Origin of the sequence: Staphylococcus sp. EG-SA-10 (assembly GCF_017151945.1) — a bacterium.
Classification (GTDB): Bacteria; Bacillota; Bacilli; order Staphylococcales; family Staphylococcaceae; genus Staphylococcus; species Staphylococcus aureus.
Genome location: NZ_JACVZJ010000008.1, coordinates 57,672 through 114,827 on the forward strand (window position 1 = coordinate 57,672; position 57,156 = coordinate 114,827).

Here is a 57,156-nt window from a genome sequence, read left to right on the forward strand (position 1 = left end):
CTTCTAAGATTGCATCTGCCATTTTAGCAGTCAATAATTTAACCGCACGGATAGCATCGTCGTTTGCTGGGATAACGTAGTCAATTTCGTCAGGATCACAGTTAGTGTCAACGATACCTACGATAGGAATATTTAATTTACGAGCTTCAGCAATTGCATTACGCTCTTTACGTGGGTCAACTACGAATAATGCTTGAGGCATTGATTTCATATCACGAATTCCGCCTAAGAATTTGATTAAACGGTCGTATTCTTTTTTAAGTTCTACTACTTCTTTTTTAGGTAATACTTCGAATAAACCATCTTCTTCCATTTTTTCAATTTCAGAAATACGTTTGATTCGTTTTGAGATTGTTTTATAGTTAGTTAATAATCCACCTAACCATCTTTGGTTAATGTAGAATTGACCAGCACGTTCTGCTTCAGATTTAACTGATTCTTGTGCTTGTTTTTTAGTTCCTACGAATAAGACTTGTCCACCATCTTCTGAAACTTGTTTCAAGAAGTTGTATGCCTCGTCTACTTTTTTCACTGTTTTTTGTAAGTCGATGATATAAATACCATTTCTCTCAGTGAAGATATATTTTTTCATTTTTGGGTTCCAACGACGTGTTTGGTGACCGAAGTGAACACCCGCTTCTAGTAATTGTTTCATTGAAATTACTGCCATTATAAATTCCTCCTATTGGTTAATTACCTCCATAGCAAACTATTGTAAAGACAATATACAAATATTGCACCCTTTACACAATCACGTTTGATATGTGTGTATTGGCTTTATAGCCGAAAATAAATATAACATAATGCCGTGTCTAAAGCAAATGTTTTTCAAGCATTTTTTCATAAATTTAAAGGTAATTCTATCATGTTAATGTGGAATATCAATTTGATTGAAAATTAGACAAAAATAAAGAAATGACTTCAACATAATCATCAAAGTCATTTCGTTGACTACTGCCAAGATAACATCGTCACGACTAGGACATTGAATTATGTCCCAGACTCATCGACTTACTTACTTTTTTCTAATTCATCTAAGAATTTTTCTTTTTTAACTTTAATGAAAGTACCTTTCATTCCTAAAGAACGTGATTCAATTACACCAGCACTTTCTAATTTACGTAGTGCATTTACAATTACAGATCTAGTAATACCAACTCTATCTGCAACTTTTGATGCGATTAATAGGCCTTCCGTACCGCCAAGTTCTTCAAAGATATGTTCAATTGCTTCTTTTTCAGAATAAGATAATGAATTAATCGCCATTGTAATAGCAGCTTTATCGCGCGCTTCTTTTTCTACTTCACTATGCTTCTCACGTAAGATTTCCATACCAATAACTGTAGCAGCATATTCACCTAGTACCAAATCATTTTCATTAAAATCATCATGTACTCGACCAAGTACTAATGTACCTAATCTTTCTCCTCCACCTAAAATTGGGAAGATAGTTGTACGACTATCTATGAATAATTCTCTGTTTTCAGGTGGGAAAACTGTTAATACATTGTCGATATCAATATTTGATTCTGTTTGTTTAACTTCCATTAATCGTTCTGTATATTCACTTGGAATATGTCTTTCTTCCAACATTTGAATAATTCTTTGACTTTTTAATAATTCATTTAGACTCGATCCTAAAATTTTACCTCGACGCGATACAATAAATACATTTGTTACAGTTACGCTACTAATCGTTTGTGCTACATCTTTAAAATCAACCGCAATACCTTTGTGTTTTTGAAGTAACGTGTTTAACTCTCTCGTTTTAGATAATAAGCTCATGAATTTTTCTCCTTTTGTATATTTTTATAGAATAAATGCACTTAAATCTTTATTTGTTGAAATTGATTTTAATTTATCATCAACATATTGTGGGGTAATATCTACAACTGCATTCGGCATACTTGGTGCTTCGAATGATAAATCTTCTAACATCTTTTCTAAAATTGTATGAAGTCGACGTGCACCAATGTTGTCTGTATCTTGATTTACTTGATAAGCAATCTCAGCTAAGCGAGTAATTGCTTCATCCGTAAAGTTTACAGTAACTTCTTCTGTTTGAAGCAATGCTTCATATTGTTTAATTAATGACAATTTTGGTTCTGTCAAAATTCTTACAAAATCTTCTACCGATAAACTATCAAGTTCAACTCTAATCGGAAAACGACCTTGCAATTCTGGTATCAAGTCACTCGGCTTTGATACATGGAAAGCTCCAGCACCTATAAACAGCATATGTTCAGTATTCACAGTACCATATTTGGTTTGAATAACGCTACCTTCAAGTATAGGTAAAATATCTCTTTGAACACCTTGTCTTGAGACATCTTGACCACTATTATGATTATTCGTCGCAACTTTGTCGATTTCATCTATAAAGATGATACCCATTTGTTCTGCTAATTCAAGAGCTTCTTGGTTAGCGCTTTCTTGATCAATTAGTTCATCCGCATAACTATCAGCTAAGATTTTCCTTGCCGTCTCAACAGCAACTTCTCGCTCAACTTTCTTTTTAGGCATTAATTGATTCATCATCTCTTGCATTTGCTGATTTTGATTTGTACCTAGCATACCTATAGCACCAGGATCTTGTTCGACTTTAATTCTTACCTTTTCTTTTTCAAGTTTGCCTTCTTCTAATTGTCTCTTAATCTCAGAACGTTTTGTTTTAATTTCCTCAGTAGGTGGTTCTTCTTCATCTTCGTTATTTTGTCCGAAATTTGGAATTGCACCTCCGAAAAGTGACTCTAAAGGATTATTCGTTTGAGATGCTTTCTTTTTCATACTTGGAACTAACAACTTAACAAGTTTTTCATTGGCCTTAGCTGTTGCTTCATCTTGTACCAATGATTTTTTCTGCGCCTTGACTAATCTTACTGAAACATCAACAAGATCTCTAACCATACTTTCAACATCTCGTCCTACATAACCTACCTCAGTAAATTTAGTAGCTTCTACTTTTATAAATGGTGCGCCGACAACTTTGGCCATTCTTCTTGCAATTTCAGTTTTACCAACACCGGTTGGTCCAATCATCAAAATATTTTTAGGTGAAATTTCTTGCTTTGATTCCTCATCTAATAAACTTCTTCTGTATCGATTACGTAGGGCAATTGCCACTTTACGTTTAGCATCATTTTGTCCAACGATGTATTCATTTAATTTAGATACGATTTCTTTTGGAGTTAATCTTATTCCAGCTGTATCCATTAATTTCATTCCTCCGTCTTTTAACTAAAATTAATTGCTCATAATTATTTATCATGCTCTGATTATTATAGTGTTTCGACAACAATATTATCGTTGGTAAAGACACAAATATCAGCCGCTACTTTCAAGCTCTCATATGCCATTTCTTCAGCAGACAAATGCGATGCATGGCGTTTCAATGCACGTCCTGCGCTTAATGCGTAGTTGCCTCCTGATCCAATAGCGATAAGGTCATCATCTGGGGCAATAACTTCGCCAGTTCCACTGACAACTAAAATAGCATCTTTATCCATTACAATTAGCATAGCTTCTAATTGACGTAATTGTTTATCGCCTCGCCATTCTTGTGCCAATTCAACAGCAGCTCTTTCTAAGTTACCACTAAACTGTTGTAATTTTGTTTCGAATTTTTCAAATAACGTAAACGCATCTGCTACACTACCTGCGAAACCAGCTAACACTTTACCTTCATATAAACGACGAACTTTTCTTGCCGTTTGTTTCATGATGACTTGTTGACCAAGCGTTACTTGCCCATCTCCAGCCATAGCTGCTTTCCCATTATGTCTTACAGCATAAATTGTTGTTGCATGTAATGTTGTATTACTCATGTTTCATTCTCCTTTTTCGCTCGAGGATGTGCATTTAGATACACTTTTCTTAATTGTTGGTTAGATACGTGTGTATATTTACCAGTTGTTGACAAATTAACATGACCTAATAACGATTGTACTGTTCTTAGGTCTGCACCTTGATTCAATAAATGCGTTGCAAATGTATGTCTGAGCTTGTGGGGATGAATCTCACTTACGCCTGCTGTTCGTTTAACAATATCATTTAAAACATATCGTACACCGCGTTCAGTGATTGCTTCACCCTTCATATTTACAATAAGAAAATCATGATTGCATGACTGAATTGGTTTGAAATGTTCTAAATAATTTTCGATGCTTTGTCTACAATAAGCACCAAACGGTACAAAGCGCTCTTTGCTCCCTTTTCCTAATACGGTAACACCATTCGCGTAAAAATCTATATCTTGTTTTTTAATATTAACTAATTCCGAAACACGGATACCTGTAGCATATAACAATTCAAGAATAACTCGATCCCGTAAACTTTTTGAAGTGTCCTCTTCTACAGTTTTAAATAACGCTTCCATTTCTTCTTCGTAAAAGAATTGCGGAAGATATTTTTCTTTTTTCGGATGTACTAATTGAACAAATGGATTAATAATGCTCTCATCAAGCGTCATCCAATATTCATAGAAAGTTCTTAACGTTGAGATTTTACGAGAAACAGATGTTCTTTTCAAATGATTTGAATATAAATAGCTCAAATAATTTCTAGCATCTCTGTATTCAAAAGTATTCAACTGTAAATGTTCTTGTTCTAAAAATTGATTAAACTGAATTAAGTCATCTTGATATGATTTCAATGTATGTTCCGAAAAATTCCGTTCAACTTTCAATGTATTTAAAAACGCTTCTTGAATATGATTCAATACATTTACCCTCCATCAATAAGAATTGTAGCATATACAGCAAAGGGCTTACAGTAATTTGATAATCAATTCTAAATCTTTTGAGAATTAAATAATTGTAACTAATCGGAAAACCTGTTAATTAGAATACCTCTTTTTTAAATTAATTACTAAAAGTCTTTATTAATAGCCTTGCCATTTATTATTTCATTGTCTTTTAAATAAAGTTTATTTAAAACATTCTCTTACATGTTACATCAATCAACTTATTGCGTGTTATTTATTTAGATATTTTTTGAATGCGAATTCTCAATTGTCAGAAATACGTAACAATTCCAAAATTAAAAAGACTAGGATAAGTATTTTCCATTTAGAAAGTCATTACTTACTCGTTGATGACTTAAGAATGAATAGCATATCTAGTCTTTCTAACTATTTTATAAAGTTTTTTTGAAATTTTCTAAGTAATCCAAAGCTCTATTAGCTTGTGCTTCATAGCGTTCTTTTTTATCTTTAATTCTAGTTTCTAAAGATGGTAATAACCCGAAGTTAGCATTCATAGGTTGGAAATTCTTATTGTTTTTAGCATGAGAAATATAGTAAGCCATACTTCCAATCATAGTTTCTCTCGGAAATACTACCTCACCTTTGCCTAATATTTTATGCGCAAGATTGATGCCTGCAACTAAGCCGCTAGCTGCGCTTTCTACATAACCTTCAACACCAGTCATTTGTCCCGCAAACTGTATGTTTGGTTGTGAAATCAATTCATATTTCTCGTTTAATACGTCCGGTGAATTAATGAAGGTATTTCTATGCATCACACCATATCTAACAATATCAACATTTTCTAAGCCTGGAATTAATTTAATGACTTCTTTTTGAGCTCCCCATTTTAAATGCGTTTGGAAGCCGACAATATTGTAGAGTGTGCCAGCAGCGTCATCTTGTCTTAATTGAACCACTGCATAAGGACGCTTCCCCGTCTTTGGATCTTCTAATCCTACTGGTTTCATTGGTCCAAATAGTAATGTCTTGCGTCCGCGTTCTGCCATTACTTCAAAAGGCATACAACCCTCGAAATATTTTTCTTTTTCAAATGAATTTACAGGTGCAACTTCAGCTTCTAATACTGCATCATAAAAGCGATTAAATTCATCCTCAGTCATAGGACAGTTTAAATATGCAGCTTCACCTTTATCATAACGGGACTTTAAGTAAACTTTATCCATATCAATAGATTCTTTTTCAATAATTGGAGCAGCTGCATCATAGAAATAAAGTTGATCTTTACCAGTAATGTCCACTATTTCTTGCGCAAGGGTTTCTGTAGTAAGTGGTCCTGTTGCGATAATTGTGTATCCATCTGGAATGGCATTAATTTCTTCATTAATAACTGTGATATTTTCATGATTTTTGAGTGTTTCAGTAATATAACCTGAAAAATCGTGTCTATCAACTGCTAATGCACCACCAGCTGGAACTCGTGCCTTATCAGCCGCTTCAATAATTATAGAATTCAATCTTCTCATTTCTTCTTTTAAAACACCCACACCATTAGTTAAAGCATTTCCGCGTAATGAATTGGAACATACAAGTTCCGCAAATTTATCAGTATGGTGCGCTGGTGTTTGTTTAACAGGTCTCATCTCTATTAGATTAACTTTAATTCCTCTTTCAGCTAATTGATATGCCGCTTCTGAACCGGCAAGACCAGCACCTATTACATTTACAGTTTGAGTCATTTCTATACTCCTTTTATTGTCATTTATGTCTTTTAATTATGTTGTTATGTTTATATTATCCGCACTTATTTAGATTAATCCATTACTATCTTTAAAATAAGATTCACTAATGATTCTATTTAACATTCTTAAAATGTCTCTAGGAAATAAAAATATTATTTCTGCGCCGCCTCTTTATAATCGCAATTTGAACATATTACTTGTGTTGTCTTGCCTTTTTTATTTTCAACAAGATATTGGTTACATTTTGGACAATCTCTTCCAATCGGCTTATCCCAAGAGATAAAGTCGCATTCAGGATATTTCGAACATCCATAAAAGACACGATTCTTTTTAGATTTTCTTTCTACGACGTCGCCATCATTACATTTTGGACATTTAACACCAATAGATTTAACTATCGCTTTTGTATTACGACAATCCGGGAAGTTTGAGCAAGCCATAAACTTACCATAGCGTCCCATTTTTATAACCATAGGAGAACCACAAACTTCACAGTCTTCACCGGCTGGCTCATCTTTGATTTCAATCTTTTCCATCTCTTCTTCAGCACGTTCAACATCTTGTTTAAAGCTACTAAAGAAACCGTCGATTACTTTTCTCCATGTAATGTCGCCTTCTGCAATCTTATCAAGTAACGTTTCCATATTCACTGTGAATTCCACATCAATAATCTCTGGGAAGTATTCTTTCACTTGTTCATGAACTATTTCTCCCAACTCAGTAGGAACAAAACGCTTACTTTCTAATTTGACATAGTTACGCTTTTGAATCGTATCAATTGTCGGTGCATAAGTTGATGGTCGCCCAATTTTCAATTCTTCTAGTGTTTTTACTAATCTCGCCTCAGTATATCTTGGAGGTGGTTGTGTATAGTGTTGAGCTGGTTCAATTTGAGTTGCTGTGACTTTATCACCTTGCTCTAATTTAGGCAGTTTATTTTCCTTTTCGCTATCACTATCATCTTTAGTTTCAACATAAAGTGTCATAAATCCTTTAAACTTGATTGTTTGACCATTCGCTCTAAATTTAATGTCACCTTGTGTTATATCTAATGAGACTGTATCAAGTATTGCTGGAGCCATTTGACTAGCAACAAATCGTTCCCAAATTAATTTGTATAATCGATATTGGTCTTTCGTCAAAAATGACTTCATATCATCTGGCGTACGCATAGTACTTGAAGGTCTAATAGCCTCATGGGCATCTTGGTCACCTTGTTTCCCTGATGCTTTACGTTTAGAAGTGTAAGATTCACCGTATTTATCAGTTATATACTGTTTTGCTTCAGCTTTGGCAGTATCTGAAATACGTGTAGAATCAGTTCTCATATATGTTATTAAACCAATCGTACCTTGTTTTTTCAAATCTATACCTTCATATAATTGTTGTGCGACCATCATTGTTTTTCTAGCTTTAAAGTTTAATTTACGTGCCGCCTCTTGTTGTAATGTAGAAGTTGTAAATGGATTTGCTGGATTACGCGTTTTTTCTTTTTTAGTCACGTTTGTAATTTCGAATTGATCTCCATCTAATGCAGCTGTAATTTTCTCAACATCTTTTTTCGTTTTTAGTTTAAATGGTTTATTTTTATAATGAAGGAATTTAGCATTGAATTTTGATTTTTTGTATCTAAATTCTCCTTCAATAGTCCAATATTCTTCTGGTTTAAAGTTTCGAATTTCATTTTCACGGTCAATGACTAAACGAAGTGCAACAGATTGAACTCGACCCGCTGACAACCCTTTTTTTACTTTTTTCCAAAGAACTGGCGAGATGTTATAGCCAACTAATCTATCTAATATTCGACGCGCTTGTTGTGCATCGACTAAGTTCATTTCAATTTCTCTAGGATTTTTAAAACTTTCTTTAACAGCGTCTTTAGTTATTTCGTTGAAAACAACGCGATTTTCTTTAGAATCTTCAAGCTCTAAAATTTTTGATAAATGCCAAGCAATTGCTTCACCTTCACGGTCGGGGTCACTTGCGAGAAAGACGTTTTTCGCTTTTTTTGCATGTTTTTTCAATTCTTTTACAACAGGACCTTTTCCGCGTATTGTTATATATTTTGGTTCGTAATTATCTTCAGTGTCGACACCCATTTGACTTCTTGGTAAGTCTCTGACGTGTCCCATTGAAGCTATAACTTTATATTTCTTACCTAAATACTTTTCAATGGTTTTTGCTTTTGCAGGCGATTCAACAATGACTAAATTATCTGCCAATGTCATTTCCCCCTCGCTAATCTAATTACTAAAGATAAATGATAAACGCTTAATTTTGCTTTTGTCAACGTTTTATATCTAAACAAATCATTTTCCCTGTCTATTTTTTATAGATTTTATTAAAAAATAAATTACACAGGGTAACAAAAGAAATATGAAGCAACTCGTTATTTTTAGTTTTAAATATAGTAGTCTTCAAATATATCATTAGCGTTTAATACTACCTTAGCACCTTCTTGGATACGTAATAAATTACCTTTTGTCATAGGATTAAACATAGATCCAGGTAAAACATAAACATTTCTATTTTGCTCTAATGCAAAATCTATCGTGATGTGACTGCCACTTTGTTCCTTAGCCTCAGTAATTAAAACCCCTTTTGACAAACCGCTGATAATTCTATTGCGCTCAGGAAATCTATATTTAGCAATTGGTGTATGTGGTGGATATTCGGATATAACTAAACCTTTTTCTTCTATTTTATTTCTTAATGCTAATGTACTTTTGGGATAATGTGTTTGATGGCCAAAGGCTAAAACTGCTATTGTAGGGAGATTGTATTTTAAAGCTATTTGATGTGCCATTGCATCAGCTCCTTGAGCAAGGCCGGAAACAATTGTTAAATATTTGCTTTTATCATTTGATAATAAAAATTCTAAAGACTGTTGGGTATAACTTGTAGAATCTCTTGCACCTACTACTGCCAAATGATGCATATTATTTATTAATTTGATGTTCCCTTTATAGAAAAGAAGTAATGGAAATTGATATATTTCTTTTAATAGCACTGGGTATTCAGTATCCATATATGTAATGTAACTTACTTTTAATTTCTGCAGTTCTTTAATAATATCGTTATGATCAAGTTTTATAAAAGCATAGTATTTACGTAATAAATGAGCATTTTCTTCCCTATTCACCCATTCACATAAATAACTATCTTTTTTTCTGCCCCCCTCTTTAATTACATTAGGATATGCCATTAAAAATTGATGAATTTGTTTAGTCGAAAAGTGTGCCCAGTATAACTTAAGCAAAAATAGTCTAATCAATAAATCAACTCCTTTTTTTAATCATACAAAATCATATTCTATTTTTGTTTTACATTTCTAATACAAAAACATTATCGATGTAATGTTAATTTAAGGAGTAAAATACCGACTTAAAAAGTGAAAAGTATGTTGGAAAGAATTTTAAATTTCAATTTCCAACATACTTTATAATCAAACCTTATAAATAAGTTTTGCAAATTTATATAGAATTGGTCTTACTGGTTTGATGAAATCACCAATTAATTCTTCAACATGTGCATTAAAACCTTTTTTAAATTGTTGTACACCAAAATCATCCGCCTCATTACTAAAGACGCCTGTTATTCCATAAAAATTATACCTATTAATATTATGTGATTTTGCATATTTTATCATATGCCATTGTAGATGATATGCACCCATATACTGATTATATTTAGGATTTGATCCACTTGATAGATAATAAACTTCATCATCAGTACATATAAATAAAGCAGCAGCTAAATCCAAAACAGGTCCATCTTCTAATATTAGTTCTTCGGTTTTACTAATTCTATTATTAATACTAGATAATTGCATATTTAACTGATTTAATTTAGATTTATTCTTTTTAGAATTTGGATTTTCATTTAATGCCCTGTTCACAGTCCTCATTTCATTTTCGATTTTCAATAATTGTATTTTTAATTTATCTTGATATTCATTAAGATCTATACAAGCTATCTTTAACATTGCCTTATCTTTATATATTTCTTGCATTCGTTTAAAATAATCTTCATTCATGAAATGAAAACCATGTTTTTCTTCAGCCATTTGAAACAATTTATAAAATCGATTTGTTTCTTCAATAGATAAATCTTCAACCTTAACACCAATCTCAATAGTCTTTTTTATATTTCTTCTAGTTTGGTATTCCATTTCTTTTAAAAGTTGATTCTCATCTTTATCTTTTAAATCCAATACAGAAATCCACCTAATTTGGCTTTTATTTGAATATCCTGTTGTATAACCTTGATGGAGATACCCAATTTTTCCTAGCATCTTTACTATCACTGAATTATTATAATTCTTTATTATCCTACCGTTTGCATCTCTTAAATTCTCTATTAAATATGGATCAACAAGAATAAATACTCCTCTATTTTTATAAATGAATTTAGATAATTCTTTAAAAAAGTAACAAACTAATTTAGCATCGAAATAATCAAGTAAAGGACCTCTATGAGAGTAGAAATATTTGTAGAATTTAAAAATACGTGCCTCTGTTAATAAACATGCAGCTATAACTTCATTTTTATCATCCTTCACTCCCACAATATGTGCTTCATGATTTATTTTATTTCTATAATTATATAATTCTATAGACTGTGTATAATGTTTGAAGTGCTTTTTGGTGTAGTTGGTAAATTCTTCTTCACTTAAAGTTGAAAATTTCATATTTCAATGTCCTGCCTTCGATTTAAATTATGCTTTTTTAAATGGTCTAATAAAAATCATATCATTTTCATAATTATGAACAACTTTATTTGCAACCTCTGCTTTACGCCATCCACCATTATTCCAGTTTTGATCTAAACTTTGGAACTTCATTAATTTTCCATCATAATCACCATTTAAAAATGTTCCAATACTAACTTTTCTAATTGAATAGCGTACTTTACTTTGTTGTTTATTCATGATGAAACACTCCTTACAATAATATAAAAATATTATAAAATAGTGTACTATATATTTTAATAAAAATTTGCTTTGTTTTAGAAAGCTATTGAAGGAGGTAAAATAATTAACTTGCCTTTCCGAAATATGAAAAGTGTACTAAAATTCATCGCACGACAAATAGCCCATTTCCGATACTTTTATAAAGTACGGAATGGGCTATAGCCATTTATATCATCTTTTAACTTTATTTATTAACTGTTAATAATGATTCATAAATACCTGCTTCTTTAGCAGCTTCAATTAATGTTGAACCAATTTCTGAAGGTGTTGCCGCTGTTTTCACACCACAACTATTTAATGTTTTAATTTTCTCTTCAGCAGTACCTTTACCACCTGAAATGATCGCACCAGCATGTCCCATACGTTTTCCAGGAGGTGCTGTTTGTCCACCGATAAAGCCTACAACTGGTTTTGTCATATTCGCTTTAATCCATTCAGCTGCTTCTTCTTCAGCTGTACCACCGATTTCACCAATCATAACAACTGCTTTCGTTTCGTCATCTTCATTGAATGCTTTTAAAACATCAATAAAGTTTGTTCCGTTGACTGGGTCTCCACCAATACCAACAGCTGTAGTTTGACCAATACCTTCTTCAGTCAATTGGTGCACTGCTTCATATGTTAGTGTACCTGAACGTGATACTACACCAACATGACCTTTTTTGTGAATATAGCCAGGCATAATACCAATTTTACATTCATCTGCTGTAATCACACCTGGACAGTTTGGACCAACTAAACGTGTTTTTCTACCTTGTAAGTAGCGTTTAACTTTAACCATGTCTAATACAGGAATATGTTCAGTGATACAAATAACCATATCTAAGTCTGCATCAGCTGCTTCTAAAATTGAGTCTGCAGCAAATGGTGCTGGAACGTAAATGACTGAAACCGTTGCCCCAGTTTCATTTTTAGCTTCTTCAACAGTGTTGAAAACAGGAACGCCTTCAACAACTTGACCACCTTTACCAGGCGTCACACCTGCTACTATTTTCGTACCATAATCAAGCATTTGTTTTGTATGGAAAAGGGCAGTAGACCCTGTAATACCTTGTACCATTACTTTAGTATTCTTATCTATAAATACACTCATCTTAGTGCTCCCATCCTTTCCTTATGCTTCTTTGACTAGTTTAACAATTTTTTGTGCACCTTCAGCCATTGTTGCTGCTGGTTCAATTGCTAATCCTGAGTCTTTTAAGATTTTTTTACCTAACTCAACATTTGTACCTTCTAAGCGTACAACTAGTGGTAAAGTTAAATCTACTTCTTTTACAGCTTCAACGATACCTTCTGCGATAACATCACATTTCATAATGCCACCGAAAATGTTTACAAAAATACCTTTAACATTTTCATCACCTAAAATGATTTTAAATGCTTCAGTTACTTTTTCTCTAGTAGCGCTTCCGCCTGCATCTAAGAAATTGGCTGGGTTTCCACCGAAATGATTAATCGTATCCATTGTTGCCATGGCTAAACCTGCACCATTCACCATACATCCGATGTCACCATCTAATGCAATGTATGATAAATCATGTTTAGACGCTTCAATCTCTTTCGGATCTTCTTCTTCTAAATCACGTAATTCTACAACATCTTTATGTCTGAATAATGCATTATCATCAAAATTAATTTTAGCATCTAATGCCAATACATCACCATCAGCTGTTGTAACTAATGGGTTGATTTCTACGATTGAACAATCTTTTTCAATGAATACATTATAAAGTGCTAATAAGAATTTAGCAGCTTTGTTAACAGATTCTTTAGGAATATTAATATTAAACGCAATTCGTCTTGCTTGGAATGGTGAAAGTCCGATTACTGGATCGATAGTTTCTTTGAAGATCTTTTCAGGAGTCTTCGCAGCAACTTCTTCAATCTCAGTGCCCCCTTCTTCAGACGCCATCAATGTTACTTGGTCAGTCGCACGATCAATAACGAATCCAACGTAATATTCTTTTTGAATAGCACAACCTTCTTCGATATATAAACGCTTAATTTCTTTACCTTCTGGACCAGTTTGATGTGTCACCAAAGTTTTCCCTAATAATTCTTTTGCATATGTTTCTACCTCTGATAAAGATTTAGCAATTTTTACTCCGCCTGCTTTACCTCTACCTCCAGCATGAATTTGTGCTTTTACAACATATACATCAGAATTTAATTCTTTTGCTTTCTCCACCGCTTCTTCAGCAGTAAATGCTACTCGTCCTTCTGGAACTGCAACGCCCATTGAACGAAATATTTCTTTACCTTGATACTCGTGGATATTCATCTTCCATCCTCCTGTTACTTAGGTTAAGTTCCCTTACAATTATAAAAAATGTAAGCGCTATTGTAAACTTAAATGCTACTTTTTTATCATTTAATTGTATTTTACGATTTACAGTAACGATTTTATAGGTTCAAAGCTTTTTCTATGCTCTTTCATAATGCCAATATCATCGATTGCTAGTAAATGTTGTTTGGTACCGTAACCCGCGTTTTTTTCAAAACCATATTCAGGATAATCTTTAGATAACTGTGTCATATAATCATCACGAAAAACCTTTGCCATGATACTTGCAGCTGCAATAGATACACTTCTTGCATCACCCTTGATTAAAGATACTTGAGGCAGTGCATTATCAAGCGTCATCGCGTCTATCAATAAATGCGTTGGTTGTACTGATAATCCATCAATAGCTCGCTGCATGGCGATTTGAGTAGCTTTATAAATATTAAATTCATCTATTTCTTCAGCTGTCGCGATACCAAATGCAAAAGCAGTAACTTCATTTTTTAGTGCTTCATTTAATTCTAGACGTTTCGTAACAGGTACTTTTTTCGAGTCATCAAGGCCCAAATAATTGTGATTTGAATTTAAAATTGTTGCGCATGCAACGACTGGACCTGCTAAAGGTCCCCTTCCAACTTCATCAATACCACAAATAATAGCATTGGGATTCTCTTTTAATATTTCATTTTCAAAGTAAGTCATTTCAACATATTTTTCTTTTAAAGCTAGTTCTTTTTCTAACGCTTTTCTTCGTCTGGCTATGGCATTTTGTACACCTTTTCGCTCATCTAAAAAGCATTCATGATTTTCTAATTCTTCTATTGTATTAACCGCATTAATCAACTGCGTTACTTCTTTAATTGTTAGCGTCATTTGCTAATTCCTCAGTCATATCTTTAAAAATATCAAAACAATAATTTCCTATTTTAGCATTTCGAATATCATAAATAATCAGTTCAATGACTGCTTCGTAATCAATTTCATTACCACGACGAATTAAGCCACGTTTTTTCCCTATCGCATCAAACCACGCTATGATTTCTGCATCTTCAGGTACTTCGATTTTATAATGTGCTTTTAAGCGCGCTAAATCATTTTGAATTAAAAAGTTCAGACCATAGATGGCAACTTCATCTAAGTGCACAATACTATCTTTAATCGCGCCTGTTAAACTCAACTTCTTACCGACTTCTTCATCTTCAAATTTAGGCCAAAGTATCCCTGGTGTGTCTAATAATTGTAATGCATTACCAACTTTAATCCATTGTTGTTGTTTGGTCACACCTGGTTTATTACCAGTCTGTGCAATACTACGCTTTGCCAGTTTATTTATTAATGTGGATTTACCAACATTTGGAATTCCAACAATCATTGCTCTTATCGCTCTAGGTTTAAGTCCTTTCGCTTTTTCGCGTTCAAATTTTTCAGCAGTCGCCTTAATTGCTGCAGCTTCCACTTTCTTTAAATTTTTACCGTGCTTAGCATCCACTGATACAGGATAGTATCCTTTATCAATAAAAAATTGTTCCCATTTTGACATCTCATTTAAATTAGACATATCTTTTTTATTTAATATAACAACACGTGGTTTTTGGTTAATAACTTCATCTATCATAGGGTTTCTTGAACTATATGGAATTCTTGCATCTACTAGTTCAAACACTACATCTACTTTTTTTAATTGTTCACTTACTTCTCTTTTGGCTTTCGCCATATGTCCTGGATACCATTGAATAACCATTCAATTCACCTTACTTTCGTCAATTCTTTTCTCATTATTAAAATCTATAACTTGTTAATTATAGAACAAATTCATTAATTCAACTATATTTATTTTAACATTGTCACACTTCTTAACAATGCTTTAGATTAAGGTATAAGTGATTAATCCAAGTTTTCTATAATTAAAAATTTTCATTTAATAAATCTAAGCTGCTTATTAGGTGATATTCAATTAATACAGTATGACATTTTTATTATTCAATATATTTGTTTAATGATAAACTAAAAATAATCCAAAGTTTAAGTAACTATGATAAGGTATCTGTTCCACAGTCATCTTTGTCTTTACCTATCGAGAACCTCATTAACTTTAGTTTCAGTTAAACTTAATTTTAAATTTGAAAGTTGAGGATAATGTTGTGTTAAAAAAATGGTTAAATTCAAACGTCAAACAATTCTTGGTCATAACTTTCATGAGCGTAATATTAACGCTTATTTTATTTTCTACTCATATCTATGATTATATTGTGAATGGTACTGTTTTTAGTGGAGCTGGAGATGGATTCCGTCAAATGATGCCATTTCAAATGTATTTGTATGAACATCTAAGTAGTTTTTCTAGTTTATATGATGCATCGTTTGGATTAGGTGGCGATTATATGAAAGGACTATCATATTATTATTCGCTGTCACCATTAATGTGGCTAAATTTTCTATTTATTAAAATAGGAGAAACGATTGGTATATTTAATCCGACAACAATACATTTTTGGCCGACAAACCAACTTATTATGGCTATGATACGAGCTATCATAACGTTTGTCGTGACCTTCTACTTATTTAAAATATTACACTTTAAACGCTCAACAAATATGATCGCTACGATTTTATACGGCATGTCAACTGTCGTTATATACTTTAATTTTACTTGGTCATTTTATGGAAATTTATTATATTTATTGCCATTATCGATTCTTGGTTTGGAAAGATATTTTCAACAACGCAAAATCGGTATTTTCATTGTTGCGATAGCCCTAACACTATTCAGCAATTTTTATTTCAGTTATTATCAAGCTATTATTATAGGTTGCTACTATTTATATCGACTCATTTTCACTTACAAATATGACATTGTCTCTAGAACACAAAAATTAATTTGCGTCATATCTGCTACAGTTTTGAGTGTATTATCAAGTGTATTTGGTTTATTCACTGGCATTTCTGCGTTTTTGGAAAATGACAGAAAACAAAATCCCAATGTTGATATACCGTTTTTGACACCACTTGATTATCATTATTTTTTCTTTAGCGATGGATTTTTCATTACGATTTCAATTCTTACTATCGTTGCATTATTGTCATTCAAACTGTATCGTTTTTACTTTTATAGACTTTTCGCAATAGTAACATGGATATTATTTATTGGTTCATTATCACAGTATTTCGACAGTGCTTTTAATGGTTTTTCATTTCCAGAAAGGCGTTGGGTTTATATCTTAGCACTATCATCAAGTGCTCTTTGCGGATTGTTTATTCAACATTTATCAACATTAAATATGAAATATTATTTAATCAGAACAATACCAGTAAGCATCATCGCATTACTTTATGTATTACTATCACCGACACACCCACTCGCACTTATAGTAGGTATTATACTGCTAATGGTGCTTGCCGTTATTTTAAAATTTAGTTTATGGCATTATAAAAAATTAACCGTTGCAATATTAGTATTAATCGTTATGATTCAACAAATCGTCATTTTAGATAACAACAAAAATATGGCAATCAAACCTTATCAACAATCATTATCAACGTTGAAACAACACGATTACCATAGTAACTATGTAAACCAGCTTATAAAAAAGATAAATCAAAATGCAACAGGCCCATTTAATCGCATTGATTATATGTCAGACTATGCATTAAATTCACCATTTATATATCATTATAATGGCATTTCATTATATTCTAGTATTTTTAATGGAGACATTTTAAAATATTATGACAAGACACTCCAAATTAATATGCCAATTGATAAAAACAGCACTTATAGACTACTTGGCAATCGTCAAAATTTACTATCACTTTGGAATGTTAATGATCGAATTAGAGTGAATCATGATGACAACTTACCATATGGATTTAAAATTAACTCTGAACACAAAGACAATAAAGTTCGTTGGATTCATTCTAAAAATACCATCCATTATCCAAGTGCACATATTACAAATAAGGTCTTTTCCAATAAAGAATTAAAATCTCCATTAGATAAAGAACAAGCAATGTTGCAAGGGATTGTTTCTAACAATACTAAAGATGTTAATACACATTTTAAAGCCAATAAAAATTTACTATCAGATTCAACAATTAAATTAAATAGTGCAGCCTGGCAATCTCCTACAAAACATTTATTACAAGTTAAACAAAATAATGGTGGTCTAACTGTACAGTTGCCAAAATCAGTTTCTAATCAATTTAAAGATTTGTATTTTGAAATGGATTTAGAATTACTTTCGCCGGATAAAGCTCATGATGTTAAAGTGAATGAATATACACAAGAAAGAAATAAACTCACTTATAAATATCGACGCTTTGTAAAACCCGTAACGATACGCATTAAAGCTTCAGATAGGATTAGATTATCATTGCCTAAAGGTAAGTATCGTGTAAATTTAAAAGGGATATACGGCGAAGATTATACCACGCTTAAAGACGCTTCAAATTCATTAGAGGCTGTCAAAGTTAGTAAGACAAAGCAAGGTTATACTATTACTAAAAATAAAAATTCATCTGGGTATATTGTTTTGCCAACAGCATATAATCAAGGTATGCAAGCGACATCAGGTGATCAAAGTCTTAAAGTTGAACAAGTAAATGGTGTTATGACCGGCATTAAAGCACCTAAAAATATAACAAAGATTCAATTGAGCTATACCCCACCATACTATTATTTACTTATAACAATTACTATATTTGGCATTATATGTAGTATTATTTTCACGAGATGGGCAAGACAAAAATAATGTTGCTACGCATATATTTAATGGGAGTGGGACAGAAATGATATTTTCGCAAAATTTATTTCGTCGTCCCACCCCAACTTGCACATTATTGTAAGCTGACTTTCCGCCAGCTTCTATGTTGGGGCCCCGCCAACTTGCATTGTCTGTAGAAATTGGGAATCCAATTTCTCTTTGTTGGGGCCCCGCCCCCCCAACTCGCATTGCCTGTAGAATTTCATTTCGAAATTCTCTATGTTGGGGCCCACACCCCAACTTGCACATTATTGTAAGCTGACTTTTCGTCAGCTTCTGTGTTGGGGCCCCTGACTAGAATTGAAAAAAGCTTGTTACAAGCGCATTTTCGTTCAGTCAACTACTGCCAATATAACTTCGTAGAGCATAGAACATTGATTAATGTCCCAGCCTCATGTTTATATAACCATTTTGAGCAAACACGTTATGAATAAAGAAGGGAAAAACAATTACATTATCAACTTTACATTAACTAAACAGCAAAAAAGCCATCTATATCACTCCATAAAAGTGACCTAGATGGCTTTGTTGTTTGAGTCGAATTTGACTCATACATAACTTTGTTTAAATGCTGATTAACGAATTTCTTGGATTCTAGCAGCTTTACCACGTAAACTACGTAAGTAATATAATTTAGCACGACGTACTTTACCACGACGTTTAACTTCGATTTTTTCAATTTTTGGTGTGTGTAATGGGAATGTACGTTCCACGCCAACACCTGATGAAATTTTACGAACTGTAAACGTTTCAGAAACGCCACCGCCACGACGTTTAATTACAACGCCTTCGAATACTTGGATACGCTCACGAGTACCCTCAATGATACGTACGTGTACACGTAAAGTATCGCCAGGACGGAAACTTGGTAAGTCTGTACGTAATTGTGATTTAGTTACTGCTTCGATTAATTTGTGATTTGTCATTATAAATTCTCCTCTTCAACCTATGTTCTTGCCTCGACAAATATATAGCAGCGGATCATAGTGATTTTTGTGTTTCCACACTCAGATTATGTTAGCACAACACTAACCTTTTTTCAATCCTATTTTATATCTTTCTAATATTTGCTTATCTGCATTAGTTAATGGATATTTTTCAATTAAGTCAGGTCTTTTATTATATGTGCGGATCAACTTTTGCTCATGTCTCCATGCATCAATATTGGCATGATTTCCAGACAATAAAACATCTGGAACTGTTAGACCCTTAAATTCACGCGGACGTGTATATTGCGGAAACTCTAATAACCCATCTGAAAATGAATCGTCTTGATGTGACTGTTCATTACCTAAAACACCTGGAATCAGTCTAACAATAGCATCAGTCATGGTCATCGCTGGCAATTCTCCACCTGTTAAAACATAGTCACCCATTGATATTTCATCTGTGACAAGATGTGTTCGGATACGTTCATCGTAACCTTCATAATGTCCGCATATGAAAACGATGTGGTCAGCCTTGCTTAATTCAACAGCTTTCTGATGTGAAAATGGCTCGCCTTGTGGACACATTAAAATAACGCGTGTTTGTTCTGTGACATCTAAGTCTTCCATCGCATTAAAAACAGGTTCAGGCTTTAACACCATACCTTGTCCGCCACCATACGGATAATCATCTACTTGGTTGTGCTTGTTAATTGCATAATCTCTAAAATTAACCGTATTGATTTGTAATTTATTGTTTTCTTGGGCTCGTTTCATAATTGAATGATTTAAAACACCATCAAACATTTCAGGAAATAAAGTTAAATAATCAATTTTCATTAATCCAACAATCCTTCCATTGGCGTGATGATAATTTTTTTATTTTCAATATCCACTTCTTTTACAACATCAGCAATATAAGGAATCAAATATTCTTTAGACCCTTTAATCACCCACACATCATTCGCACCTGTTTCAAATATATTAATTACACGACCTATTGGTGTTTCTTGATCATCAAAAACTGTACAACCTATAATATCTGAATAATAAAATTCATTTTCCTCAAGTACGATATCTTCATGGTCACGCTCTTGATAAATAGAACTCCCTTTTAAATACTCAATATCATTAATATTATTAATACCTTCAAATGTGAGCATATGAAGCCCTTTATGCACTCTATGTGACTTAACAGTATATTCAAGGTCGTTATTGTTATGCACAACTGTCAGCACTTGACCGGGTTGAAAACGAACGTCTGTAAAGTCTGAATTGGATTTTACTTTAATTTCACCTTTAATACCATGTGTGTTAACAATTTGACCAACTTCAACTCTCATTCTATTACCTCCAACTCTATGCTTTGAACACTTCTATTTTAATTGAAAATAATTCAAAGAAAAAGGGCACCATTATGGTACCCAATACGTTCTATATTACTAACATGTGATATTCCCAACGTATCATTGAGTAATAACTGTCAGTGTAAACGAGTTATTCTTATTGTTAGAACAATTTTACGCTAAATTACTTAGCTTTCTTTTGTTCGTCAAATTTTTTCATAATACCTTCTTTTGATAAGATATTGTGAACTGTATCAGTTGGTTTCGCACCATCATTTAACCATTTTAAAGCTAACGCTTCGTCAACTTTAATTTCTGGAGCATTAGCGCTCGTTGGGTTATAAGTACCGATTTGTTCGATGATACGTCCGTCACGTGGAGAACGAGCATCTGCTACTACGATACGATAGAATGGATTTCTTTTTGAACCTAAACGTGTTAAACGAATTTTAACTGCCATTTATAAAATCTCCTTTAAGTCATGTTTTAATTTTTATTTTCTACAAGAAATAATATTAACAGGTGTATGAATGTTTGTAAAGAGTTTTTTCTTTACCTAGAAATTTATTGAATATTTTATCCCAAAATCTAGAAAAATTAAATTAGCTCGATGAAACGCTTAATACTTTTCCTGAATGCATTTACTACCAAGTTATACAAAATGATATAATTAAACATTATATTCACATGAACGGTACTACTACAACTGTACATGTCCCTCTAAATAACTTTAATTACAATATTATTAATGCAAAAACACCAACCTTAAGTTGAAATAAAGATTGGTGTTTATATTAATAATTAAAACGGTAAATTCATACCTTTTAACATATTTTGCATTTGATTGCGTTTACCTTTTTTACCTTTACCGCCACCAGTGAATTGTTTCATCATTTTCTTCATATCGTTAAATTGTTTCATCAAACGATTGACTTCTTGTAATGAACGACCAGAACCTTTAGCAATACGCTTTTTACGTGATACATTCAATGTGTCTGGATTGTTTCTTTCAGCCGGCGTCATTGACTGGATAATCGCTTTAATATGATCAATTTGCTTTTCACTCATATTAAGCTTATCTAGACCTTTCATTTTATTCATACCTGGAATCATTTTCATAATATCATCCAGTGGTCCTAAATTTTTCACCTGATCAAGTTGTTCTAAAAAATCATCTAAAGTAAATGATGACTCACGCATCTTTTTCTCTAAATCTTTTGCTTTTTCTTGATCCACATCTTGTTGCGCTTTTTCAATTAAACTTAACACATCACCCATACCTAAAATACGTGATGCCATACGTTCAGGATGGAATAGCTCTAAACCATCTAACTTTTCACTCATACCAACAAATTTAATTGGTTTTTGTGTCACCGAACGAATAGATAAAGCTGCACCACCACGTGTATCACCATCTAATTTAGTTAAGGTAACACCTGTGACATCAAGTTGATCGTCAAAAGATTCTGCAACATTGACAGCATCTTGACCCGTCATTGAATCGACAACTAACATAATTTCGTTTGGTTTAGCAATGTCTTTTACTTCTTTTAATTCGTTCATCAATGCTTCATCGATGTGTAATCGACCTGCTGTATCAATGATTACAAAGTCTAAATGTTCTTCTTTAGCATGTTTTAATGCATTAGTTACAATTTGTTGTGGCTTTACTTGATCTCCTTCACTGTATACAGGAATATCAATTTGTTTCCCTACTGTTTGTAATTGATTTATCGCTGCTGGACGATAAATATCTGCTGCAACTAACATAGGTTTTTTGTTGTATTTTTTACGCATCAATAATGCTAATTTACCTGCAGTTGTTGTTTTACCAGCACCTTGTAAACCAACCATCATAACAACAGTAGGTGGTTTATTTGACATATTAATCGATGTATTTTCTCCACCCATCAACTTCGTTAATTCATCTTGAACTATTTTAATAACTTGTTGCCCTGGTGTTAATGATTGCATTACATCGGAACCTAATGCGCGTTCTGATACTGTTTTAATAAATTCTTTTACCACTTTAAAGTTTACGTCAGCCTCAAGTAACGCTAATCTTACTTCACGCATCATTATCTTTATATCAGCTTCAGTAAGTTTAGCCTTACCACGCATTTTTTGCATCGTCGCTTGCAGGCGTTCTGATAAGCCTTCAAATGCCATATCGATGTCCTCCCTCAATTTATATCTATTCTAAGTCTTCTAATTGTTGAATATAACGTTGTATTTGTTCTGGATTACTTAAATGTTGTTTCATTTCATCATATATTTCTCGGCGTTGCTCAAATTTCTGGTATAATTCCAATTTCTTTTCATAATCTTCAACTAAATCGCCAGTTCTTCTTATATTATCATAAACTGCTTGTCTACTCACATTAAAAGTATCTGCGATTTCACTTAAAGAATAATCTTCGAGATAAAATAATTCCAAATAATTACGTTGTTTATTCGTCAATAAGGATTGATAAAAATCAAACAAATAATTCATTCGTAACGTTTTAACTAAATCATTTTGTCCCATGATTATCGTCCTTTTCTTCTGTTACAATTTGATCATTTTCAACTGTTGTTATTTCTTCATTTTGTTCAATCATATCAGCGAATAAGCCGTAGACATAACTTTCAGGGTTAAATGGTTGTAAGTCATCTAATTGCTCACCTAAACCTACATATTTAACTGGAATGTGCAATTCATTACGAATGGCTAATACGATACCACCTTTGGCTGTACCATCTAATTTCGTTAATACAATACCTGTAACATTTGTTACTTCTTTAAAGTTTCTAGCTTGTGACAACGCATTCTGACCAGTTGTAGCATCTAAACATAGTAATGCTTCATGAGGCGCATCTGGCACTGCTCGATTAATTACACGCTTAACTTTTTCTAATTCTTGCATTAGATTTGTTTTATTTTGTAAACGTCCAGCGGTATCACAGATTAAAATATCAACACCTTTGTTTTTAGCGGCATTAATCGCATCATACATAACAGCAGCTGGATCAGAACCTTCACTTTGGCTAATTACATCTACACCAACACGTTCGCCCCAAACTTTCAATTGATCAATAGCACCCGCTCTAAAAGTATCGCCCGCAGCTAACATTACTTTTTTACCTTCCATTTTATATCGGTAAGCTAATTTTCCAATTGTTGTTGTTTTACCAACACCATTCACACCAACCATTAAAATGACATTTAAACGACCATCTTCTATGTTCATAGCTTCTGAATTATCATCTTCTTGATGGTAAATCTCTACGATTTTTTCAACAATGACTTCACGCAAATCTTCAGTATCTTGAATATTACGTCGTTGTGCTTCCATACGTAATTCTTCAGTTAACGTCATCACTGTATTAAAACCGACGTCTGCAGTGATTAACATTTCTTCTAAAGCTTCAAAAAAGTCTTCATCTACTTTACGATATCTCGCTATCAAATTATTTAATTGTTCTTGGAAATTTTGACGAGATTTTTCGAGTCCTGCTTTAAATTTAGCACCCATTTTTTGAGCTTCAATTTCTTCAAAATCTTCAATTGATATTAAGCCATCGTCATCAAAATCCGCTTCACTCAACTTGCGTGGCTTCTTTTTCACTTCAGCATTTTCTGCTAAATCATTTACGTCCTGCGTTGAACCTTCAGAATGTGTATCTTCTAATTTGTCTTGACCTTGTTCTTCTGTTAAGGATTTAACTTCTTCATTTTCTTTATTTGTTGCAAACTTATCTTTTAAGCGTTTAAAAAAGCTCATTATTGCTCCTCCTTCAACACATCATCTATTGTATTTAAATTCACACTCACAAGTTTAGTAACACCTGATTCTTGCATTGTTACACCGTATAACCTATCTGCAAATTCCATTGTTCCTTTACGGTGTGTAATAACAATGAATTGTGTTTCGTCTGATAACTCATTTAAATATTTTGCGTATCTAATAACATTCGCTTCATCTAATGCAGCTTCAACCTCATCTAATATAACAAAAGGTGCAGATCTTACTTTTAAAATTGCAAATAGTAAAGCAATAGCAGTTAATGCACGCTCACCACCACTTAGTAACGATAAATGTTGCAACTTTTTACCCGGTGGTTGTACCACAATATCAATACCAGCTGTTAAATAATCGGCTTCAGTTAATTGCAATTCTGCATCGCCTCCACCAAACAATTGTTTGAACACAGCTGTAAAATGTCCTTGAATAGCATGGAAAGTTTCTTTAAATCTTTCAGTAACCTCTTGATCCATTTCACTTATAATTTGCTCTAATGTTTCTTTAGCTTTACGAAGATCTGTACGTTGCTCACTTAAAAATGTATAACGTTCATTTAACTCTTCAAATTGTTCAATTGCATTTAAGTTTACAGGACCTAGTTCATCAATCGACATCTTCATTAATTTAACTTTTTTACGTAATGCGTCAATCGATTCATCACTCGTATATTCAGTTTTTGCACGTTCAACAGTCAATTGATATTCATCATTTAAATGATCTATCGCATGATGAATTAATACATCTAGTTTTGATTGTTCAGCTTTAATATCTTGGTAGTGATTTTCGATAGCTAAAATATCTTGGTGACAAACTTGTAGTGTAGCTTCTTGCGCATCGATTTGTTCATTCAACTCAATACGTTGTTGTTTCAATTTATCTAATTCATCAGATAAGCGTGTTCTCGTTTCTTGTTGACCATTAATTTGATCTTTAATATTTTGAAAAGCTTGTTCGCCCATCACTTCATCCGAATTAAAGAATGCAATTTTTTCTTTAACATCATTTAATTGATGTTTGGTTTGTTGACTTTGATTATTTAATCGATCTATTGTCTGTTGTTGTGTTTTAATACGCTCTTTAACCACAGCAAGATCAGATTGTTTCTGATGTAACGTTTGTTGTGTTTTAGTTACGCTTTCCTTACCTTCTTTAGAAAGTTTTGTGTAGCGTTCAATTTCATCTTCTAGTCGTTTTAAAGATGCTTTAATACTTTCTAAATGAGTTTCTTTTTCACTCAAAGTTTGTCGACTTTTGTCACTCGTATAACCATCATTTTTTTCAAATTCGAATTCTTCATGATCATTTTTTATTTGTGTTTCTTGTGTAGTTAATCTATCGAGCTCCATTTCAAAATGATGCACTTGCTCTTTAAGTGTATTATGCTTTTGACTTTTTTCAAAATACAGTTCACTTAATTGATCACTTTTTATCTTCAACTCTTTAAATTGTTGTTCAAATGATTCTGTTTGACGCAAGTAATCTTCTAATTGGTGTCTCATTGTTGTCAACTCGTCTTTTTGAGACAGAATACTTTTTGACTTACGAGCGCCACCACCAGTCATAGAACCACCAGGATTTACAATATCACCTTCCAAAGTAACAATACGAGTTCGATATTTAATCGCACGTGCCAATTCATTTGCATGCTTTAAATGATCAACGATAATCGTATTACCTAATAAATTCCCGATAATATTTTGATATTCTGGTGCTACTTTAACTGCTTCCGAAGCAATACTAATAAATCCGTTTGCCTCTTTAGCAATAGACTTAATATCAGTCGCTACCACTCTACTCTGTATAACATTTAATGGTAAAAACGTCGCACGACCTAAATTACGTTCTTTTAAAAATTGAATAGCCTGGCGTCCATCTTTTTCTGAATCTACAATGACATGTTGTAATGAAGCACCTAATGCTGTTTCAATTGCCTGAGTTAATTTAGATGGCACATCAATAATTTCCGCAACTGCACCATGAATACCCTTTAATTCTTTATTTTTAGCTTTCAAAATATGTTTGACGCCATTGAAAAAATAAGTATATTCTTCCTCTTGCGTTGCCAAACTATCAATACGTGTTTTCATTTTTTCGGTATATCGATATGCTTGATATAATTTCTCTTCGTATTCGTTTTGTGCTTTTTTTGTATCAGTGAGGTCTTTTTCTATATTTTTAATTTCTTTATCTACAGCAGAAAGTTCTTTGTTGGTCTGTTGATATTCTTTTTTAGTCTTTTTTATTTGACCCTGAATATCTTTCAATTGCTCAAAGACTTCAACTAATCGAGAATCTAGTCTTGATTTTTTAGCCTCATTCTCTTCTATAGTATGCTTTAAAAAACGAATATCATTGTTAACATCTGATTGCTCTGACATTAATGTATAGTATTCGTTTTTAATTTCTTCCAATTTTTCATCGTGTGCTTCGTCTGAAACATATAGTTGTTCTTCTAATTCACGAATGACAGCGTTGAGTTCTTTTTGTTTACTTTTCAGAGACTTATAAGTATCTTGAGCTTCAGAAATTTCATTTGATATATTTTCTAGAAGCTCAATTAAATTTTCTTGTTCTTCTTCATATCGTGCATTTGTTTCAGATTGATTCTTCTTACGTTCTTCTAAAACATTTAATTGTCCCGTATATTTTTCAAAGGCTTCCGTAGCTTTTACTAATTGATAATTTAGCGATTCAACATCATTATCAAGTTGATGACGTTTACCTTTATATTGTTGAATTTGTTGGCTTAAACGTTGCTTGTCAGCTTCTTTATTTGCTTGTTGACCTTTTAAATCATTTAAACGTTGATCTAATTGTCTATTGTCATTTGTATATTGATCAATATCATGCACTGTAACTACAATGTCACTATGTTTCATTTGGTGTGAAAGTGTCTTATATTCTTTAGCTATAGCTGCCTCCTCTTTTAGAGGTTCTACGCGACCTTCCAAATCATATAAAATGTCTTCTACTCTCGTTAAATTATCTTCTGTTTGGTCAAGTTTATTTAATGATTCAGCTTTACGTTTTTTATATTTAAGTACACCAGCCGATTCTTCAATAATTTGACGTCTATCAATTGGTTTAGCATTTAGTATTTCATCAACTCTACCTTGCGAGATAATGCTATATGCTTCTTTCCCCAATCCAGAATCTAAAAATAAATCGGCAATATCTTTTAATCTTGCACGGTCATTATTTATGTAGTACTCACTTTCACCACTTCGATACAATCTTCTTGTTACAATAACTTCGTTTTCATCAACACTGAGCTTTTTAGAATGATTATCTAATCTTAACTGTACTTCAGCATAATTTTGAGCTTTGCGATGTTCTGCACCTGAGAAGATAATATCTTCCATTTTTGAGCCACGTAATGATTTAGCCGATTGTTCACCCAACACCCATTTAATAGCATCTGTAATATTACTTTTACCGCTTCCATTTGGACCAACAATTGCAGTTACACCTTTATCGAATTGAACATTGGTTTGATCTGCAAAAGACTTAAATCCAATGGCATCTATTGATTTTAAATAAACCATCCTAAACTCCTTATCACAATTTTAAAGAACATACGTATACGATATTTTAGTATTTGTATATTAAATTTCGAGGTTGTTCCATAAAATATTAAAAATTCTTCCATAAATCCTAAATCGAACACCTATATGTCGTATCATATAAATTTCTATTTAATTTGCTTTAATTGCTTATAGGCACTTTCAGCAGCACGTTGTTCTGATTCTTTTTTCGTTTTCCCTTTACCTTCAGCTATTGCTTCCCCTTGCAGAATAACTTCTGAAGTGAATAGACGATGATGTGCCGGTCCCTCTTCTTTTATTAAATTATAGGTTACATCACCTTTATTTTGCTGGTGCACATATTCTTGGAATTGTGTTTTAAAATCTACCACGCCTAATAACTCATTTTGTTCTACATGTGGGAAAATGACTTTCTCAGCAAATTTCCAAACTATATCTAGTCCTTGATCCAAATACAATGCCCCAATAAATGCTTCGAATGCATCTGATATTAATGATGGTCTTGTACGTCCCCCTGTTTTCTCTTCACCTTTACCAAGTAAAATCATTTCGTTCAATCCAATTTTATTCGCAAATATTACAAGTGAGGGCTCACATACAATAGTGGCACGCATTTTTGTTAAATTCCCTTCTGGCAAGTTGGGATGTTTATCAAATAAATATCGTGAAACCGTCAATTCTAATACCGCATCACCCAAAAACTCTAAACGCTCATTATGGTCTAAACGATTCATATTAAAATCATTAATAAAACTCGAATGCGAAAATGCTTGTTGGTATAAATCAATATTTTGATAAGTAAAGCCTAACTCTGTCATTTTAGTATCAAAGCGCTTTCTAAAACGATTAACTATCTCACTTTTCTTTTGTTTAGACATTATTTTATCTCCTTTATGTGTTGCTCTTGAATCATCTTTAATTTTACGTTAAAACTATTGATAATTAAAGAAAAAAACTGAGTCGACAATACTGACGACCCAGATGTAAGATTTATTATTTTTCAAGACTGTTAATAAATTTAACAGCATCACCAACAGTGTTGATTTTTTCAGCTTCTTCATCAGGAATTTCAGTACCAAACTCGTCTTCTAATTCCATTACTAATTCAGCGATATCAAGTGAGTCAGCGCCTAAATCATCTTTGAAAGATGCATCTTCAGTTACTTTATCAGCGTCTACACCTAAACGGTCAACGATGATATCTTTTACTTTATCGAAATTTTCCACGTCGATTCACCTCCTTTAAAAATGCCTATACATAGACTATTATATTTTCCCATTTTAAATTCTAAAAAACAAGTAGAAATTTTAGAAACAGTTATCAATTTATTGATTACTGTTTCTTATGCATGAGCTTTAGCTCAGGCGTTCCGCTTATTAGTTATCAATTTATTGATTACTGTTTCTTAGGGAGAAATTCTGGAACCTTATCTTGGTTGCTTAGAATTTCCCCCGCAAAGTTGACTAGGTCAGGCAATTCTCCATTGGATGACCAGTCAACCACTGCGTCAATGAGCTTTAGCTCAAATATATTACATGTACATTCCACCATTTACATGGATTGTTTGACCTGTAATATATTTTGCTTTGTCTGATGCTAAGAACGCTACTGTATTAGCAATATCTGTGTCTTGACCAAAACGTGCTAACGGAATTTGAGTCAACATTTGTTCTTTAAGCTCATCACTTAAAGCATCTGTCATATCAGAAACAATAAAACCAGGTGCAACTGCATTTACAGTGATACCACGAGATGCTAATTCACGCGCCGCAGATTTAGTTAAACCAATAACACCTGCTTTTGTTGCAACATAGTTTGCTTGTCCCGGATTACCTACTGCTCCAACAACACTTGATAAATTGATGATAGCACCACTACGTTGTCTTAACATTTGTGGTGTTGCTTTTTGGATACAGTTAAATACACCTTTTAAGTTTGTGTCAATAACATCATCCCACTCTTGTTCTTTCATACGCATTAATAAATTATCGCGAGTAATACCTGCATTATTTACTAAAACATCTAAAGAACCAAATTGGCTAACTACTTCTTTAATCATTGCTTTAACGTCATCTGCATCGGCAACATTTGCTTGAATCGCAAAACTGTCAACACCTTTAGCTTTGATTTCTTCGACTACTGCTTCAGCTTTCTCTTTGCTGCCTGCATAGTTTACTGCTACATTATATCCTTCTTCTGCTAATTGTAACGCAATACTACGTCCAATTCCTCTTGATGCACCTGTTACTAAAGCACTCTTAGTCATTTTCATTCCATCCTTTCACATCTTCTAAAGTTTGAATTGATGTTAACTTAACATCTCTATTTATTTTTTTAATTAAGCCAGATAAAACTTTTCCAGGACCAATTTCAATAAAATGATCAACACCTTGGTCTATTAGCCATTCTGTTGAGTTAATGAATTGTACTGGTGAATATAATTGTTTGACCATATTAGATTTAATTACTTCTTTGTCAGTTTCACCTTGCGCATTTACATTTTGAACTACAGGAAACTTAGCATCACGCCATTCAAATTGATTAATATAACTTGAAAAATCTTCTTCAATCACTTTCATTAGCGATGAATGGAATGGGCCAGATACTGCTAAAGGCATGACACGTTTTGCACCTAATGATTTACCTTTTTCTACTAGCTCATCAATTAAAGCTTTGTGACCTGAAACAACAATTTGACCTGGGCAATTAATGTTTGCTGGTTCAATTATTTTGTCATCAGATGATAATGACTTACAAATTTCATTGACTTTATCAAAATCTAAGCCCAATACTGCAGCCATGCTTCCTACACCAGTAGGAAATGCTTGCGCCATTAATTGACCACGTTTTCTAACAATTTTAACTGCATCTTCAAATGATAATACGTCAGCTGCAACTAAACTTGAATATTCACCTAAACTATGCCCCATAGTAAAATCGGGATTCAAATTTTTTAGTGCTGCTAATAATGCCGAACTATGCGTCAATAAAGCTGGTTGCGTGTTTTCAGTTTCACCTAATTTACCTTCTTCATCAGTAAACATTGTCTCTAAAACATCAAAGTCTAACGTGTTTGCTGCTGAAGTTAAAATTTCAGTTGCTTGATCGTTGTTGTTATATAAATCTTGTGCCATACCAACTTTTTGGGCACCTTGTCCCGGAAAAATAATTGCTGTTTTACTCATTTGATTCACCTACAGTCTCTTTCATTGTTTGTACAATATTTTGCTCTCCTGCGATTTTCGCTTGTCTAATTGCAGAATAAAAAGCTTTAGCATTTGAACTACCGTGTGCTTTAACTACGGTACCTTCCAATCCTAATAATACGGAACCACCGTATTCTGAGTAATCCATCTTTTTAGCGAATTCGGCTAAATCTTTCTTCAATATTGCACCTGCTAATTTATTTTTAGTACTACTCATAATCGTATCTTTTAACATTTTACCGATTGATTTTGCAGTACCTTCTAAATTTTTAAGGACCATGTTCCCAGTATAGCCATCGGTAACTACAACATCTGTATCGCCATCCATTAATGTCTTCGCTTCAATATTCCCAACAAAATTCAATGAATGATCTTGATTTAATAACTCATATGATTTTTTCGTTAAACTATTACCTTTAGCTGGCTCGGTACCTATATTTAATAATGAGATTTTCGGATTATCAATACCTCTAATTTTTTGAGCATAAATATCCCCTAGTTGCGCATACTGTAATAAGTGTTCAGGTTTAGCATCTGCATTTGCACCAACGTCTAAAAAGACAAAACCTTTTCCATCAATCGTTGGCAATGTTACTACTAAAGCCGGTCTAGCTACACCTTTAATACGTCCAACAATGAATAAACCAGCTGACATTAAAGCACCAGTATTTCCTGCTGACACACATCCATCTGCCTCACCAGATTCCACAGCTTCAGCCATTTTTACCATTGAACTATCTTTTTTACGTTTAATCGCTCTAACAGGCTCATCTTCCATTTCAATCTTTTCAGAACAATGTCTAAATTCGATTCGTTCATGGTTCAGTTTATACTTTTTTTCGTCACCGAAAAGTATAATTTCTAGATCTTTAAAGTCTTCAACAGCCTTTTGTACGGCTTCTAATACGATATCAGGCGCATTGTCGCCACCCATCATATCAATTGCTAATTTAACCATAATTTTATCCTCGCTTATCATAAAACATTTTAAAATTTCCTTTGAAAACTAATGTATGTTTAACATATGACTTTACTTCGACGTAATAATGTTTTGCAGTTTGATTTACAACTCGTGCTTCTGCTCTTACCGTATCATTTAATTTTACTTTTTCAATAAATTGAATGCTACTCTCATGAGTTAAAACTGTTGGTTGCTTAATTAGCGCAACACATAATGAATTTGCCTGAGCAAACAGCACATGACCACGCGCAATTCCAGTTTTATGAAAAACAGAATCCGATGTAATATCTAAAATTGATTGCGCTTTAACATTTGGATTGACTTGAATCAAATCACCAATAAATTCTTGTTCTTCAATAGAACTTATTTGGTCATAATTCTTTTCAGCAACTAATTTAATACGCTTCCTTAATTCTGGTATGTTTAAATAAGTGCGATCTAAACGAATTGTTTGTATACTCACTTGAAATAAGTCGCTTAGTTCATGGTCTGTGATGAAGGGATTGCTATCAATTTGTTGTCTAATTGCTTCTCTACGTTTATCTTTCTTTAGTTTCAACGTCTCACCCCTCATTTTTTAGTACCTAGTCTTAAACATTCCTCACATATCATAACACTTTCTATTTAACCGACTCAACAAATAACTGTATTATTTAGCTATTATTTAGTCGAAAATTTATAAATTTTTAAAATACCACTTTACATTTAAATAGTTCAAGTGTCATATCACTCAATTAACGAAGTGTTGCACTTAAATTGACAAATCAGGATGGCAATTAGTCAAAACTGCGATGTAATAAATTTTCTTCAACAAAATGACGTAAATGTTGATACGTATTTTCAAAGAATACGCCAGATTGAATAAGTTCAGCTGCTTCATCACGAGCAACTTCTAACATACGATAATCTTCAACTAAATTGGCAACTAAGAAATCTGGCAATCCACTTTGTTTAACACCAAAGAAATCTCCAGGACCACGCATTTCTAAGTCTCGTTCACTCAATTCAAATCCATCCGTTGTTTGTGTCATAATTGTCATTCTTTCAATTCCTGTTTCTGTTTTAGGAGATGCAATTAAAACACAGTAACTTTGCTGGTCACTTCTACCCACACGACCGCGTAACTGATGTAAAGTTGATAATCCAAAGCGATCCGCATCATAAATCATCATAAAAGTTGCATTCGGTACATTAACACCTACTTCAACAACAGTAGTAGAAACTAAAACATCTATCTCATGATTGCTAAACTTTTGCATGACTTCATCTTTTTCATCGGCAGACAACTTACCATGCAATAATCCTACACGGGAAACTCCATAATACTGTTGTAAAGACTCGTACAATGCGACAACATTTTGAACGTCTTCGAGATGCTCAGAACTTTCTATAAGTGGGCAAATGACATATGCTTGACGACCTTTTTTCAACTCTGAGGTCATTTGCATCAAAACTTTATCGTATTGCTCATGCTTTGCCCAAGTAGTAATGATAGGTTTACGACCTTTTGGTAATTGTTTAATTGAAGACACATCCATCTCACCAAAAACTGATATTGCTAGTGTTCTTGGTATCGGGGTTGCTGTCATAAATAACACATTCGTCATTGCACCTTTTTCTCTTAAAAGCTGGCGTTGATTCACACCAAATCGATGTTGTTCATCTGTAATTACTAAACCAACATTATGGAAAATCACATCATCTTGAATCAATGCATGGGTTCCAATTAAACAATCAATCGTACCATTTTCAAGTTGTTCTAAAAGTATCTTTCGTTTCTTACCTTTTACTGACCCAGTTAACAACGCAACGTTCATAGAATCTCCAAATAAAGCAATTAAACTTTCAGCATGTTGCTCTGCTAAAATTTCAGTTGGTACCATCAATGCTGATTGATAACCAGCCGTTTTTAACGCATACATACAAATTGCAGCAACTACTGTTTTTCCTGAACCTACATCACCTTGAAGTAATCGATGCATACGTATTGGTGCTTTTAAATCTCTAAAAATTTCATTAACACTGGATTTCTGTGCTTCAGTTAGTTCAAAAGGTAAACGATCAATAAATGATTTAACTTGGTCTAAGTCATAATCAATTTCAATTGCTTCGTCAGATGACTTTTCTAATCTATTTAGCCATTGCATACGTAATTCGAATAAAAACAGTTCAGTAAATGCATAGGTTCTACGAGCACGTAATAAATCCTCTTTACTTTTAGGATGATGTAACGTGTTCAAAGTAAAGTCCAAGGTCTCTAATTTATATTTTTCTCTTAGTTCATCAGTTAACCATTCATGAATTGTCACATCATTTAATGCTTGTCTAATTTGGTCTCGTATTTGCTTTTGTTTAATACCTTCCTTAATACGATAGACTGGTTCTAATTGAACATCTGCGTTTTCTTGAGTTTGTGTACCTTGTGAATTAAAGAAAACCCTATTACCAGTAATTTCCTGTCTAACCCTATTCCACTTACCTTTAACAGTTATAGTTTGATTTAATTCGATTTTCTTTTTTAAATACGGTTGATTGAAAAAAATACATTTGACAGCAATATTATTTACCATTAAATGAACAGTTAATTTTGATTTATTTCTTCCAAAAAATGCAACTACTGGAGCTGTATATACTTGTCCTTCTATCGTAACGTTAGATTGATCTTCTGCTTGATTCAAATCAATCACTGTATTATCTTCATATCTGGTTGGCAAATAAAGAACAAGATCTTCCACTGTATGAATATTTAGTTGTTGCAATACTTCTATTTTCTTAGGACCTATACCTTTTAATTGTAAAAGAGAATATGGACTTTCTATTAAGTTTACTTTCGCCAAAATAAATCACCTATGTTTTATTTGATTTTACGTATCATTTAGTATGTTATTTATTTTATCATGACTAAGTTGAACATGACATTGTTAGCAACTCGAGAATGATACTTTTAACCCGCTATCTCACTAAAATAGCAAAATAAAAAACTACCAACTGATGATTTATCATTGGTAGTTTTTTATTTTAAATTTTTATTCTACTGAAAAGAAATATTGATAAATTGGTTGTCCACCTTCATGAACTTCCACTTCTACATCTGGATATTGCTCTTCGATCCAGTTTATCATGTTATCTGTAACTGCTTGCTCTGCATCTTGACCAATAATCACAGTCAATATTTCACTATCTTCTGCTAACATCTCAATTAACAACTCAGTAACCGTTGTTAATTGATCACTTTGGCTGCTTACAATCTTATCTTCAATTAAGCCCATAAACGCATCTTTTTTAATCTCAACGCCATCAATTTTCGTATCACGAACAGCGTACGTTAATGAACCAGATTTAACGTTATTTACTGAATCAGCCATTTGCGCTTTATTTTCTTCAAGTGTTGCGTCCACATCATATTGGAATAGTGCGCTTATACCTTGAGGAATAGATTTCGTTGGAATAACAACTGCTTCTGCATCAACAATACTCGCTGCTTGTTCACTTGCCATTAAGATATTTTTATTATTCGGTAAAATAATTGCACGTTTACATTTTGATTGTTCAATGACTTTAACGATATCTTCTGTAGAAGGATTCATCGTTTGTCCACCACTAATGATATGTGTGGCACCCATTGACTTAAATATCTCTGAAATACCTTCACCCATAGAAATAGTAATAATTGCTGTTTCAACCGTTTCCATTTTCGGTTTAGCTGTGTGCTGCTCTTTTCGAATCACTTCACGATGCTGTTCTCTCATATTTTCAACCTTAAGTTTAATTAATTCACCATATTGTTGACCATAATTAAACACTTTACCTGGGTTTTCGGTATGCACGTGAACTTTCACAATTTCTTCATCATTAATGACTAATAAAGAATCACCAAATTGACTCATATCTTGCCTGAATTCTTGTTCATCAAAGGCTTTTTTATTCTTTCCAAAACGAACCATCATTTCAGTACAATAGCCATAAATAATATCTTCAGTATTAATTACACCATGGAAATCATGTTCATCATGTACAAATTCATCTTTATCTAGCTTTGCAACTTTGGCTTCAACTTTTTCACCTTTAAGTGCTTTTAAGAATCCTTCGTAAACGCATAACAAACCTTTACCACCACTATCAACAACACCAACTTCTTTAAGTACAGCTAATAAGTTTGGTGTGTTTTCAAGTGATTCATTGGCTTTTACAATAATGTACTCCATTAATTCTATACAATCTTCAGTATTATTTGCTTTTTCTACTGCAGCTTGCGCAGCATCTTTTGCAACTGTAAGTATTGTACCTTCAACTGGTTTCATAACAGCTTTATATGCCGTTTCAACACCAGCTTGAAAACTTTCAGCTAACAATTTTGAATTAATTTCAGATTCACTTTCAATATTTTTACAAAATCCTCTGAATAATTGTGACAAGATGACACCAGAGTTACCTCTTGCACCCATTAGTAAACCTTTCGAGAATGTTTTACCTAATTCGCCGATATTTTTCGACAAATTATTCTCTACTTCTTCGCGACCTGAAGTCATAGTAAGATTCATATTTGTTCCTGTATCACCATCTGGCACTGGATACACATTCAAAGAATCTACCAAATCTGCATTGTTAGATAAATTTTGTGCCCCTTGTATAATCATATCGGCAAATAATTTACCATTAATTTTGCTAATCATTTCAAGTTGTCCTCCTAAGCTTTCTTGCCTGTATTATTCACACGTACACCTTGTACATATATATTGATTGAATTTACTGATACATTAAGTGATTTTTCCAAAGTATATTTCACTGTTGATTGTACATTATTGGCAACTTCAGATATTTTCACACCGTAACTTACAATAATGTACATATCTATATCCACTACGCCATTATTTTCAGTTACTTTGATGCCTTTAGCATAATTTTCATGTCCTAGTATTTCCGCAATACCATCTCTAACTTGTTGTCTAGATGCCATACCTACAATACCATAACATTCAACGGCCTTTCCACCTACAACCGAAGCAATCACTTCGTTTGAAATATCAATTTTACCGTAATCATTTGAAATCTCTAATGTCATATCTTTGTCCCTCCTAAATTTCAAAGTTTATTATTCGTTTTCCCTAATCACTTTTAAAATTTTACCACTTAGTGTAGTCATAAACGCTTTAAGTTTCATTGATTATTTTTATAAAATATCAATGGTACAACTTATCAGAATGACTTACGCTTAAATCACCTATTATATTTTGAGTAAACTGAATTTACACTCATGACGATTATCTATAGGCGTTTTCTTTTAATAGATGTAGTATCATTAAATAAAAAGTTTAAATGTTTCATTCACTTATTTCTCTAAAATATCATACTACATAACTTCACAGTCTACAATTATATCACAAAACTCAGTATTTTTGACTTTTATGTGAAAATTATTCATTGTTTTTCAAATGAAACTATGCTATCTTAGTTAAGTATATAAGTAGTTATGTGTATTTATATTTATTAAAGGAGGTACTCATATGGGTAAACAATGTTTCGTAACAGGTCGTAAAGCTTCGACTGGTAACAGACGTTCACACGCTTTAAACTCTACTAAACGTAGATGGAACGCTAACCTTCAAAAAGTTAGAATCCTAGTTGACGGTAAACCTAAAAAAGTTTGGGTTTCTGCACGTGCTTTAAAATCTGGTAAAGTAACTAGAGTTTAATAAATATATTGCACATAAAAAATGTGACCTTATGTGGAGGACGCATTTACTTAAGAACTAAGAGCTCAACCTCTTAGTTCTTTTTTTTGTTACAAAACAATACATAATGGTTCATAGTGAAATTCGAAATACTAATATAATTTGGTTAAAACGTTTAATAATGGTTCTCTGTCAAATTGGACTTATGGGTTCAATATCGATTTTGGCACATAAATCAATGTACTAGGACCTACAATTTTCCTTTCAATAATAAAACACGCCATAATCTTCATTAATTACAGCGTGATTCATCTATTATTATGCTATAAATTCTATCTATAAACGTCACTTTATTAAATTACTCATGCACTTTATTAAAAATCCTCATAAATTTGAATATACTTAATTTAAATCTGTACTTCTAATTTGCAAAATCAACCCATCGTGTACAGTTACTTTCGCTTGCAAAGACTCAATTTCATTTGAAATAGTTAAAGTAGAACCTATATTAAGCATTTGTCTAGCTAAATTATATTTAAAACCTGCTAGAGAAAGTTCTACATCATCAGTCATCGGTATAAATGAAATGTACGGATAACTCTTATCTTTTTCAACTGTATGTTGACCTTTAGGCAATAATTCAATTTTATTTTGTTGATCGATAACTTCTATATGAACATCATGTTTATAATATGCTTTTTTCAATAATAACTGAATTGCCCCAAAAAAGTGATCTAATCGTCCGCCTGTTGCACCATAAATTGTAATACTATCAAATCCAAGTGCAACAGCTTTATCAACCGCTAAAGCTAAATCCGTATCAGCTTTTTCAGCTTGAACAGGTTTGATTTGTAACTGTTCTGTTAGAAGTTGGCGTTCTTCTTTACTGACTGAATCAAAGTCTCCCACTGAGAAAAAAGGGATAATTTGATGCTTCAATAAAATCAAAGCACCTCTATCAACGCCGCCCCATTTACCTTCATTACTTTTGGCCCAAATATCTTGCGGCAAGTGTCGATCAGAACATAATAAATTTATATGCATATACACTCAACCTTTCAATGCTTGTGTGACTTTTTTATAATCCTCTTGTTTAAAGAAAAATGAACCTGTTACTAGCATTGTAGCACCATTTTCAACACATACTTTCGCAGTATCGGTATTTACGCCTCCATCAACTTCAATATCAAAGTTTAATTGACGTTCCATTTTAATAGCATTAAGACCCGCTATTTTTTCTACGCATTGATCAATAAATGATTGACCACCAAACCCTGGGTTAACTGTCATCACCAGTACATAATCAACAATGTCTAAAATAGGTTCAATTTGTGATATTGGTGTACCAGGATTAATTACTACACCAGCTTTTTTATCTAAATGTTTAATCATTTGAATAGCACGATGGATATGAGGCGTTGATTCGACATGAATTGAAATCATATCGGCACCATGTTCTGCAAATGATGCAATATACTTTTCTGGATTTTCAATCATCAAATGTACGTCTATAGGTAATGTTGTGCCTTTTCTTACTGCATCTAATATTGGTAAACCAATAGATATATTAGGCACAAATTGACCATCCATAACATCAAAATGAACCCCGTCGACACCTGCTTCTTCAAGTCGTTTTAATTCATGTTGTAAATCCAAAAAATCAACAGATAATAATGATGGATATAGTTTTGTCATTTAATATCTAACCTTTCTATTTGAAATTTCATTAAATAGTTGTAAATAATGGTCGTATCTAAATTGCGCAATATTCCCTATCTCTAATTGATGCTTAACATTACAATTAGGTTCTTTGATATGATTACAATTTCTAAACTTACATGTTTCACCATATCGATTTAATTCAAGAAAATAATCTTTTATTTCATCTTTATCTATATGATCAAAATCTAAAGCACTGAATCCAGGTGTGTCTGCAATATAACCGTTTTGACGTTCGAATAGTTCGACATGTCTTGTAGTATGCTTTCCTCGATTTAATGATTTTGATATATCATTTGTCTCAAGATTAAGTTCTGGACGATAATGATTTAAGAAAGTGGACTTACCGACACCTGATTGACCACTAAGTACTATAAGTCCAGCTGGCCAAGCTTCTATAATTTTTTTTCGATCATCATCATTTCCAATAAATTCAGTCTCATAGCCAATATTTTCATATATTTTCAACAACTCATTAATTTCGAACTGCTTTTCAATTGGTGTTTTATCTTTTTTAGTCACCAAAACTCTCGCATTTAACTGATACGAATGTGCAATAACTAAAAATCGATCTAATAATTGCGTTGAAAAATTTGGCTCGACAGCACTCATCACAATTACTAGTGTATCTATATTACTTACAGGTGGTCTTCTCAACTCATTTTTCCGCTCATACACTTGATGAATATAGCCTTCGTTAATGTTTTGCACATCAAATTCCACTATATCACCAACTACCGGTGAAAATTTTTTCTTTCTAAATAATCCTCGTGGTTTTGTATTGAAACGTTCGCCATTAACGTCTACTTGATATACCCCACTAATTGATTTCACTATTCGACCTGTCTTCAAAATGGCACCTCTCGATTAATTTTACTGCATTTATTATATCAAAGACTGGAAAATTAATATATAAATGATCATTTCAAATGATATAAATATTGCGGGAGTGAAACAGAATTTATAGACAATGCTCACCTGTATATGATGACATGAAGCATTTTAAAACTACCGCAATCTCAATATAAAAATACCGAGACTTCTAAATAGAAACCTCGGTACATTTACTTCAATTATATTTAAATATCATCATAGCTGACTTCTTTTTCAGCTACAGTTTTACCGTCTACTTTAACAATATAACTTGCTGTTTTTCCTTTTTCAATTCTTAAAGGAATGTCTATACGTTGATCACTAGTAATGTCGAAACTACCTTTTTCAGTTGAACCGTCATTATCTTTATCTTTAATATAAACTTTAACTTTTTGTGATTTATCATTTTTACCAGTGTATGGTACATCTACCGATTCAGTTGTCGTTTTGACATCTGATGAGTCGCTTTTTTTACCTTTAGAAACAACAAATGAAATCGTTGACCCCTCATCTACTGATTTCCCTTTAGGAGATTGAGAAATTACATCACCCTCATCAATATCGTCACTATACTCTTCTTTACTTTCAACTTTAAATCCTTTTTCTTCTAAGGCTTTTTTAGCTTTGCTAAAGGATTTATGTTCAAAGTCTTCTACATAAACTTGCTTAATGCCTAAAGATTCATATAGTTTAATATTAGAATCATGAATAGCGATTTCAGTATTTGCCGTTACACTTTGATTTGCAATGTATCCTTTTGGCGCTTGATTATTATATACTTTTTCAATCTTAACATCTTTAAGACCTAACGATTTTAATTTCTGCAAGGCTTGCTCCTTAGGTAAACCAATGACATTTGGCATTTTAACCTTTTCAGGGCCTTTTGATATAACAACATCAACACTGTCACCACGTTCAACACGTTCACCTGTATTAGGAGTTGTCTTAATAATTTCATTTTCAGGATATTTATCACTATAACTTCTAGAAATTTTACCTAATTTCAGATTGTTTTTATTGAATATTTGCTCTGCTTCTTTTACAGATTTCCCGATTACATCAGGTGTCTCTTCGTATTTATTACCAAACATTGCCATTGCCACAAAAGAAACAAGTGCAATCATTAACAACGAAAAGATTAGTGATAAGAGCACAATCTTTCGTGTTGATTTCTTTTTAGGTTTTGCTTCATACAACATACCTTCTGGCTTTTGGAACTGCTGATGATGAGCAGGCCCATTTACAATAGGTACTTGCGTCGTTTCACGTTTAGGTTGATTCGACTTATGTTCACTAATATGCTTTGCTAGATCTTCTTTTTTCAAAGGTACCGCTATCGTTTTCATTTTATCGAGTTCATAGACATCTTCATTCGCTCGATTTTCATGTAAAACACTACTCAAATCATCTTTCATTTCTTGAATTGTTTTGTAACGATTCGCTTTGTCTTTTTCTGTAGCGCGTAAAATGACGTTACTTAAAGATTGCGGAATATCCTTACGTACATCTGTTGTCACATTTGGCACAGAATCCTGAATATGTTTAATCGCAATGCTAACTGCAGTTTCTCCATTAAATGGTGGTTCACCAACAAGCATTTCATATAACACAATACCTATAGAATAAATATCTGTACATTCATCCGTTGCCTCACCTTTTGCTTGTTCTGGTGAAAAGTACTGCACAGTACCTAACACATGATTAGTCTGAGTTAAAGACGTCTCACTTAAAGCTTTAGCAATTCCAAAATCAAATATTTTCAACGTTTTATTGCTGTCAATTAATATATTTTGTGGCTTAATATCTCTATGTACAATACGCATATCATGTGCATGTTTAATGCCATCCAATATTTGATTCGTAAAATTAATCGCCGTGTCAACACTTAATGGCCCATGACTTTCTATATACTCAGACAAAGTCGGACCTTCAATATATTCCATTACTAAGTAGTAACAGTCATCTTCTTCATCAACATCGATCATACTTACTATATTTTGATGTGATAGCTGTGATGAGTTATGTACTTCTCGTTCAAAACGTTTTAATGTTTCTTCTTTTTCTCTAGGTGGTATAAAAATCGCCTTAATTGCAACTTTAATGTTAAGTATCGTATCTTCTGCAAGATAAACGGTACTCATGCCACCGCCGCCAAGCTTATCTACAATTTTATATCGTTCATTTATTATTTTACCTATCATACTTTATCACCTTCAATAGCCGCGAGTATGAAAGTAACGTTATCTTTCGAATGGTTATCTAATGCCAATTGCATTAATTGATCACCATGATCTTCTATTGTACCTTCTTTTACTAACAAACGCTTAATTTCATTGTCTTTAACATAATCAGTTAATCCATCTGAATTTAATAATAAATAATCATAAAAATTTAATCGCTTAATAAACAAATCTGGACTCACACGTTTATCTGTGCCCATCACCTTCGTAATAATATTACGTTGTGGATGTGTAAATGCTTCTTCCGGCGTAATTTGACCCGTTAAAACAAGATGATTAACAAATGAGTGATCACTAGTAATTTGTTCAATTTGTCGACTATTAATAACATAGGCTCTAGAATCACCGACATTTGCTATCACAACTGATTTTTCAAAAACAAGTGCACAAACACATGTTGTACCCATACCTTTATATTCTGCATTTTCTTGTGCATAGTGATATAACTGAAAATTTATATCTTTTATATTATTACGCAACCAATTTTCAGCTTGATGTTCTTCTATAAGATTTTCCGCTTCAAAACGGGATTTCAACTCATCTGTAACAAATTTACTTGCAACTTCTCCTGCTTTATGGCCGCCCATACCATCACACAGAACTAAAAGTTGTTGATTAGTTTGATTATAAAAAATACCACCCGCATCTTCATTCTTATCTCTATGTTGTCCAGTATCAGTAAAAAATTGTGCCTCTAGCATTTGTCTTTACCTCGTTTCTACTTGTCGTTCCTTTGCTCTTAATTGACCACAAGCTGCGTCAATATCTGAACCTTGTTCACGACGTATTGTGGCATTAATTCCTAGTCTCTTTAATTCTTTTTCAAATTTAAAGATATCATTTTTAGCCGTTTTTACATAATTTCTTTCTGGAACATGGTTGACAGGAATTAAGTTAACATGGCAGTTTAAGCCTTTTATTAAATGTGCTAATTCTCTTGCATGTTCTAGTTGGTCATTCACACCACCAAACAGACCATATTCAAAAGTAACACGACGATTTGTTTTTTCTTGATAATATTGAATTGCTTCGATTAACTTCTCAACATTATATGCACGGTTAATTGGCATCAAGCGTGATCGCACTTCATCTTTTGCGGCGTGTAAGCTTACAGCAAAATTAATTTGGATATCTTCATCCGCAAAGTCATATATTCTAGGAATGATACCTGATGTTGATACTGTAATGTGACGTGCACCAATATTTAAACTGTTATCATCATTGACGATTCTTAAAAAGTCCATCATTTCATCATAATTTTCAAATGGTTCACCGATACCCATTATGACAATTTGAGATACGCGCTCTTCTGTAGCATCAAGGGCTTTTTGAACTGTTAAAACTTGTGAAACAATTTCGCCAGCTTCAAGGTTTCTTTTTAAGCCGCCAAGTGTAGAAGCACAAAACGTACATCCGATACGACAACCTACTTGTGTCGTTACACATACTGAATTTCCATAATCATGTCTCATTAAAACAGTTTCAATTGTATAGCCATCTTGTAATTCAAATAAGAATTTAATTGTACCGTCTTTACTTTCTTGTTTTACTACAGTTGTTAAAGTTGTAACAGTAAAGTTATCTTTTAAAAGCTGTCGTAAGTCTTTCGATAAGTTCGTCATTTCATCAATCGAATCTACTCTTTTTTGATATAACCATTCAAAAATCTGTTTCGCTCGAAATTTTTGTTGACCTTGTTCAACGAGCCAGTTTTGCATTTCGTCAAATCGCAATGAATATATTGATTGCTTGTCAAAATTTGGAAGAAATTTATTCTTCTTTTTCTTTTCAGCAGTTATCATTCCTAATTGTCCTTTCTTTTTATCTTAGTGATAAAGAATCCATCTGAATTAAAGTCTTGCGGCATGATTTGTAACGTTTTGACCAACTCTCCAGTTATCGGATGTTGAAACGGTTCAAATTCGAAGTTTTTATTATTTTTCAAAAACGTATAAATCACGTTTTCATTTTCTAGTTGCTCTATTGTACATGTTGAATAGACGATTTCGCCACCTATTTTTACATTGTTTTTTACATTTTCCAATATTTCAAGCTGTAAATCAACTAGTGACTCAATATGTTGTTTGCTTTGAGTATATTTAATCTCAGGCTTATGTCTCATAACACCTAATCCGCTACATGGTGCATCAACAAGTATCTTATCGTATGTTTTATCATAAGGTTTTGTCGCATCATGTTGAAAAGCTTTAATATTTGTTAATCGTAATTTTTTTATATTAAAATTAATTAAGTCTATTTTGTGATCATGTATATCTGAAGCGTCAACTTGCCCTTCTGGCATTAAAACTTCAGCAATGTGACAAGCCTTACCGCCAGGTGCACTACATGCATCTAATACGTGATCATGTCGGTCTACATTCATAATGTGTGCAACAAACATTGAGCTTTTATCTTGAATTGAAACGAATCCATCTTTAAATGAACGAGAATGAATAATTGGTTGTCCTCCTATATGGAGACAATAAGGTAAGTCATGATCTTTTTCAACGTCATAACCTTCGTCTTGCAACTTTTCAATAATATCATCTAATGATGCTCGCGTCAGGTTGGCACGCACAGATGTTGATGTCGTTTCTAAAAATGACTGTAAAATTGTTTCAGTTTCTTCGAGACCATAATGTGTTGCCCAATGATCTATAATCCACTTCGGCATACTATACTCGATTGCCATTCTTTTTTTAGGATCTGCAATTTCATTAAAATCAGGTAAGTCACTACGCATCATTGTTCGTAAAATGCCATTTACGACATTTCCGTTGTGATAGCCACCGCGTTCTTTTGCTATTTCAACTGCTTCATTAATGATGGCGTGATTTGGAACTTTATCTAAATAAACATATTGATAAATACTCATCCATAATAATTGCCTAACCCATGCCTTAATCTTTGTTTTCACAAAAGGCTTTAAATAAAAATCTAACGTATATTTTCTTTTAACGGTTCCGTAGACAATTTCTGTAAATAAAGCTTTATCCATTACATTTAATTCATTTTCTGACAACACTTCATTGATACGCAAGTTACTATACGCACCTTCATTTAATATATCTTGAATCGTGTCAAAAGCAAGACTTCTCACGTTTTCTATCATATAAGTTTCTTCCCTACTAGTGTGTTTTGCGCACCACTTAAATAATTGGCAGCTAACATTCTCTTTTTCCCAGCCAATTGCATATCTTTAATTGCAACAGCTTCATTATCATTTGTAGCAACAATAATGGCTTTTTTAGTCGTTTCTATAATTGTTCCAGGCTCGTTTATCTTATTAGTCTCAACGAGTTCAGCATCGTATATTTTCAAGTTAGTGTCATCCATAGTTGTATAAGCAACTGGCCATGGTGATAATCCTCGAATTTGATTAAACACTTGTCTTCCTGGTTTATTCCAGCTAATTCGCTCATCTTCGCGTCGAATATTGGAAGCAAATGTTGCTTGCGTATCATCTTGAGGTACACTTTCATTTGTGCCCTCTATAATAGATGGTAAAGTTTCTTTTAATAAATCTGCCCCTAATACACTTAATTTATCATGCATCGTACCGACATTATCATTTTCTTCTATTTTAATTGCTTGTTGCGAAATAATATTACCCGCATCTAATTTTTTAACCATATACATAATTGTTATGCCGGTTTCTTGTTCACCATCGATAATTGCCTGATGAATTGGTGCACCACCTCTATACTTCGGTAACAATGATGCATGTACATTAATTGCGCCAAATTTTGGTAATGCCAACAATGATTCAGGTAATAATTGTCCAAAAGCAGCAGTTACAATTAAATCTACATCTAATTGAAGCAATTGTTCTAATTCTTCTGATCCACTTAATTTTTCAGGCTGATATACAGGTAAATCATATTTCATTGCAACTTTTTTAACTGGTGGTGGTGTCATAACACGTTTACGTCCAACAGGTCGATCTGGTTGCGTTACGACTGCAATGACATCATGTTCTGCAATAAGCATTTCTAAAACAGTTGTTGAAAAGTCTGGTGTACCCATAAATATTATTTTAGTCATTTATAAAATATGCCTCCACTTCTTTATCTGTTAAAATACGGTCCGCACGTTCTGTAAAAGGGATACCGTTCATTTGATCTATAATATGCAAAATCATTCTTGCTACATCTTCATGTGCAGTTAGTTCAACTTTGTTCCCATTGACGTCATAACTTTCGACAACGATCATTTTACTTCTTGTCACTTCGCCGTAAACATCTGGCAATGTAATTGAACCTTCTAAGTCTGTTATTGTTTCATTTGATTGACTTATAATTTTCGGATTAACAAGTTGTAATAATCCTTCCATTTCCATATCAATGATTGCCACTTGCAATGACTGATTAATTTGAGGTGCACATAAGCCAGCAGCTTCTTGTGCATACATTGTATCTTCTAAATCTTGTAATAATCTTTTTAACGAATCATCAAATTTTATAACTGCTTGCGCTTTTTTCGTTAAAATAGGATGCGATGCTGGTACTAACTTTTTAATCGCCATAGCTCTTACTCCTCAATAAAATTCATCAAACCATTATAACGTAAATATATTAAAAATGCGACCTTACATCATAGAATGTATATTTTTCAATTTAAAGATTGTCATGTGATTCATTACGTATATTTCACACGTAAAATAATACAATGCAACTGAAGTGTAATCCTAAATTTATTGTAAGGATTGAATAACTGAAATTTAGATGATTGGGAATGCTTAAACTAGAATGTTTGAACTAAAAGTGGGTATAATAAAAAGAGAAGCTAATGTCATTATAAGCAATTCAACTGGAGGGAAAGAAATGCAAGTAAACAAAGTTATTTATATTTTATTAGCATTGTTCTTAGGTAGTTTTGGTATTCATAAATTTTATGCCGGCAAAAATATGCAAGGTATTCTACACTTAATATTCTGTTGGACAGGTATCCCACACATTTTAGCAATTATTAGTGCAGTGATTACTGTTTTCAAACCTGCTGATGAACAAGGTAATGTCACTTTATAAATGGATAAAAATAAATCCCGATGACAATCATTTATTAATTGCGAATCATAGAGTTATAGTTATTACGAACTCTATATGATAAGCAGCAATGCTGATTGTTTATCGGGATTATTATTGCGATTATTTAATGTAGTACACTATTTATCAAGGTCCAATGAACGACTCGCTAATTTCTCTTTCATTTCTTTTGAAAGATTATTTAAAACAGAGTAATGCGCGTTCCCAAAATCTCTAGATGCATTTAAGTATGGCAAGGCAACTAATCCAATTATATGCGGATCTGGATGCTCTTTATCATGGTATAGCTGTGGTGAAACAGTTAAATAAGCTAGTTGTGGCATATCAACTTGTTCTTTCTCTGGATTAGTATCTTTATGATTCCCTCCCTTTGTTACGAAAGATACACTTGTAACTGGGACGCTTGATATTTCCATTTGAGCAACACTATATGGTACTGGTTTAGGATCTTTCAGATTAGAGAACATACTTAAATCATCAAGTTCTTCAACTTTATCTAGATTTACCGCATTCTTATTTGAATATGAATATGATCCAGGTTCAACTGATGCATAAATCAACTTTCCATCTTTATATTTCGTTAAAATTTCAGCATAAAAAACAGGTGTGTCTGAACCACCAATTTTTTTACCACTTTTATCTACATACCAATAGTTAACTTGTTTCAAACCATCATAAGTAGTAACTTCTTTACGTTTTACACCTTTTTTATTTTTAAAAAACTTATCAACATCTTCCATTGAAGCACCTTTAGACTCTTTTGTAAAATTATAATCTGCTAACTTCACTTGATTCATTAAAGACTTATAATCTTTCCACCCTTGCATACCTGTGCTATTCATAAATGTCTTTTCGGTTATAAATGGTTCTATCTTTTCTAAAACAGGTACTGCTTTAACTTTCGCTATTTTTTCCTTATTTTTTTTATAGTGTGCAACTTTTGGATCTTTCTCTTCTTCCGATTCTTTTTTTACAGTTTCTTGTTTTGATTCTTCTGATTTCTTTGATGATAATTTATGATTCCCACCAAAAGAACAACCTGCTACGACTAAAAGCATAATTAAAAGTAAACATCCCAGTGTCTTTTTCATAAACTTTCTCCTCTTAAGTTATTTTGTTTGAATCAAATAAACATACATAAATTTAAAAAACTTATTTATATTGATATTTTACATTAACCATCAATATTTTTAAATACTTTAATTGATAATTTAAGAAAATTGTTTTGTCTAATAATTTAAGTGGTTAAAACATAGATAGATATAAAATAGTTTATGGCCATTAATTTATAAGTTTGAAAATTGCACTATATCAATTTGCCATTTAAAAATAGTTTGCTTAATCATTAGTACTTTTGTTTATCATTAAGTATGGCACTTACATTAAAATCAGAATTCGTAAATGGAAATACTAATAAATTCCTAATCAAATCAAAATCACGTAATTTATAAAGCCATATAAAAAGACAGAATATAAACTGCTAATTTAAATGGTTAACAGTTGTATATTCTGCCCTTTTTCTGCCCTTAAAGTAAATATTCAAAGACTGGTTCAAATACTCGTACATACTGAACTTGTTTCTAATAATTAGTAATGTTACATCATCATCTGTGGATCAACATCAATCTTCAATGCTAATTTTTCTTTTATAAATTTTTCATGGTAATAGTCATCTAAAAATTGAATGGCTTGTAATAATCCAGGTTCACTTTTATATTTCACTAAAATTTGGAATCTAAATTCATTGTTGATTCTCGCAAGTGCTGCCGGAGATGGACCTAGTACAAGCGCTTTTTCTGTTAAATGCTGTAATAAAATTTTATGAACATGCTGTGATGCTTCCATAACCTTCTTCATTTCTTTATGTGAGATTGTGAAATTAATCAAATAATAATACGGTGGATACTTTCCTAATTTACGATATTCCATTTCCTGACGATAAAATGTTAAATAATCATTTTTTTGAACATCCAATATTGAATAATGATCTGGATTATACGTTTGAATGATGACTTGACCTGCCTTTTCATGACGACCAGCTCTACCAGCCACTTGCGTTAATAGTTGATAAGTACGTTCGCTCGCCCGAAAATCAGGTAAATTTAACATTGTATCTGCATTCAGCACACCAACTAAAGTAATGTTTGGATAATCTAATCCTTTCGCAATCATCTGAGTACCTAGTAAAATGTCACCGTTACCTTTTTCGAATTCAGTCAATAACTTTTCATGTGCACCTTTCTTTGAGGTTGTATCTACATCCATCCTAATTATGCGCGCATCTTCAAATTCTTGTTGCAATAGTTCTTCAACTTTCTGAGTACCAGTACCTACTTGTCGAATGTGTTCACTCTCACAATTTGGACATTGATTCGGCGGCGTCTCTTGGTAACCACAATAGTGACATTTTAATAAGTCTGTCGTTTTATGATACGTTAATGAAATATCACAGTTTGGACATTGCGGTACATATCCACAATCTCGACATAACATAAATGATGCATAACCACGTCGATTTAAAAATAAAACAACTTGTTCCTGTCGATCTAATCTTAATTGTATGGCTTCACGTAAATCTTTTGAAAACATTGACCGATTACCTTTACTCAATTCTTCACGCATGTCTACTATATCAATTTCAGGTAAAGCTTGTTGGTTCACTCTGTTTGGTAATGATAGCAAATGATAAACGCCTTTTTCAGCTCGTGCATAACTTTCAAGACATGGTGTTGCACTTCCTAAAATGACTGGGCAGTGATGATATTCACTTCGCCATTGGGCAATTTCTCTAGCGTGATATCTCGGATAATCTTCTTGCTTATATGTAGATTCATGTTCTTCATCAATGATGATTAACCCTAAATTTTTGAAAGGTGCGAACACACTTGACCTTGCACCAACACTTACTCTCGCACGACCATCCCTAATTTTTTGCCACTCATCATAACGTTCCCCATTAGATAAGCCAGAATGTAATACAGCAACGTCATCACCAAATCGACGTTTGAAGCGTAAAACCATTTGCGGTGTTAGAGCGATTTCAGGAACTAACATCATCGCCTGTTTTCCTTGACTTAAAACATCTTCTATCGTTTGTAAATATACTTCTGTTTTACCTGATCCCGTCACACCATGAAGTAAAAATGTTTCTTGCTCTTGGCTTACAATTTTAGCTTTAATCGCTTCATATGCTTTATATTGGTCTTCTGTTAATTGCTGTTTTGATTCTTGTTCGAAAACACGATCTTTAAATGGGTTTCTTTCAACAATCGCGTCATATTTTTCAACATAACCTTTTTTGATAAGTCCATCTAAACTGGATTTTGAAAAGCCCATATCCTCAATATCAGTTAAAAATATTGTTTTATGTTGTTCTTCAGACAAGTAAGCATACAAATCGTATTGTTTAATAACTTTCTCCAACTTAGCTAATACTTCATCAGGATGATACCCTTCAATGACACGAACAGCACGCTTGGTTTTTTTAGTTATATTTTGTGTGAGAATCGTTTTTTCTTCAACGATATCATCTTTTAACAACTTCATAAGCAATTGAATATCATTATTTTTTTGCGCATCTTTATAATAATAGTAACCATGCTTATCAAATTTTTGTAATAAAGCTGAAGGTACCTCTATGTCATCTTTCATCTTAAATGCTTTTTTATACTTCGCTTTAATAGCACTCGGAAGCATCACTTCTAGCATAGAAATACGTTTAATGACATGAGTTGAACCCATCCACTCACTTAAAGCTATTAATTCTGATGTTAATTCTGGTTGTATATCTTTCACTTCTATGATTTTTTTTAACTTCGAAACGTCAAGTTGTGCATCAGGTTCTGATGTTACTTCCATTACATAACCTTGAATCGTTCTTGGTCCAAAAGGTACAATCACACGCACACCAGGTTGGATGACAGATTCGAGTTGTTCGGGAATTATATAATCAAATTTATAGTCAACGCTCTTCGACGCGACATCGACTATGACTTTCGCTATCATTATTGCCACCTAGTTTCTAGTTCATCTAAAATTTGTGCAGCTAATACTACTTTTTTTCCTTTCTTGATATTTACTTTTTCATTATTTTTAAAATGCATTGTCAATTCATTATCATCAGAACTAAATCCGATAGACATATCCCCAACATTATTTGAAATAATCACATCTGCATTTTTCTTGCGTAATTTTTGTTGTGCATAATTTTCAATATCTTCAGTTTCTGCTGCAAAGCCTATTAAATACTGTGATGTTTTATGTTCACCTAAATATTTAAGAATGTCTTTAGTACGTTTAAAAGATACTGACAAATCACCATCCTGCTTTTTCATTTTATGTTCTAATACATCAACCGGTGTATAGTCAGATACTGCTGCTGCTTTTACAACAATATCTTGTTCATCAAATCGGCTAGTCACTTGTTCAAACATTTCTTCAGCACTTTGAACATGAATAACTTCAATATCTTTTGGATCCTCTAGTGTTGTAGGACCAGTAACTAATGTCACGATAGCTCCGCGATTTCGCAATGCTTCAGCTATTGCATAACCCATTTTTCCAGAAGAACGATTGGATACAAATCTGACTGGATCGATAACTTCAATAGTTGGTCCGGCTGTAACCAATGCGCGTTTATCTTGAAATGAACTATTAGCTAAACGATTACTATTTTGAAAATGAGCATCAATAACAGAAACGATTTGAAGCGGTTCTTCCATACGTCCTTTAGCAACATAACCACATGCTAGAAATCCGCTTCCTGGTTCGATAAAATGATACCCATCTTCTTTTAAAATATTAATATTTTGCTGCGTACGCTTATTTTCATACATATGCACATTCATGGCAGGCGCAATAAATTTGGGTGTCTCTGTTGCTAGCAACGTTGATGTCACCAAATCATCAGCAATTCCTACACTCAATTTTGCAATTGTATTTGCCGTTGCAGGTGCAACAATGATTGCATCTGCCCAATCACCTAATGCAATATGCTGTATTTCTGAAGGATTTTCTTCTATAAAAGTATCTGTATAAACAGCATTTCGACTTATTGCTTGAAATGCTAATGGTGTCACAAATTTTTGCGCGTGATTCGTTAACATAACGCGAACTTCATACCCAGATTGTGTTAACTTACTTGTCAAATCAATCGCTTTATATGCCGCAATGCCACCTGTAACGGCTAACAATATTTTCTTCATATTCAATCTCCCTTAAATATCACTATGACATTTACGCTTTACATCATCATATGCGCACAAATGCTCATTACTTTTTTATAGATACAAATTTAGTATTATTATAACATCAATCATTGGATAAACTAAAAAAACACACCTTCATAGGTGCGTTTGATTTGGATATGCCTTGACGTATTTGATGTACGTCTTGCTTCACATATTTTTAATGGTCGAAACTATTCTTTACCATAATAATCGCTTGAAATAACAGGGCGAATTTTACCGTCAGCAATTTCTTCTAACGCTCTACCAACTGGTTTAAATGAATGATATTCACTTAATAATTCAGTTTCAGGTTGTTCATCAATTTCACGCGCTCTTTTCGCTGCAGTTGTTGCAATTAAATACTTTGATTTAATTTGTGACGTTAATTGGTTTAATGGTGGATTTAACATTATTTTTTAGCCTCCAAAATCATTTTTCTATACTTAGCTTCTACGCGCTCTCTTTTTAAGTGCTCAGCTTCTACAATACATTGAATTCTATTCTTCGCAAGTTCTACTTCATCATTAACTACAACGTAATCGTATAAATTCATCATTTCGACTTCTTTACGTGCTTCGTTAATACGACTTTGTATTTTCTCATCAGATTCTGTTCCTCTACCTACTAATCGCTCTCTCAAGTGATCTAAACTTGGAGGTGCTAAGAAAATAAATAACGCATCTGGAAATTTCTTTCTAACTTGCTTTGCACCTTCTACTTCAATTTCTAAAAATACATCATGACCTTCGTCCATTGTATCTTTAACATATTGAACTGGTGTACCATAATAGTTGCCTACATATTCAGCATATTCTATAAATTGGTCATCTTTAATTAAAGCTTCAAACGCATCCCTAGTTTTAAAAAAGTAATCTACGCCATCAACTTCACCTTCACGCATTTGACGTGTTGTCATTGAAATAGAATACTTATATGATGTACTTGGATCTTCAAATATTCGTTTTCTAACAGTACCTTTACCTACTCCAGATGGTCCTGATAAAACGATTAACAATCCTTTTTCATTATCCATGCCTTACGACCTCTCTAAGCTAATCTTCTATTATTTAAATATGATATCACATTGTTCTTTATATTGTATAGCATATTTGAAATTGCATGCCATAATTTCTATTAGGTCTAACAATATCGTTATATTGCACGATTAATTTTAATTAAATAAATTGAATTGCGAACTTTTAGATAATGTAAAATGTGTGGCATAATGTATGATTCAATAACTATACCGAAAAGTTACAATCATGTTAAAATGAAACGAATGATATGAAGAAGGTGGAAGATAAATTATGGCTTATGATGGCTTATTTACAAAGAAAATGGTTGAGTCTCTACAATTTTTAACAACAGGACGCGTTCACAAAATCAATCAACCTGATAATGACACGATACTAATGGTTGTACGTCAAAATAGACAAAACCATCAATTGTTATTGTCAATCCATCCAAACTTTTCAAGATTACAATTGACTACAAAAAAATATGATAATCCATTTAATCCACCCATGTTTGCGCGTGTTTTTAGAAAACACTTAGAAGGTGGTATTATCGAATCGATTAAGCAAATTGGTAATGATCGTCGTATTGAAATCGATATAAAGAGTAAAGATGAAATTGGCGATACTATTTACCGCACTGTCATCCTTGAGATTATGGGTAAACATAGTAACTTAATTTTAGTAGATGAAAATCGTAAAATAATTGAAGGATTTAAACACTTAACACCAAATACGAATCACTATCGAACAGTAATGCCAGGATTTAATTATGAAGCACCACCTACTCAGCACAAAATGAATCCGTATGATATTACAGGTGCAGAGGTGTTGAAATATATCGATTTTAACGCAGGTAATATTGCTAAACAATTATTGAATCAGTTTGAAGGATTTAGCCCTTTAATTACGAATGAAATCGTTAATCGTCGTCAATTTATGACTTCATCAACATTACCAGAAGCATTCGATGAAGTAATGGCAGAAACCAAGTTACCACCTACTCCTATTTTTCATAAAAATCATGAAACAGGTAAAGAGGATTTCTATTTTATAAAGTTAAATCAATTTAATGATGATACAGTTACGTACGATTCATTAAATGATTTACTTGATCGTTTTTATGATGCACGTGGCGAACGTGAACGCGTTAAACAACGTGCGAATGATTTAGTTCGATTTGTTCAACAGCAGTTGCACAAATATCAAAATAAATTAGCAAAGTTGATTGAAGAATATGAGCAGTCTAAAAATAAAGATAATGAACAGTTATATGGTGAATTGATCACTGCTAATATATATCGAATTAAGCAAGGTGATAAAGAAGTGACAGCATTGAATTATTATACGAATGAAGAAGTTGTCATTCCTTTAAATCCTACAAAATCCCCATCAGCAAATGCTCAATATTATTATAAACAATATAATCGTATGAAAACGAGAGAACGTGAATTACAACATCAAATTCAATTGACGAAAGACAATATAGGTTATTTTTCAACAATCGAACAACAATTACATCATATTTCTGTCCATGACATTGATGAAATTAGAGATGAATTAGCAGAACAAGGCTTTATGAAACAGCGTAAAAATCAAACTAAGAAAAAGAAAGAGCAGATTCAATTACAACATTATGTATCAACTGATGGCGACGATATATATGTTGGCAAGAATAACAAGCAAAATGATTATTTAACAAATAAAAAAGCTAAAAAAACTCACACATGGTTACACACAAAAGATATTCCTGGTTCACATGTTGTTATATTTAATGATGCACCAAGTGATATGACAATCAAGGAAGCGGCTATGTTAGCAGGATATTTTTCAAAAGCTGGTAATTCTGGACAAATACCTGTTGATTACACGTTAATTAAAAATGTGCACAAACCATCAGGTGCAAAGCCTGGGTTTGTAACATATGACAATCAAAAAACTTTGTATGCTACACCTGATTATGAACATATTCAAAAAATGAAACAATCATAATCAAGTTGTCGACAAATAAACACCTCACCATAAGAAAGGACTACTTTCTTTTGCGAGGTGTTTATTTTTAATTTAATGCGTTCATTGAAACGAAGTATCGTGTTTTTTAATAACGCATCATCATTTAAGTTACAAATTATCTTTGTGATTTTAAAAATGAGTGAAACTAAAATGATAATGTGTACTTAAAATAGGAATACATAGGTAAAAGGCATGCATAAGAAAAAGTGTTTCTTTATCATTCAACGCTGTACGAATCCTTTTACTCAGGTAATGCTAATTGAAAACTTACTCCAAACTTATCTTGTACCCAAGCAAACTCTCTGTATGGTGGCATATTCGTTTTTGGCATTAAAATGGCACCTTCATCTTTTAATCCATTAAATAGTCGTTCCATTTCAATAGTATCTTTTACTGTAACAAATAATGAAATCGCAGGATTCATTGGTAATTCTGTGCCACTATTAGCATCAATCGCCATGAATACTTGTCCATTTAATGTAAATATTGAGTGTTGTACAGTCCCAGGATCACCAGGTCCATTTTCACCATACTTAGCCATTGTTATAATCTCACTATCTTCAAATAAGCTTGTGTATAGTTTAACAGCTTCTTCAGCTTGGTTATTAAACATTAAAAATGTCGTGATTTTTGGAATATCCATGCTATGCCTCCTATAGATTGAACTTCTATAACTACTATTATCTTAACATAATTAAAATGACAAAAGCGCGTCGTACCGTTATGTGCACGAATGACAAACGTCTTATTGGCCTGTTGATTAAATCACATAGTTAACGATAAAAAATTACGCAAGATTAAAAATATGATACATATGTTAATAAATGATACTTATCATAGGTATTAATGTTTTGACTTATTGTCAAATTTGATTACAATTAAAATTAAGTTAAAGGAGGGACGTTATGTTACATTATGTGATTCCAGTATTAGTCCTATTACTCGTATTCTTAATTGGTTGGATTTTAATAAAGTTAATTATCCGCTAATTTTTTAGGTTCTCCACCAAATGTGGTGGGTATATAATTTAAAGAACTATTTTAAATTACAACTTTTAGAGTTTTTATTATTAGGCGGCCAGTCCATTATTGGGCTTGGTTGTCTTCTTTTTTTCTCCTTTGTA

50 protein-coding genes and 2 pseudogenes (1 of these 52 cut by a window edge) are annotated in these 57,156 nt (G+C 32.7%); 4 read left to right on the forward strand and 48 right to left on the reverse strand.

Going from position 1 to position 57,156, the window contains the following annotated elements; genetic code table 11:
* The 16 genes and pseudogenes from rpsB to ylqF all read right to left on the reverse strand — a co-directional run.
* Nucleotides 1–670, reverse strand: partial view of a 30S ribosomal protein S2 gene (rpsB, locus tag IDG45_RS08125; protein ID WP_000268484.1) — the 5' portion only. The gene continues 98 nt to the left of window position 1, outside the view; the window shows 670 of its 768 coding nt (coding positions 1–670); the start codon lies at nt 668–670; the stop codon falls past the left edge of the window.
* A gap of 198 nt (nt 671–868) precedes the next feature.
* Entirely contained in the window at nt 869–961 is a 93-nt protein-coding gene (locus IDG45_RS08130) for a hypothetical protein (protein ID WP_031788481.1), read from the reverse strand.
* 50 nt (nt 962–1,011) lie between these two features.
* Nucleotides 1,012–1,785, reverse strand: coding sequence for a GTP-sensing pleiotropic transcriptional regulator CodY (codY, locus tag IDG45_RS08135; protein WP_000055337.1), 774 nt, complete (start codon nt 1,783–1,785; stop codon nt 1,012–1,014).
* 24 nt (nt 1,786–1,809) lie between these two features.
* Nucleotides 1,810–3,213 (reverse strand): ATP-dependent protease ATPase subunit HslU, encoded by a 1,404-nt coding sequence (gene hslU / locus IDG45_RS08140; protein ID WP_000379045.1) that lies wholly within the window; start codon nt 3,211–3,213, stop codon nt 1,810–1,812.
* Nucleotides 3,214–3,278: 65 nt separating this feature from the next.
* A complete protein-coding gene (gene hslV, locus IDG45_RS08145) occupies nt 3,279–3,824 on the reverse strand; it encodes an ATP-dependent protease subunit HslV (protein ID WP_000072681.1) in 546 nt (181 codons plus the stop codon).
* Nucleotides 3,821–4,717 carry a tyrosine recombinase XerC gene (gene xerC / locus IDG45_RS08150; protein WP_001015611.1) on the reverse strand — a complete coding sequence of 299 codons (897 nt, stop codon included), beginning with the start codon at nt 4,715–4,717 and terminating at the stop codon, nt 3,821–3,823. The genes hslV and xerC overlap by 4 nt, the downstream gene beginning before the upstream one ends.
* Nucleotides 4,718–5,133: 416 nt before the next feature.
* Nucleotides 5,134–6,441, reverse strand: a complete 1,308-nt coding sequence (gene trmFO / locus IDG45_RS08155; protein WP_000195254.1) for a methylenetetrahydrofolate--tRNA-(uracil(54)-C(5))-methyltransferase (FADH(2)-oxidizing) TrmFO — start codon at nt 6,439–6,441, stop codon at nt 5,134–5,136.
* Between the two features lie 155 nt (nt 6,442–6,596).
* On the reverse strand, nt 6,597–8,672 hold the full coding sequence (topA, locus tag IDG45_RS08160; RefSeq protein ID WP_001557331.1) for a type I DNA topoisomerase: 2,076 nt from the start codon (nt 8,670–8,672) through the stop codon (nt 6,597–6,599).
* A gap of 173 nt (nt 8,673–8,845) precedes the next feature.
* On the reverse strand, nt 8,846–9,718 hold the full coding sequence (dprA, locus tag IDG45_RS08165) for a DNA-processing protein DprA (protein ID WP_054193837.1): 873 nt from the start codon (nt 9,716–9,718) through the stop codon (nt 8,846–8,848).
* A 171-nt stretch (nt 9,719–9,889) separates the two neighbouring features.
* Nucleotides 9,890–11,134 (reverse strand): FemA/FemB family glycyltransferase FmhC, encoded by a 1,245-nt coding sequence (gene fmhC, locus IDG45_RS08170; protein WP_000672857.1) that lies wholly within the window; start codon nt 11,132–11,134, stop codon nt 9,890–9,892.
* A gap of 27 nt (nt 11,135–11,161) precedes the next feature.
* Nucleotides 11,162–11,314, reverse strand: a pseudogene (locus tag IDG45_RS08175) (cell wall hydrolase); the annotation flags it as partial.
* Nucleotides 11,315–11,317: 3 nt separating this feature from the next.
* Nucleotides 11,318–11,374: pseudogene (locus IDG45_RS14015) on the reverse strand (YSIRK-type signal peptide-containing protein); the annotation flags it as partial.
* A 226-nt stretch (nt 11,375–11,600) separates the two neighbouring features.
* The gene (sucD, locus tag IDG45_RS08180; protein WP_000110253.1) at nt 11,601–12,509 is read right to left on the reverse strand and encodes a succinate--CoA ligase subunit alpha; all 909 of its coding nucleotides are present in this window, start codon (nt 12,507–12,509) and stop codon (nt 11,601–11,603) included.
* A 21-nt stretch (nt 12,510–12,530) separates the two neighbouring features.
* Nucleotides 12,531–13,697 (reverse strand): ADP-forming succinate--CoA ligase subunit beta, encoded by a 1,167-nt coding sequence (gene sucC, locus IDG45_RS08185; protein ID WP_001020801.1) that lies wholly within the window; start codon nt 13,695–13,697, stop codon nt 12,531–12,533.
* Nucleotides 13,698–13,805: 108 nt separating this feature from the next.
* A complete protein-coding gene (gene rnhB, locus IDG45_RS08190) occupies nt 13,806–14,573 on the reverse strand; it encodes a ribonuclease HII (protein ID WP_000176391.1) in 768 nt (255 codons plus the stop codon).
* The gene (gene ylqF / locus IDG45_RS08195) at nt 14,557–15,441 is read right to left on the reverse strand and encodes a ribosome biogenesis GTPase YlqF (protein ID WP_000236718.1); all 885 of its coding nucleotides are present in this window, start codon (nt 15,439–15,441) and stop codon (nt 14,557–14,559) included. Before ylqF ends, rnhB begins: the two co-directional genes overlap by 17 nt.
* A 400-nt stretch (nt 15,442–15,841) precedes the next feature.
* Between ylqF and yfhO the strand changes: the two genes are divergently transcribed.
* On the forward strand, nt 15,842–18,448 hold the full coding sequence (gene yfhO / locus IDG45_RS08200; RefSeq protein WP_111063841.1) for a lipoteichoic acid-specific glycosyltransferase YfhO: 2,607 nt from the start codon (nt 15,842–15,844) through the stop codon (nt 18,446–18,448).
* 587 nt (nt 18,449–19,035) lie between these two features.
* On the opposite strand, the gene rplS is transcribed toward yfhO, so the two are convergent.
* The 17 genes from rplS to IDG45_RS08285 form a co-directional block, all read right to left on the reverse strand.
* Nucleotides 19,036–19,386: a 50S ribosomal protein L19 gene (gene rplS / locus IDG45_RS08205; RefSeq protein ID WP_000181404.1), complete on the reverse strand. Its 351-nt coding sequence runs from the start codon at nt 19,384–19,386 to the stop codon at nt 19,036–19,038.
* A 102-nt stretch (nt 19,387–19,488) separates the two neighbouring features.
* Nucleotides 19,489–20,226 carry a tRNA (guanosine(37)-N1)-methyltransferase TrmD gene (trmD, locus tag IDG45_RS08210; protein ID WP_000687328.1) on the reverse strand — a complete coding sequence of 246 codons (738 nt, stop codon included), beginning with the start codon at nt 20,224–20,226 and terminating at the stop codon, nt 19,489–19,491.
* Nucleotides 20,226–20,729: a ribosome maturation factor RimM gene (rimM, locus tag IDG45_RS08215; protein ID WP_001261992.1), complete on the reverse strand. Its 504-nt coding sequence runs from the start codon at nt 20,727–20,729 to the stop codon at nt 20,226–20,228. Before rimM ends, trmD begins: the two co-directional genes overlap by 1 nt.
* 187 nt (nt 20,730–20,916) lie before the next feature.
* Nucleotides 20,917–21,192, reverse strand: a complete 276-nt coding sequence (rpsP, locus tag IDG45_RS08220) for a 30S ribosomal protein S16 (protein ID WP_000268754.1) — start codon at nt 21,190–21,192, stop codon at nt 20,917–20,919.
* Nucleotides 21,193–21,533: 341 nt separating this feature from the next.
* Nucleotides 21,534–22,901: a signal recognition particle protein gene (gene ffh / locus IDG45_RS08225; RefSeq protein WP_000863467.1), complete on the reverse strand. Its 1,368-nt coding sequence runs from the start codon at nt 22,899–22,901 to the stop codon at nt 21,534–21,536.
* Between the two features lie 25 nt (nt 22,902–22,926).
* On the reverse strand, nt 22,927–23,259 hold the full coding sequence (locus tag IDG45_RS08230; RefSeq protein WP_000531320.1) for a putative DNA-binding protein: 333 nt from the start codon (nt 23,257–23,259) through the stop codon (nt 22,927–22,929).
* Nucleotides 23,246–24,496, reverse strand: a complete 1,251-nt coding sequence (gene ftsY, locus IDG45_RS08235) for a signal recognition particle-docking protein FtsY (RefSeq protein ID WP_000007684.1) — start codon at nt 24,494–24,496, stop codon at nt 23,246–23,248. The genes IDG45_RS08230 and ftsY overlap by 14 nt, the downstream gene beginning before the upstream one ends.
* Nucleotides 24,496–28,062, reverse strand: coding sequence for a chromosome segregation protein SMC (gene smc / locus IDG45_RS08240; protein ID WP_042908088.1), 3,567 nt, complete (start codon nt 28,060–28,062; stop codon nt 24,496–24,498). The genes ftsY and smc overlap by 1 nt, the downstream gene beginning before the upstream one ends.
* 146 nt (nt 28,063–28,208) lie before the next feature.
* A complete protein-coding gene (gene rnc, locus IDG45_RS08245) occupies nt 28,209–28,940 on the reverse strand; it encodes a ribonuclease III (RefSeq protein WP_000043237.1) in 732 nt (243 codons plus the stop codon).
* Nucleotides 28,941–29,055: 115 nt separating this feature from the next.
* The gene (locus tag IDG45_RS08250) at nt 29,056–29,289 is read right to left on the reverse strand and encodes an acyl carrier protein (protein WP_000426914.1); all 234 of its coding nucleotides are present in this window, start codon (nt 29,287–29,289) and stop codon (nt 29,056–29,058) included.
* 305 nt (nt 29,290–29,594) lie between these two features.
* Nucleotides 29,595–30,329, reverse strand: a complete 735-nt coding sequence (gene fabG, locus IDG45_RS08255) for a 3-oxoacyl-[acyl-carrier-protein] reductase (protein WP_000167264.1) — start codon at nt 30,327–30,329, stop codon at nt 29,595–29,597.
* The gene (gene fabD / locus IDG45_RS08260) at nt 30,322–31,248 is read right to left on the reverse strand and encodes an ACP S-malonyltransferase (RefSeq protein WP_000047362.1); all 927 of its coding nucleotides are present in this window, start codon (nt 31,246–31,248) and stop codon (nt 30,322–30,324) included. Before fabD ends, fabG begins: the two co-directional genes overlap by 8 nt.
* Entirely contained in the window at nt 31,241–32,227 is a 987-nt protein-coding gene (plsX, locus tag IDG45_RS08265) for a phosphate acyltransferase PlsX (protein WP_168784219.1), read from the reverse strand. Before plsX ends, fabD begins: the two co-directional genes overlap by 8 nt.
* A gap of 4 nt (nt 32,228–32,231) precedes the next feature.
* Nucleotides 32,232–32,804 (reverse strand): transcription factor FapR, encoded by a 573-nt coding sequence (fapR, locus tag IDG45_RS08270; protein ID WP_001548538.1) that lies wholly within the window; start codon nt 32,802–32,804, stop codon nt 32,232–32,234.
* Between the two features lie 202 nt (nt 32,805–33,006).
* Nucleotides 33,007–35,067, reverse strand: coding sequence for an ATP-dependent DNA helicase RecG (recG, locus tag IDG45_RS08275; protein WP_047213386.1), 2,061 nt, complete (start codon nt 35,065–35,067; stop codon nt 33,007–33,009).
* A 189-nt stretch (nt 35,068–35,256) separates the two neighbouring features.
* Nucleotides 35,257–36,903 carry a fatty acid kinase catalytic subunit FakA gene (fakA, locus tag IDG45_RS08280; RefSeq protein ID WP_000623911.1) on the reverse strand — a complete coding sequence of 549 codons (1,647 nt, stop codon included), beginning with the start codon at nt 36,901–36,903 and terminating at the stop codon, nt 35,257–35,259.
* Nucleotides 36,904–36,917: 14 nt separating this feature from the next.
* Complete coding sequence (locus IDG45_RS08285; RefSeq protein WP_000171418.1) at nt 36,918–37,292, reverse strand: Asp23/Gls24 family envelope stress response protein; 375 nt, start codon at nt 37,290–37,292, stop codon at nt 36,918–36,920.
* Between the two features lie 442 nt (nt 37,293–37,734).
* Here IDG45_RS08285 and rpmB point away from each other — a divergent pair, with 442 nt between their 5' ends.
* Nucleotides 37,735–37,923: a 50S ribosomal protein L28 gene (rpmB, locus tag IDG45_RS08290; protein WP_000517908.1), complete on the forward strand. Its 189-nt coding sequence runs from the start codon at nt 37,735–37,737 to the stop codon at nt 37,921–37,923.
* A 381-nt stretch (nt 37,924–38,304) separates the two neighbouring features.
* On the opposite strand, the gene IDG45_RS08295 is transcribed toward rpmB, so the two are convergent.
* The 9 genes from IDG45_RS08295 to IDG45_RS08335 all read right to left on the reverse strand — a co-directional run bounded on the left by IDG45_RS08295 (nt 38,305) and on the right by IDG45_RS08335 (nt 47,259).
* The gene (locus IDG45_RS08295) at nt 38,305–38,946 is read right to left on the reverse strand and encodes a thiamine diphosphokinase (protein ID WP_000547905.1); all 642 of its coding nucleotides are present in this window, start codon (nt 38,944–38,946) and stop codon (nt 38,305–38,307) included.
* A gap of 6 nt (nt 38,947–38,952) precedes the next feature.
* The gene (gene rpe / locus IDG45_RS08300) at nt 38,953–39,597 is read right to left on the reverse strand and encodes a ribulose-phosphate 3-epimerase (protein WP_000164332.1); all 645 of its coding nucleotides are present in this window, start codon (nt 39,595–39,597) and stop codon (nt 38,953–38,955) included.
* Nucleotides 39,598–40,473, reverse strand: coding sequence for a ribosome small subunit-dependent GTPase A (gene rsgA / locus IDG45_RS08305; protein WP_000847930.1), 876 nt, complete (start codon nt 40,471–40,473; stop codon nt 39,598–39,600).
* 227 nt (nt 40,474–40,700) lie between these two features.
* Complete coding sequence (gene pknB / locus IDG45_RS08310) at nt 40,701–42,695, reverse strand: serine/threonine protein kinase Stk1 (RefSeq protein ID WP_000579550.1); 1,995 nt, start codon at nt 42,693–42,695, stop codon at nt 40,701–40,703.
* Entirely contained in the window at nt 42,692–43,435 is a 744-nt protein-coding gene (locus tag IDG45_RS08315; RefSeq protein WP_000888486.1) for a protein-serine/threonine phosphatase Stp1, read from the reverse strand. Before IDG45_RS08315 ends, pknB begins: the two co-directional genes overlap by 4 nt.
* A 6-nt stretch (nt 43,436–43,441) precedes the next feature.
* A complete protein-coding gene (rlmN, locus tag IDG45_RS08320; protein ID WP_000626897.1) occupies nt 43,442–44,536 on the reverse strand; it encodes a dual-specificity RNA methyltransferase RlmN in 1,095 nt (364 codons plus the stop codon).
* A gap of 2 nt (nt 44,537–44,538) precedes the next feature.
* On the reverse strand, nt 44,539–45,846 hold the full coding sequence (rsmB, locus tag IDG45_RS08325; RefSeq protein WP_000572247.1) for a 16S rRNA (cytosine(967)-C(5))-methyltransferase RsmB: 1,308 nt from the start codon (nt 45,844–45,846) through the stop codon (nt 44,539–44,541).
* Nucleotides 45,843–46,778, reverse strand: coding sequence for a methionyl-tRNA formyltransferase (gene fmt / locus IDG45_RS08330; protein WP_000161280.1), 936 nt, complete (start codon nt 46,776–46,778; stop codon nt 45,843–45,845). Before fmt ends, rsmB begins: the two co-directional genes overlap by 4 nt.
* Nucleotides 46,771–47,259, reverse strand: a complete 489-nt coding sequence (locus IDG45_RS08335; RefSeq protein ID WP_000985287.1) for a peptide deformylase — start codon at nt 47,257–47,259, stop codon at nt 46,771–46,773. The genes fmt and IDG45_RS08335 overlap by 8 nt, the downstream gene beginning before the upstream one ends.
* Before the next feature lie 298 nt (nt 47,260–47,557).
* Here IDG45_RS08335 and IDG45_RS08340 point away from each other — a divergent pair, with 298 nt between their 5' ends.
* Nucleotides 47,558–47,761: a TM2 domain-containing protein gene (locus tag IDG45_RS08340; RefSeq protein ID WP_001198024.1), complete on the forward strand. Its 204-nt coding sequence runs from the start codon at nt 47,558–47,560 to the stop codon at nt 47,759–47,761.
* Nucleotides 47,762–47,898: 137 nt separating this feature from the next.
* Here IDG45_RS08340 and IDG45_RS08345 read toward each other — a convergent pair whose 3' ends face one another.
* The 5 genes from IDG45_RS08345 to gmk all read right to left on the reverse strand — a co-directional run bounded on the left by IDG45_RS08345 (nt 47,899) and on the right by gmk (nt 54,040).
* Nucleotides 47,899–48,870 carry a hypothetical protein gene (locus tag IDG45_RS08345; RefSeq protein WP_000751709.1) on the reverse strand — a complete coding sequence of 324 codons (972 nt, stop codon included), beginning with the start codon at nt 48,868–48,870 and terminating at the stop codon, nt 47,899–47,901.
* 505 nt (nt 48,871–49,375) lie between these two features.
* Entirely contained in the window at nt 49,376–51,784 is a 2,409-nt protein-coding gene (priA, locus tag IDG45_RS08350) for a primosomal protein N' (protein ID WP_054193834.1), read from the reverse strand.
* The gene (gene coaBC / locus IDG45_RS08355) at nt 51,784–52,983 is read right to left on the reverse strand and encodes a bifunctional phosphopantothenoylcysteine decarboxylase/phosphopantothenate--cysteine ligase CoaBC (protein ID WP_000722167.1); all 1,200 of its coding nucleotides are present in this window, start codon (nt 52,981–52,983) and stop codon (nt 51,784–51,786) included. The genes priA and coaBC overlap by 1 nt, the downstream gene beginning before the upstream one ends.
* Nucleotides 52,984–53,198: 215 nt before the next feature.
* A complete protein-coding gene (gene rpoZ / locus IDG45_RS08360; protein ID WP_000933956.1) occupies nt 53,199–53,417 on the reverse strand; it encodes a DNA-directed RNA polymerase subunit omega in 219 nt (72 codons plus the stop codon).
* On the reverse strand, nt 53,417–54,040 hold the full coding sequence (gmk, locus tag IDG45_RS08365; RefSeq protein ID WP_000368225.1) for a guanylate kinase: 624 nt from the start codon (nt 54,038–54,040) through the stop codon (nt 53,417–53,419). Before gmk ends, rpoZ begins: the two co-directional genes overlap by 1 nt.
* A gap of 274 nt (nt 54,041–54,314) precedes the next feature.
* On the opposite strand from gmk, the gene IDG45_RS08370 reads away from it, so the two are divergent.
* Nucleotides 54,315–56,012, forward strand: a complete 1,698-nt coding sequence (locus tag IDG45_RS08370; RefSeq protein ID WP_111063847.1) for an Rqc2 family fibronectin-binding protein — start codon at nt 54,315–54,317, stop codon at nt 56,010–56,012.
* 262 nt (nt 56,013–56,274) lie between these two features.
* Here the strand turns inward: IDG45_RS08370 and IDG45_RS08375 are convergent, their stop codons facing one another.
* Nucleotides 56,275–56,676, reverse strand: a complete 402-nt coding sequence (locus tag IDG45_RS08375; RefSeq protein WP_000354184.1) for a VOC family protein — start codon at nt 56,674–56,676, stop codon at nt 56,275–56,277.
* Between the last annotated feature and the right edge of the window lie 480 nt (nt 56,677–57,156).

What these genes read in the sequence shown, in the direction of transcription:
- IDG45_RS08315 (WP_000888486.1), bottom strand. Translation starts at nt 43,435, where the DNA reads ATGCTAGAGGCACAATTTTTTACTGATACTGGACAACATAGAGATAAG.
- rlmN (WP_000626897.1), bottom strand. Translation starts at nt 44,536, where the DNA reads ATGATAACTGCTGAAAAGAAAAAGAAGAATAAATTTCTTCCAAATTTT.
- hslV (WP_000072681.1), bottom strand. Translation starts at nt 3,824, where the DNA reads ATGAGTAATACAACATTACATGCAACAACAATTTATGCTGTAAGACAT.
- rpmB (WP_000517908.1), top strand. Translation starts at nt 37,735, where the DNA reads ATGGGTAAACAATGTTTCGTAACAGGTCGTAAAGCTTCGACTGGTAAC.
- smc (WP_042908088.1), bottom strand. Translation starts at nt 28,062, where the DNA reads ATGGTTTATTTAAAATCAATAGATGCCATTGGATTTAAGTCTTTTGCA.
- rpe (WP_000164332.1), bottom strand. Translation starts at nt 39,597, where the DNA reads ATGACAAAACTATATCCATCATTATTATCTGTTGATTTTTTGGATTTA.
- IDG45_RS08230 (WP_000531320.1), bottom strand. Translation starts at nt 23,259, where the DNA reads ATGGGACAAAATGATTTAGTTAAAACGTTACGAATGAATTATTTGTTT.
- IDG45_RS08295 (WP_000547905.1), bottom strand. Translation starts at nt 38,946, where the DNA reads ATGCATATAAATTTATTATGTTCTGATCGACACTTGCCGCAAGATATT.
- rpoZ (WP_000933956.1), bottom strand. Translation starts at nt 53,417, where the DNA reads ATGTTAAATCCACCATTAAACCAATTAACGTCACAAATTAAATCAAAG.
- IDG45_RS08345 (WP_000751709.1), bottom strand. Translation starts at nt 48,870, where the DNA reads ATGAAAAAGACACTGGGATGTTTACTTTTAATTATGCTTTTAGTCGTA.
- IDG45_RS08335 (WP_000985287.1), bottom strand. Translation starts at nt 47,259, where the DNA reads ATGGCGATTAAAAAGTTAGTACCAGCATCGCATCCTATTTTAACGAAA.
- rsmB (WP_000572247.1), bottom strand. Translation starts at nt 45,846, where the DNA reads ATGATAGAAAACGTGAGAAGTCTTGCTTTTGACACGATTCAAGATATA.
- pknB (WP_000579550.1), bottom strand. Translation starts at nt 42,695, where the DNA reads ATGATAGGTAAAATAATAAATGAACGATATAAAATTGTAGATAAGCTT.
- fmhC (WP_000672857.1), bottom strand. Translation starts at nt 11,134, where the DNA reads ATGAAATTTTCAACTTTAAGTGAAGAAGAATTTACCAACTACACCAAA.
- rpsP (WP_000268754.1), bottom strand. Translation starts at nt 21,192, where the DNA reads ATGGCAGTTAAAATTCGTTTAACACGTTTAGGTTCAAAAAGAAATCCA.
- IDG45_RS08375 (WP_000354184.1), bottom strand. Translation starts at nt 56,676, where the DNA reads ATGGATATTCCAAAAATCACGACATTTTTAATGTTTAATAACCAAGCT.
- hslU (WP_000379045.1), bottom strand. Translation starts at nt 3,213, where the DNA reads ATGGATACAGCTGGAATAAGATTAACTCCAAAAGAAATCGTATCTAAA.
- ffh (WP_000863467.1), bottom strand. Translation starts at nt 22,901, where the DNA reads ATGGCATTTGAAGGCTTATCAGAACGCCTGCAAGCGACGATGCAAAAA.
- rplS (WP_000181404.1), bottom strand. Translation starts at nt 19,386, where the DNA reads ATGACAAATCACAAATTAATCGAAGCAGTAACTAAATCACAATTACGT.
- fakA (WP_000623911.1), bottom strand. Translation starts at nt 36,903, where the DNA reads ATGATTAGCAAAATTAATGGTAAATTATTTGCCGATATGATTATACAA.
- topA (WP_001557331.1), bottom strand. Translation starts at nt 8,672, where the DNA reads ATGACATTGGCAGATAATTTAGTCATTGTTGAATCGCCTGCAAAAGCA.
- IDG45_RS08370 (WP_111063847.1), top strand. Translation starts at nt 54,315, where the DNA reads ATGGCTTATGATGGCTTATTTACAAAGAAAATGGTTGAGTCTCTACAA.
- plsX (WP_168784219.1), bottom strand. Translation starts at nt 32,227, where the DNA reads ATGGTTAAATTAGCAATTGATATGATGGGTGGCGACAATGCGCCTGAT.
- gmk (WP_000368225.1), bottom strand. Translation starts at nt 54,040, where the DNA reads ATGGATAATGAAAAAGGATTGTTAATCGTTTTATCAGGACCATCTGGA.
- rnc (WP_000043237.1), bottom strand. Translation starts at nt 28,940, where the DNA reads ATGTCTAAACAAAAGAAAAGTGAGATAGTTAATCGTTTTAGAAAGCGC.
- ylqF (WP_000236718.1), bottom strand. Translation starts at nt 15,441, where the DNA reads ATGGTTATTCAATGGTATCCAGGACATATGGCGAAAGCCAAAAGAGAA.
- rnhB (WP_000176391.1), bottom strand. Translation starts at nt 14,573, where the DNA reads ATGACGCTAACAATTAAAGAAGTAACGCAGTTGATTAATGCGGTTAAT.
- ftsY (WP_000007684.1), bottom strand. Translation starts at nt 24,496, where the DNA reads ATGAGCTTTTTTAAACGCTTAAAAGATAAGTTTGCAACAAATAAAGAA.
- IDG45_RS08285 (WP_000171418.1), bottom strand. Translation starts at nt 37,292, where the DNA reads ATGACATTAGAGATTTCAAATGATTACGGTAAAATTGATATTTCAAAC.
- codY (WP_000055337.1), bottom strand. Translation starts at nt 1,785, where the DNA reads ATGAGCTTATTATCTAAAACGAGAGAGTTAAACACGTTACTTCAAAAA.
- fabG (WP_000167264.1), bottom strand. Translation starts at nt 30,329, where the DNA reads ATGACTAAGAGTGCTTTAGTAACAGGTGCATCAAGAGGAATTGGACGT.
- fapR (WP_001548538.1), bottom strand. Translation starts at nt 32,804, where the DNA reads ATGAGGGGTGAGACGTTGAAACTAAAGAAAGATAAACGTAGAGAAGCA.
- trmD (WP_000687328.1), bottom strand. Translation starts at nt 20,226, where the DNA reads ATGAAAATTGATTATTTAACTTTATTTCCTGAAATGTTTGATGGTGTT.
- coaBC (WP_000722167.1), bottom strand. Translation starts at nt 52,983, where the DNA reads ATGAAGAAAATATTGTTAGCCGTTACAGGTGGCATTGCGGCATATAAA.
- sucC (WP_001020801.1), bottom strand. Translation starts at nt 13,697, where the DNA reads ATGAATATCCACGAGTATCAAGGTAAAGAAATATTTCGTTCAATGGGC.
- fabD (WP_000047362.1), bottom strand. Translation starts at nt 31,248, where the DNA reads ATGAGTAAAACAGCAATTATTTTTCCGGGACAAGGTGCCCAAAAAGTT.
- trmFO (WP_000195254.1), bottom strand. Translation starts at nt 6,441, where the DNA reads ATGACTCAAACTGTAAATGTAATAGGTGCTGGTCTTGCCGGTTCAGAA.
- rimM (WP_001261992.1), bottom strand. Translation starts at nt 20,729, where the DNA reads ATGAGAGTTGAAGTTGGTCAAATTGTTAACACACATGGTATTAAAGGT.
- IDG45_RS08340 (WP_001198024.1), top strand. Translation starts at nt 47,558, where the DNA reads ATGCAAGTAAACAAAGTTATTTATATTTTATTAGCATTGTTCTTAGGT.
- sucD (WP_000110253.1), bottom strand. Translation starts at nt 12,509, where the DNA reads ATGAGTGTATTTATAGATAAGAATACTAAAGTAATGGTACAAGGTATT.
- priA (WP_054193834.1), bottom strand. Translation starts at nt 51,784, where the DNA reads ATGATAGCGAAAGTCATAGTCGATGTCGCGTCGAAGAGCGTTGACTAT.
- fmt (WP_000161280.1), bottom strand. Translation starts at nt 46,778, where the DNA reads ATGACTAAAATAATATTTATGGGTACACCAGACTTTTCAACAACTGTT.